The organism is Streptomyces sp. NPDC001492, assembly GCF_053597275.1.
In genome coordinates this window covers 55,433-111,456 of sequence record NZ_JBSFHW010000012.1, presented here as the reverse complement: position 1 = coordinate 111,456, position 56,024 = coordinate 55,433, and the positions used below count along the sequence as shown (strand labels likewise).

Genomic DNA, 56,024 nt, shown 5'->3' with positions numbered 1-56,024 from the left:
CTGAGGAGCACCCACACCGCCGTCTCGGGGTGGAGGCCGGCCGCGGCGGCAAGAGCCGTACAGGCGAGGGCGGTTGCCGTGGAGACGGCCACCGTGCGCGGGCCGTACGGACCGCACCGCCCTGCTCCCTCTGCCCCTTCGGTTCGTCGGCAGTCCGCTCTGCCCAGCCAGCCGTCGAAGGCGCCCGTGATCCGGTGGCCTGCGGGGCAGCGGTCGCTCCACGGCCGGCCCGGGTCGACCGAGAGGCGGTGGGCGGCGCGAGGCAGGAGCAGGCCCGTTCCCGCGCCCCACAGGGCCGCCACGAGGGTGAGGAGTGTGCGCACGGCGGGACCCTATGCCGGGCGCGGGCCGGGCGGCATGGGTCCCCGGGCCCATGGGGGGCCCACTCCCGTGCCGGAGCGCAGCGGATACGTTCGGTTCGGGCAGGACACGGTGACGGCGGCGGGAGGTGGCCTCGGGATGGGGCGGCAATGGGCGGACGGGCACGGGAAGTTGATCGTTCGTACGGGCGATGGCGGGGCGGGCGATGTCGCCGTTCCGCTGGAGATCGCCACCTCCTACCGGGCCCGTACGAAAGGGTTGCTGGGGCGGGACTCGGTCGACGGGGCGATGCTGCTCTCCCCCGCCAACAGCGTGCACACGTTCCGGATGCGGATGCCCATCGACGTCGCCTACCTCGACCGCGATCTGATGGTCATCGCCGTGGTCACCATGAAGCCCTGGCGGTTGGGACTGCTCCGGGCCGGTGCGCGGCATGTGCTGGAGTCGGAGGCCGGGGCGATGGCGAGGTGGGGGCTGAGGGTGGGGGTGCGGGTGGAGGTGGTTCCCGAGGCCCGGGCCGGGTCGTAGGAGAGCCGCCGCCAGGGCTCCGGGTCAGAACGCGAAGACCCCGAGGAACCTCCCGTCTCTGCTAGAGGCGTGTCGCGCTACGGACGAGGGCCGCGACGGCCCGGGAGCGGCTGTGCGGTGGCCAGGCGATGACCGTGGTGACCGTCGGCGCGTCCAGAACCGGCACGGCGGCGAGGTCGTCGCGCAGCTGGGCCCGGCTCGACTCCGGTGCGATCCAGCAAGCGCGGCCGAGCGCGATCAGCTGGAGCAGCTGCCCGTGGTCCCGGGCCTGCGGACCGGGGCCGTCGGGGTACTTGCCGTCCCGGCCGGGCCAGCGCGGCAGCGGCAGATCGGGCAACTGGGCGACGTCGGCCATCTGCACATGGGGCCGGGCGGTGAGGGGGTGTCCGGCCGGCAGGATCGCGACCTGCCGTTCCGTGCGGAGCTCCTCGGTGTCGAGCCCTGCCGTCGCGTCGAACGGAAGATGCAGCAGGGCCACGTCCGCGCGGCCGTCGCGCAGCAGTCGTTCCTGCTCGCCGATTCCGCACAGGACCACCTCGACGGGAGCCGCATCCGGCTCTGCGGCGTAGGCGTCGAGCAGTTTCGCCAGCAGTTCGCTGGAGGCGCCGGCCTTCGAGGCGAGGACCACGCCGGCCTGGCCGCCCGCGGCGAGGGCGGCGCGACGGGTGCGACGCTCGGCGGCCTCGACCGCGTCCAGTGCCGCGCGGGCCTCCCGCAGGAGCACCGACCCGGCCTCGGTCAGGGTGACCGTGCGGCTGGTGCGTTCCAGCAGGACCGCCCCGAGGCGCCGTTCGAGTTGGCTGATCGTCCGCGACAGCGGGGGCTGTGCGATCCCCAGCCGCTGTGCGGCCCTCCCGAAGTGCAGCTCCTCGGCGACGGCGACGAAGTACCGCAGTTCACGCGTCTCCACGCCGCCAGCGTACCGGCCGGGACCGGGACCGATACCCGTGCGGTATCGGTGCCCACCCGATTGGTGTTGGCCTGCTCCCGCCGGGCCGGGACAGGATCGACCGTATGAGCGAACAGACGATCGCGCTGGTGACCGGCGCGAACAAGGGAATCGGCTACGAGATCGCGGCCGGGCTGGGTGCCCTCGGCTGGAGGGTCGGGGTCGCCGCCCGGAACGAGGAGCGGTGCGAGGCCGCCGTGGCCAAGCTGCATGCGGCCGGTGTGGACGCCTTCGGCGTACCGCTCGACGTGACCGACGACGCGAGCGTCACCGCGGCCGCCGGGCTGCTGGAGGACCGCGCCGGACGCCTCGACGTACTCGTCAACAACGCCGGGATCACCGGCGGCATGCCGCAGACACCCACCACGGTCGACCCCGACACGGTGCGGGCCGCCGTGGAGACCAACGTGATCGGCGTCATCCGCGTCACCAACGCGATGCTGCCGCTGCTGCGCCGGTCGGCCTCGCCGCGGATCGTGAACATGTCCAGCAGCGTCGGCTCCCTCACCCGGCAGACCACTCCCGGCACCGAAACGGGCCCGATCGCGGTTGCCTACGCACCCTCGAAGACATTCCTCAACGCCGTCACCGTCCAGTACGCCAGGGAGCTGCACGACACGAACATCCTGATCAACGCCGCCTGCCCCGGCTACTGCGCGACCGACCTCAACGGCTTCCGCGGCGTACGCACCCCGGAACAGGGCGCGGCCATCGCCCTCCACCTGGCGACCCTGCCGGACGACGGCCCGACGGGCGGGTTCTTCGAGGACGCGGGGGAGGTGCCGTGGTGAGAGCGCCACTGCCCCAGCGCCGGAGGCTGCGGCTGAGTTGCTCACGCCCTCAGACCGAGGGACTCAGCTCAAGGCGCATACGCACATAGTTCGCGTCAGCCGGACCGGGCCGACGGTGCCCGTCGGGCTTCCATCCGTGCCGGGCGTAGAAGGCCTGGGCCCGGCTGTTGCGCTCCCACGCCTCCAGCACGCCGGTCGGGAGGGACGCATCACGAAGCTGCCGCACGAATGCCGCATGCAGCAGCGTGCCGATCCCCTGTCCCCAACTCCCGGGGCGGACATGGATCTGGTAGAGCTGGCCGGCAGCTGCGGCGTCCACGTCAGGATCCAGGGGCGGGCCCATCGCCAGGACGCCTACGGTCTCACCACCGCGCACGGCGCACAGCACCGTCCTGGTGTCGTCCTCGATGGCGTGCGTCCACATGTCCCGGCGACGGGAACGTGCCCCAGGGGAGGCAAGATCCGGCTCCGAGAACCCGCCCGCCCGGTAGTACGCGGTGCGTGCCTGAGTGTGCAGGTCGGTGATCCGGTCCAGGTCGTCGAGGGTCGCGGTGCGCAGCAGGGTCCGGGAAGTCGTCATGATCAGACGACGTGGCGGGCACGGTCTGCGGTTGCGCTGTCGGATCTCGCGATCCGTGGCAGAGGGCAACGCTCTGACCGGCGGGGCTGTCTCAGCCCTCGTCCGCTTCGATCTGACGAGTCACCCAGCCATCGGCGTCGACCTCTAGATGGAACCAGATGTCCTCCTCGTCCCAGTAGCAGCGCATCCATGTCGTCACCCGTCCATGGCGCCGGGGGTCACCGGAGCGCGGCGAGCTCATTGACGGCGCGCGTGGGGGTGCCCAGGAACAGCTCGGCGGATGCCGCGCCGTATGCGATGTTGAGGGTGTCGAGCCGGTAGGTCCATTCGCCGCCGTGGGTGCCCGCGAAGCGGTAGTTGACCTGCCAGCGGAGCCATTCACCGTGTGCGAGCCGGACAGCTGGTGGTCGCCGCCACCGGCGTGGCATGCCGAATGGCGTCACGCCCGGCTGAACCCGCAGCTTGCCGTCCCCCTCGCACAGAACCACACCAATGTCCGCGGCAGAGTCGGGCAGACCCTCCCGGGTGACGAACCGGGGTCGGAAACCGTCCGCTTCGTGCATGAGGACCTCGTGGACGTAGGGGGGCGCCTGCAGCGGCAGAGGAAAGGCCGTCGGCGCCGCGTTCCGACGGGATGCTTCAAGCCCACCGCGAGATCGTTTCGTCCAAGATGTGCGCACCCACTGGATGACGATATCCACGGCACTGATCCTGCAGCATCGTCGCGGAGCTGACCACCCTATTCCGAGGCCTCGTCACACAGGTCCAGCCAGGCCTTCGTGGCCTTGACGACACGCCTGCCGAGGGCGGTCAGTTTCATGGGGCGGCCCCGTTCGGCTCGTTCGTGGAGCGGGCCGCCGAGGTCGCGGGCCAGCCGGCTGACCTGGTTGATGAGGGTGTCCTCCTTCCTGAACAGCGTGAGATTGCGCAGACCGAGCGGGGCGACCGCCGTGCTCACACGTCCTCCAGCGCGTCCGCGTAGAAGTCCTCGTCGAAGTCCTCGTCCTCAGCCAGGTCTTCCAGGTCCGCCTCGTCGTCGTCCCCCATCTCCGCGGCATACTCCGCCTGCGGTTCTTCCGCGGCCTTCTCGGGGGCTTCCCGCTCTCGCCGAGAGCTTTGCGTAGGGACGGAAGCGAGATGACGTCGTCCTCGGTTTCCGGGACCTCGATGGCGGCCTGCTCGCGCGACAGCCGCAGAACCATGCGCCGTTCCGCGATCGTCTGGCCCAGCCCGAGGTTCCATCGCTCCAGCAGGTCGGCGATGGCCAGCCTGTCGTCGGGGAAGCGGTCACGGCCGTGGCATTTCTGCCATCCTTCTGCCAACGGCCGTGAGATTCTGCCAAGAATCTTGAGGCCCTACATGCGTTGTGAGCGACCGGCCCCAGGTCATGCGCCACCGCGCGGGAACGTGACCTCCACCCGCCGGTTCTTCCTCCGGCCCGCCTCCGTCGAGTTGTCCGCGATCGGGTACTGCTCCCCGTAGCCGCGTACCTCGAAGGTGATGTTCGGGTCGTGCAGTTCCTGGTCCAGGACGTCCTGTACGGCGTTGGCGCGCTGCCGGGAGAGGACGTCGCCGTGGGCCGCCGAGCCCAGGTCGTCCGTGAAGCCGAAGACGCGCACCTTCGTCGCGTTCTGCTTCTTGATCTCGTCGGCGATCGCCGCGATACGGGACTTCGACGCGTCGCTCAGTTTCGCGCTGTCCTTGCTGAACAGGACCTCGGCCTGGAGGGCGAACGTCACGTCGGTATTGGTGTCCTCGCGGCGTTCCTCGCCGCCCTGGTCCTCTACGACGGACTTGATGTCCAGGACTTTGGGGGCGGCGAGGGTGGCGCCCTCGGGGAGCTTGAGGTCGGGGTCGTTGGGGTCGACTTTGACCGGGGCGGAGGCTGATGGTTCGGTGCCGGGCGGGACGCTCGGGGTGTCGTCGGCGTGGGCCGTTACGGCGCCGAAGAGGTTGGTGGCGACCAGCAAGGAGGCGGCGGTGATGACCAAGGCGAGCCGGGGCGCCCCTGTTCGCGGTGAGGTGTCGGTCATCGCGTGCCTCATCCGGAGATCGTGATCGTGCCGCTGGAGAACGTCGGCAGTTGGAAGGTCACTTCGGTGGTACTGGTTGGCGGGGAGGGAAACTGCATGAACACTGCCAGGCTTTCGCCGGCCTTGATCAGCGAGAAGCCCGTCGTCGTCAGCGGGCGGCCGTCCGTGTCCCGCAGCACGTAATACCGCTTCTTGCCCTTCGAGTCGACGAGCGTGGCACCGCCGAGCGACCTGCCGTTCCTGGTGATCTCCGTTTCATTGCCGCTCAGCGCAGAGGGAATCACCACGCTCTTTGCACCGTCGTTCTTCAGAGTGGCGTTCACGGTGACGAAGCCGCCCGAATCGCGCTGAGCGGAAGTGATCTGCAGAAGCAGCCCGTCCGAGCCTTTCAGCTCGGCCAGAGGAGTGTCCGACTGCCCTTCCTGAGCACTCGGCTCGGATCCACTGCCCTTGGAGGCGGACGCCGACGTCTCCGGCTTCTTGCCGTCGTCCCCGCCACCACCGCAGCCGGCCACACCGACGGCCAGACCGACCGCAACGGTCAACGCGACCATCCCCCTGCGGGCCTTCGTTGTGAACCGAATGCTCATGCCTCTGTTTCCTTCTCCACTCGTCGTTCGCTTGTCAGTCGGCCAGATGGACGTCGAAGAGGTCCTTGGGCTGCGGTAGACCAGCGGGGTCGTTCGGGTCCAGTTCCCAATCCCTGTCCTTGCAGGTGAGGCCTGGCAAGGCGTCGCCCCTGGCAGTCTCACCAGAAAGCTCGAACGGGCAGAGCGGCTCGATCACGGCCTTGGCGGTCGCCGTAGCGTGCTGGGTCTCCGTACCAGGGACGATCGAGTCTCCGACGGTCTTGTTCGTCTCTACCTTGACCGTGTAGCTCAGGTCCCAGAGATGCCCTTCGCATGGCTCGATGACGCGCGCGCCGTTCTGTGCCGCGAGCTGGTGCGCACGAGGGCAACCGTCGAGCACAGCCGCATGACCGTCGAGGATGTCCTGCCATTTCGTGGGATCGAGCAGGACGTCCTTCCACTGTCGTGCCAGCTTGTCCCGGGTGTCCTGCGCCGCCGCGAGAGCCGCCGCGTCGGCTGCTGTCTGGGCGCTGTTCCGGGTCGCCGCGGCTTGGCCGACCGCAAGATACGCGAACGCGAGAAAGAGCAGACCCGCCACCACCGTGATGTAGATGGGGAAGGCCTGCCCTGCGTCGTTGAACGTGCGCGACCGCATCAACCGCCGGTGACTTCGGCAATCTTGGCGGTGATGGCATCGAAGATCGTCTGCCCGATGTCCGTCCCCGTAATGGCCAACACGATCGCCACAACCACCGCGATGATCCCCAGATACTCCACCGCCGTCTGCCCCTTGTCGTTGCGGGCGGCGCGTGACTGGAGGTACGTGACGGTGGTGTTGATCCAGTTGCTCATGGTGTTCCCCTCCGGGTCGGATCTCCGTGCCGCTGTCGGCACGAGAACCGTACGGTGCAACACCCCTCCCACCGAAGGGTCCCAGGGCCCAATCAAGGGCCCAGAGCGAGGCCCGCCCGCGAGTTCGGTACCGCCCGTTCCCCCCTGCCCTCATCTCGGCTCACCCCACCCCTCGGCCCGAACCGGGCGCCGTGCCGAGCCATTTGGCGGCTGCTTCCCCGCGGCTGGTGCTGTGGAGTTTCGCGAAGATGCGGTTGATGTGGTTCTTGACCGTCTTCTCGCTGATGAAGCAGGTGGCGGCGATCTGCTGGTTGTTCATTCCGGACGCGATGAGGTCCATGATCTCCGCCTCCCTCGTGCTCAGTTGGAACCTTGCCCTGTCGGGAGCAGCCACGGGACGGTTACCCGACCAACCAGACGATGACTGTCCCACACTCGGTTGCACCTGCGAAAGGTTTTTTGAAGAAATAGTGGAGGTCGGGGTCGGCGGTGCTTTGAAAGCAGCTGGTGAGGCGGGGTGTTGAGTGGACACGCGCGAATGTGCGCGGTGCTCATTTCCGTATGCAGTTGCACTACCCAGGCCCTCTGGGAGCGGAGGGCCTCCCTGGCTCTGACGCAGTTGCGCCAGCAGCGCCCCGGCCGCCGTCGGAGTGAAGTGGGCCCTGCCCTCCTTGATGTCCCATACCGCCGCGACCAGTTGGTCCGCGGTGAACTCGCCGTGGACCAGGTAGCCGCCTGCGCCTCTGCGCAGGGCCTCCTGGACGATCTCCGATTCCCTGCTGTACGTGAGCATCACGACCGGGGCGATCGGTACGAGGTACGGGAGCGCCGAGATGCCGTCCACGCCGGGCATACGGACGTCCAGGAGGATGACGTCCGGCTGGTGCTGGAGTGCCGCCTCGTACGCCTGGCGGCCGTCCGCCGCTTCCGCCACCACGGTGATGTCCGCACGGCCGGAGAGAAGGGCGGTGAGGCCCGCCCGGACGACCGGGTTGTCGTCCGCCACCACGATCTTCAGCGGGGCGGGCGAGGGGACGGCCTCGAACGGGTTCTGCGGTGGCGGCTGCTGGGGACCGGTGGGGGGAGTCGTGGGATCCGGCATCGGGCAGCCTCCTCTCGTGTCGTGGGGGACGTTCATGTCGTCACGGCCGCCAGGGGCAGTTCCAGGCAGACCTCGGTGCCCTTGGCGTGGGCGCCGCGGCCGATGCGGATGCGGGCGCCCACCGATTCCGCGCGTTCGATCATGCCGACCAGGCCGAAGTGGCCCGCTCTGCGCAGTTGTTCGAGGGTGGTGCCGGAGGGCAGGCCGGGGCCGTCGTCGTGGACGCTGATGCGGAGGAGGCCGCCGTGGACACCCGCGTGTACGTCCACCCGGGTCGGGGCCGCGTGGCGGTGGGCGTTCTCCATGGCCTCCGAGGCGATGGTGAGGAGTTGGCGGGCCACCGCCGGTGGCATGGGCGGGGCGGCCTCGTCGCCGGTGGAGCGGTAGGCCGCGGGGACGCCCGTGCGGGTGGTGAAGTCGCGGGTGCGGGCGGCCAGTTCGACCAGGACGTCGGTCGCGTGGTCCGGGTCGGATTCACGGCGCAGGTCCGCCAGCAGCTCGCGGGACTCGGCGGCGGCTCGGCGGGCCGAGCGGGCGACCAGTTCGGCCTGTTCCTTGACCAGCTTCGGGTCCAGGTGGGGGCTGCCCGCCGAGGCTGCCAGGCCGTCCGCGGCCAGGGCCACTCCATGGAGGGTCTTCGCCACGGAGTCGTGCATCTCCCTGGCCAGACGGGCCCGTTCGGCGCTGACCGCCTCCGTCACCGCCAGACGGGCCCGCACCGTGGTCAGGGCCTGCGTTGCGGCGCCGAAGCGGAACATGAGGTTACGCAGGGCCGAGCCGACCGCGCCCGCGATCACGCACAGGCCGGGCAGGAGCAGGGTCTCCGCGGGGCGGCCGGAGTGCAGGTCCCGCGCCGCCGCGTGCACGAAGAAGAGGATCAGGGACTGGAGCGACGCGAAGACCGCGGCTCCCCGCCAGCCGTAGACGATGCCGGCCAGGAGCGGGGTGCAGACGCTGACGTAGGCGAGGGGGGTGTCCGGACCCGCGGAGATCAGGAGCAGCGAGCCGAGGAGCATGTCCACGGCGAGGAGCGTGGGGTGCCTCAGGAGCAGGGGGCCGAAGCGCTCCCAGTCCCTGAAGAGGACGTAGGAGCCCATGAAGGTGACCACGACCGCCGCTCCCACCAGGCGGGTGGCCAGACCCGGCGCCGCGTGGAGGAGGGCGGCGGGGGCCGCCAGCGCGATCATGGCGAGGCGGAAGCCGAACACCTGGCGGCACATGGCCTGGAGGGCGTTGACCTGGAGGGGGATGGCGATGTCGCCGGGTGCGGGTTCCGGTGCGGGTGCTTGGGTGGGCACCAGGCCTTCGTCCAGGCTGGGGCCACCCGCACCACCCGTACTGCTTTCGTCGTCGAGAGCGACGGGCCCCTTGGGGGGTCGACCGCCATCGGCGGCTTCGGGTCTCCGGGTGTGCGGTTGCGCGGGCAGGGCAGGCAGGTTGGCGTGGGGCGCAAGGACCGTGGCCGCCGGTGGGGTCGTGATCTCCGGGGGCTTCGGGCGTCGTCGTAGCAGCCGTGTGCGTTCCTGGCGGCCCGCTCGTTCCTCTGTCGTCGCCATCGTCCGTGTCGCCCCGTCCCTACTTGCCCGTGAGTGAGCCGAAGTCGGTGCCGGAGCCGAGGATCAGGCCGGCGCCGAGGAGGAGCATCGTGGCCGGGACCATGAAGGTGGTGATCATCATGGTGGCCTTGGGGACCGCGCGGGCCGCCTTGCGGCGGGCGTTCTGCGCGTCCGTGCGACGCATGTCCTTCGCCAGGGCGACGAGGGTGTCGACGATGGGGGCGCCTAGTTCCTCGCCCTGCTGCAGCGCCGTCACGAACATCGCGACCTGTTCGGAGTCGTTGCGCCGGCGCAGCTCCGCGAAGGCCTGGCGGCGGCTCATGCCGAGGTCCATCTGGCGGAGCGTGATGCGCAGTTCGTCCGCCCAGGGACCCTCGTACTTCGAGGCCACCCGGTCCAGGGCCTGGCGGAAGCCGAGGCCGGCGCTCACCACGACCGCGAGCACGTCGAGGAAGTCCGGCAGGGTGCGCTCGATGACGTCCTTGCGGATGCGGATCGCCGACCAGATGCCGACCTCCGTCCAGAAAGCGCCGAAGGCGAGCAGGAGCACGGCGATGACGAACTGGCCCCTGAGCAGGAACACCAGGAAGCCGACGCCGCCCAGGAAGCCGTAGACCGCCCGGCGGGCCGCGTAGCGGTCGATGGTCAGGCCGCCGGGGTTGCCCGCGAGGTCGATCTTCCGGCGGTACTTGGCGACCAGCTTCGGGCCCATCAGGCGCAGGACCGCGGGCGCGTACCGCATGCCCAGGCGGTCGATGAGCGAGTCGACCGCGCCCGTGCGGGTCGAGCCCACCTCCAGGGCGAGCACCAGGTCGCCGGGCAGCTTGGCGTCCGCGCGGTACATGCGGATGCCGGCGAAGATGCCCCAGACGCTGAGGCCCATCACCAGTGCCAGCAGAAGTCCCATGGCCCCCATGGCCGTCCTCCCTCCAGAGTTCTCGGAACGCTCGGGCGTCTCAGACGTCGATGCGGGACAGTCGGCGGATGAGGATGAAGCCGACCGCGTAGAGCGCGAAGGCGATGATCACCGCGCCCTGGCCGAGCGAGGAGCCGGTCATACGGTCCAGGGCGCCGTCCTTGACGCCGTTCATCAGGAACAGCGAACCCACGCCCAGTGCCGGCACGGCGTACGACGTCATGTTGACCTGGGAGAGCTGGGTGCGGACCTCGCGCCGCGTCTCCTTGCGCTCCTCCAGCGTGTCGGTGAGGTTGCGCAGTGCCGTGACCACCTGCCCGCCCGCCCGGTTCGACAGCACCAGCGTCGTCACCAGGACGACCAGTTCGCGTGACGGCAGCCGCTCGGCCAGTTCGCCCAGCGCGTCGTCCATGGACGCGCCCAGCGCCAACTGGTTGGCGACCTTGGCGAGTTCCTCCCCGGCCGGCGCCTCCAGTTCCTCCGCCGCCATGCCGATCGCGGTGCGCAGGGCCAGGCCGGCCTGGGTGGCGTTGGCCATGATCCGTGCCAGCTCCGGCAGTTGGTTGATGAACTTCTCGATCCGCTTCTGCCGCTGCCAGTTCAGGAACTGCAGCGCCACCCAGATGCCCAGCAGACCGGCCAGCGGGCCGAAGAAGGGCGCCAGGGACGCCTGGCCGACGAGCCACAGGCCCGCCACCGTCGCCAGCATGTAGACGAAGAACTCGCCCGGAGTGATGTCCAGGCCCGTTGCCGCCAGCCGCAGTTCCAGCTTCTTGCCCAGCTGGGTACGGCGCAGGCGGCGGTCCAGGTTGCGGAAGCGCCGGCGGCGGCCGCCCGCCGGTATCTGGCCGGTGGCCGAGAGGCGGTCGACGAGTGCCTGGCGCTGGGCCTTGCCGGTGGCGTAGGAGTGCAGGCCGATGACCGCAAGGACGCAGGTCAGCAGGGTGATGCCGGTGGTGAGCAGGACTAGGGTGTGCAGATCCATCGGGCGGTTCCTACCTGGGTTCCATCGGGACGGTTCCTACCTGGCTTCTCGGACGGCGAGCTGTTCTGGCGACTCGGCGACGCCGAACGCCTGGGGGACGGGCTGGCTCGCCATGTAGAGGCGGTCCGCGGTGCGGCGTGGGAGCGGGAAGTACTCGAAGGCGCCGTAGACGCGGCCGTCGGCGGCCATCGGCTGGGCGTTGAAACGGGCCACCGTCGCCAGGCGGTACGGCTCGCTGCCGTGGCTGTCGAGGATCGCGATCTCGGTGATGCGGCGGGCGCCGTCGGCGAAGCGGGTGAGCTGGATGATCACGTCGATGGCGCTGTTGATCTGGTCGTGCAGCGCCTCGAAGGGCACCTCGACCTCGGACATCGATGCCAGGGTCTTCAGTCGCATCAGCGCGTCCTCCGCGCTGTTCGCGTGCACCGTGGCCAGCGATCCGTCGTGGCCCGTCGACATCGCCTGGAGCATGTCGAGGGACTCGCCGCCGCGGACCTCACCGACGACGATGCGGTCGGGGCGCATACGCAGGGAGTTGCGCACCAGGTCGCGGATGGTGACCCGGCCCTTGCCCTCGACGTTCGGGGGACGGGACTCCAGCCGGATCACATGTCCTTGCTGCAGCTGGAGTTCGGCCGAGTCCTCGATGGTGATGATGCGCTCGGTCTCGGGGATCAGGCCCGACAGCGCGTTCAGCAGCGTCGTCTTGCCCGTGCCCGTCGCGCCCGACACGATCACGTTCGACTTCGCCTGCACCAGCCCCGCCAGCAGATACAGGATGGGCTCGTCCAGCGAGCCGAAGCCGATCATCTCCTGGAGCGTGAAGGAGCGCGGGAAGCGGCGGATGGTGAGGGTGGCGCCCGTGAGGGAGAGCGGCGGGATGATCACGTTCACTCGCTCGCCGGACGGGAGGCGGGCGTCGACCATGGGGTTCGACTCGTCGACCCGCCGGTTGACCGTCGAGACGATCCGCTCGATCGTCTGCATCAGCTGGTCGTGGGAGGGGAAGCGCAGGGGCAACTGCTCCACGCGGCCCCCTCGTTCGACGAAGATCGCGTCCGGGCCGTTCACCATGATCTCCGTGATCGACGCGTCTTCGAGCAGCGGTTCCAGGATGCCGAGGCCCAGCGCCTCGTCCACCACCCTGCGGATCAGCTGCGAGCGCTCGACCGTGGACAGCACCGGCCCCTCGCGGCTGATGATGTGCCCGAGCACCCGCTCCAGACGGGCGCGGCGCTCGGCCGCGGCCAGTGCGCTCATCTCCGCGAGGTCGATCTCCTCCAGCAGCTTGGCCCGGTAGGAGGCGACCAGGTGGCCGTCCTCGCCCCGGTGGCCGTTCTCCTCGGGGGTGTTGATGCGTGCGCGCAGGCTCATGGTCGGTGCTCCTTGTTCCTGCGTCAGCCGGTGGTCGGGTCGGTCGAGTCGAGCGGCATGGTCGCGGTTTTCCTGGCGGGGTCGAAGTCCCAGCCGGGGACGATCGACGGGATCTTGACGGTGGCGGTGACGGTGACGGTGTCGGCGTTCTGCGCGGGGACACAGGTGACGGACAGCCAGTCGCTGACCGCGTTCACGCAGCCCTCCTGAGCCGTCCCCGGCTGCAGTGACTCCGCCCGCGCCCCGGCCCGGGCCGCCGTACCGGCCTGCTGCGCGGTGTACGCGATCAGCCCGAGCTGCACGACCGCCATGCCGACGATCAGCAGGATGGGCAGGAACCCCAGGTACTCGATGGCGACCTGTCCGCGGTCGCGGTCCTTGCGGTCGTACGACATCTCAGTGCGTCGCCTCCTTGACCGCGCCCGCGTGTCCCTTCACTTGGAACGGGAAACTGAACGCGCCCGGGAAGAGGATGGGGACCGTGAGCGTGACGTCGGCCGTGACATAGCCGGGCGCTCCGGGGTTGCAGGTGACAGTGGCGCCGCCCTGCCATGCGTCCGGCAGCTTCTCCTTCCCCTTCTGCGCGCACACCCCCTGCCAGTCACCCTCCGCCGCGGTCCCCGCCCGCACAGCCTCGTCCGCAGCATTCCCCGCAAGCGTCCACGTGTATCCCACCAGCACGAGCTGCCACAGCACCACCAGCGTGATGATGATCGTCGGCATCATGCCCAGGAACTCGATGGTGACCTGGCCCCTGTCCCCGCCTGCGCGCAGCGCCAGCCGCATCCCTAGCCCCCACCCTCACGACGCCGCCGGAAACTCACCGATCCGCGGTCCCCCCGGAACCGCCCACCCCGCTGCGCCCCCTCGACGGCCTTGACCAGCCCCAGCTCCCCCGCCAGCGTCCACAGCGCCTGCTTCACCGTGCCCCTGCTGTCCAGCTCGTGGACCCGCCCCGCGTCCACCGCCCCCTGCAACTCCTTGAAGTTGGCGGGGATCGCGGTCCCGGCGACCGCCGTACCGGTGATCTTCTGGATCAGCGGCGGCTGGATCTCGGTACTGCGCGCATACCGGTTGACGACCACCGTCGTCTCCTCCGCCTTGCGGATCTGCAACCGGTCCCACATCCGCACGGTCCGCTTGGCGCCGCGCACCGCGACCACGTCCGGTGTCGTGACCAGCAGGGCCGTGTCGGCCATCTCCACCGCGGCCGCACCGGCCCCGCCGAGCTGGGCGCCGCAGTCGATGACGACGACCTCGTAGCGGGAGCGCAGGGCGCTGACGATCTGCCGGGCCGCCCGGTCCGTCACCTCCTCGCCGCGTTCGCCCTCCCCCGGGGCGAGCAGCAGCGCGAGGCCCGTGTCATGGCGGAACACCGCGTCCGCGAGCACCCGCGGTGAGATGTCGGTGATCGCCGCCAGGTCCACCACCGACCGGCGGAACTGGACGTCCAGATACGAGGCCACGTCCCCCGTCTGCAGGTCCATGTCCACCAGCGCGGTGCTGCGCCCCGAGGCCTGAGCCGCGAGCGCCAGTTGGATGGCGGTCAGGGTCGCGCCCACGCCGCCCTTCGCGCCGCTCACCGTGACGACGGTGCCGCCGACGCCGGTGAAGACGTCTCCGCCGGAGCCGAGATGGCGCCGTACACCCACCGACCACTGCGCGACGGCCTGGACGCGGCTGGCCAGCTCCTCGTAGCTGAGCGGGAGCGCCACCAGGCCCCGGGCGCCGTAGTCCATCGCCGCCTGGAAGAGGCCGGGGCTCGCGTCCGAGGTGACGAGGATGACCCCGACCGCGGGAAAGCGCAGGGCCACCTCGCGGATGAGCTCCAGCGCCGGGACCGGGCCGATGCGTTCGTGCACCACCACGACCTCGGGCAGCTCGTCGACGGACTCGGCGGCGAGGCGCGCGAGGGTGTCGACGAGCTGGGTCGAGTCGACGACCGGGGTCACCGGCTCGGCGTCCGGGAGCTGGCTGAGCAGTGTCGTGATGGACCGGACCGCGTCCACGTCACCGACTGCCGGGAGGATCCTCGTGGGCATGGGGGCCTCTCACTTGTCCTTGGCGAGTTGGTACGTGCGGTCCTGCCCGGGGATGGTGCCGGTCTCGCCCGGCGCGACCAGCGCGAGCCGGACCCGCTTGGCGAAGGACTCCGCGTACGTCAGGCGCTGGGCGTCGAGGGCGGAGAGCGCGAAGGTGATGGGGACGGCCTTGGTGAGTTGAGCGGTGCGGTTGTCGGCGTCGGGCTGGAGCGAGGTCAGGTCGCCGACGTCGAGGACCCTCGCGTTGGTTACGATGATCTTGGACAGGTCGGGGTCACCCTCCTTCTGTCCCTCGAAGGTGGCGTAGACGTTGACCTTGGAATCCGGCGTTATCTTGCCGGCGACGCCGGTCGCCGCATCGATCATGATGGCGACCTCCTGCTGCCCGGGCTGCAGGGCGGGCTGATCGGCGATCATGTCGCTCTGCAGCAGGGAGCCCTTCCTCAGGGTCGTCACGGCGACCTTGCCGCGGATGCCGGCGAGATCGGTGACCGCGTTCGCCGACAGCCACCGCTTGGGCATCTCGGTCTTCTCGAACTGGTCCGCGCGGAGGCTGCTGTACGGCTTGATGTCGCTCTTGACCTCGTACGCCGTGACCTTGGGCCCGACCTGGGACTTCACGTCACTGATGACGGACAGGACGCCGGCGAACGCGCCGAGGGCGCAGACGACCGACAGGAGCAGGAGTAGCACGCCACGGCGCTGACGGGAGTTCATGAACCGTACAACCTCATTGGGGGATAAGGGTCGAGCGGACGGGATGGTGCGGGCGGTGCGTCTGCGGTGGGTCCGGTCGGCGGTTCAGGAGCCTCTCCCCGCGGGGAGCTGGTTCTGGTTCTCCAGGACGGGCGGCGGGCCGGCGGAGCAGAAGACACAGCGGTCACCGATGACGTCGATGCCGCACCAGTGGCAGGAGCCCTGCCGTACCGAGGTCACCAGCTGGTACAGCACGGACAGGTCGGGCAGGAAGGCGGCGAACTCGATCAGCTTGCCCGTCCCCCACCAGAGGGCGGACTCGGCGGGCAGCACCGCCTCCCGCAGCCCCTGGGCGTTCCACTGCGGTACGAGGCTCGCGGTGACCCAGTCCGACTGGAGCTGCCCCTTGGCGACCAGCATCGAGGTGCCGAACTCCGGGCCCGGCAGGGCGGCGCCCGGGGCGAGCTTCACCAACTGCGGCTCGGGGTGGGCGAGTACGGCGAAGTGCTGGCCGGGAACCCAGGACTTGGCGTGCTGCTTGAGTCCGACGTGGACGCGGTCGAGGCGGGCGACCGAGCCGAGCAGTGCTCCCGCGTGGATGTAGTGGGTGAGGAGCCGGCCGGCGGAGGCGAGCACTCCGGGGCTGAGGTCGCAGGAGGCCAGTTGCCTCAACTGGCGGGCCAGGACGGCCAGTCCCAGCGGGGGCAGAGCGGGGCGGAACAGGGCGATACGGTCGGTTTCCAGCAGGGAGCGGATCGTGTGCAGCCGCCGGCCCGTCTCCGCGGAGACCGCCTGTGAACAGACCACGATCAGATGCCCGTGCTGGTCGATCAGGCTCTGCACACCCGCCAGCGCCTGCTCCAGCGGCTGCTTGTCCAGGCCCTGCAGGACGATGGCGGGCAGGGTCCGCTCGTCCTGCGGTGGCAGCGCCATGTCGGCACTGGTCACGGCGATGGCAGTTGGCACGCGCAGCTCCCCGTGGTACGCCCGTCGGCGAACCGGCGCGTAACTCCGGGACACCGAGGTGACTTCACTCCGTGACTACCTCAGCACTGTATCCACGCCTCTGTGGCCGGAGAACAGCGTTTGTGTAGCTGATGGGCAACTGGCGTTTCACAAGTTGCGTCAAAACGGGGCAGGTTCGAGCATCTCGCCGATCCCCGAGCGAGCCCGCGGCCCATTTGGTCTGGACCTCTTGACAGGCGAATTGGTCTGGACCAACTTATTGTCATGTCCCCACAGAGACGATCCACGGCACGGCTTGCGACAGCACGGCTCTGGTCAGGAGCCGTCACCGCCGCCCTCGCCCTCACCTTCGCGGGCACGGGCCAGGCGTCCGCAGCGGACGTCAACAACGCCAGGAACGCCGGCTTCGAGTCCGGCCTGAGCAACTGGACCTGTTCCGCGAGCAGCGGCACGACGGTCTCCTCCCCCGTGCACGCCGGCGCGGCCGCGCTCAAGGCCACCCCGGCCGGGCAGGACGACGCCCAGTGCAGCCAGACGGTGGCGGTGAAGCCGAACTCGACGTACTCGCTGAGCGCCTGGGTGCAGGGCGGCTACGCCTTCCTGGGCGTGACCGGCACGGGCACCACGGACGTGTCGACCTGGACCCCGGACTCGTCCTCCTGGAAGCAGCTGACGACGAGCTTCACCACGGGCTCGGCCACGACCTCCGTGACGGTGTACACGCACGGCTGGTACGGCCAGGCGGCGTACTACGCGGACGACGTGTCGGTCTACGGCCCGGACGGCGGCGGAGGCGGCGATCCCGCGCCGACGGTCCCGTCCGCGCCGGGCGGCCTCTCGGTGTCCGGCACGACCTCCTCCTCGGTGTCCCTGTCCTGGACCGCGGTGTCAGGGGCGACCGGTTACAACGTCTACCGGAACGGCACGAAGGTGACGGCGGTGACGGGCGCGTCGGCGACGGTGACCGGCCTCACGGCCTCCACGTCGTACTCCTTCCAGGTCACGGCGACCAACTCGGCGGGCGAGTCGGCGAAGTCGACGGCGGTGACGGGCACGACCACCGCGTCCTCCGGGGGCGGCGGTGGCACCGCCCTTCCCAAGCACGCGGTCACCGGGTACTGGCAGAACTTCAACAACGGCGCCACGGTCCAGAAGATCTCCGACGTCTCGTCCCAGTACGACATCATCGCCGTGGCCTTCGCGGACGCCACGACGACGCCCGGCGCCGTGACCTTCAACCTGGACTCGGCGGGGCTCGGCGGCTACACGGTGGACCAGTTCAAGGCGGACATCGCAGCGAAGCACGCGGCCGGCAAGAAGGTGATCATCTCGGTCGGCGGCCAGAACGGCACGGTGTCGGTGAGCGACTCGACGTCGGCGACGAACTTCGCGAACTCCGTGTACTCCCTGATGCAGACGTACGGCTTCGACGGCGTCGACATCGACCTGGAGAACGGCCTGAACGCGACGTACATGTCCCAGGCCCTGCGCTCCCTGTCCTCGAAGGCGGGCTCGTCCCTGATCATCACGATGGCCCCGCAGACGATCGACATGCAGTCGACGTCGAACGCGTACTTCCAGACGGCGCTGAACGTGAAGGACATCCTCACGGTCGTCAACATGCAGTACTACAACAGCGGTTCGATGCTGGGCTGCGACGGCAAGGTCTACTCCCAGGGCTCGGTCGACTTCCTCACCGCCCTCGCCTGCATCCAGCTGCAGGGCGGCCTGTCCCCGTCCCAGGTGGGCCTGGGCCTGCCGGCCTCGACGAGCGCGGCGGGCAGCGGCTACGTGTCCCCCACGGTCGTGAACAACGCCCTCGACTGCCTGACGGCCGGCACGAACTGCGGCTCCTTCAAGCCGTCGAAGACGTATCCCGACCTGCGGGGCGCGATGACCTGGTCGACCAACTGGGACGCGGCTGCGGGGGGTTCGTGGTCGAGTGCGGTGGGGGCGCATGTGCATGCCCTGCCGTAGCGCCCTGACCTGAGGTACGCCGGTGTGGCGCCGCCGGACAGGCGGCGCCACACCCGCGTACGGGGGGCGGTCACCGCGAGCCCAAGGGACGACAGGTTCCGCTCGTCAAGCTCCGAATTCAGATGCCAGGCGATCACGCCAGTCAGCGCGCTCAAGCCCGGATCCCATCAGAATGTCCCGCCAGTCTTCACGGGCCACTTGGACTGCGGTGAGGAGCCTGTCCACTTGCCCCCGGCCGTGTATGAGTGTCGCAGCTGCGATCCTTTCCCCGCCCCCCTCTTCTTTCGAGCTCTCCACGAGCTCGAGGATGAGTTCTTCAACGGTCTGCCGATCGCCCTCTGCGTACTCTTCAGCGATGCGTCGTTCGATACGGCGAGTCAGTGCCACCGATGCTCCTTGTTCTCCTGATTGATGCCACGCACGGCGCCCCCACCGACACCCGCGAAGCCCTCCGCGCCATGATCCTCGACATCAAGGCGGGCAAGGCGGACCACCTGCTCTGAAACATTTCCCCGGCCCCACCGCGTCAATGAAGTGAGAACAGTCGAACGCCGGCGCCGGTACGGTGCCGTGGGCAGGGGGACGTGGATGAGACGGGCGCGTGCGGACGAGTACGCGGAGTTCGCTGCGGTGCGTGCCGGGCATCTGTACCGGTCCGCCTGTCTGCTGACCGCCGGTGACACGCATCTGGCCGAGGATCTCGTGCAGGAGACCCTCGGGCGGCTGTACGTCAGCTGGAGGCGTGTGTCCCGCGTGGAGAATCCCGCGGGATACGCGCAGACCGTCCTCATGCGTACGTTCCTGACCCATCAGCGCAGGCGCAGCAGCACCGAGCGCGCCACCGACGTGCTGCCCGACATGCCCGCCGACGGCCGCGACATGCCGCTCAGGCTGACCCTGCTGGAGGCCCTGGCCCGGCTGCCCGCCAAGGACCGGGCCGTGGTCGTCCTGCGGTACTGGGAGGACCGCTCCATCGAGGAGACCGCCCAGGCCATGAACGCCAGCTCGGCGGCCGTGCGCACCCGGTCCGTCCGGGCCCTGGGACGGCTGCGGGAGCTGCTCGGCGAGGACCTCGGCGAGTACGCCCGCCCCTGAGCGGCGCCTCGTCCACCTCACCTCTTCATCATCCATTTCGCGAAACGGTGGTCCGTCATGCCCTTCGAACAGCACGGCAATCCCCTCGGGCCCTTCGAGGAACGGCTCTCGGCGGATCTGCGGCAGGCCGGCGACACCTTCGAGGCCGACCGGTCCGCGCTCGTCACCGCCGGTGCGCTGCGGGGGCGGCGCCGTCTGCTGCTGCGGCGGCGGGCCGCCGTCGTGGGCGGGGTCGCCTCGCTCGCCCTCGTCGGCGTGGGCGGGGCGGTGCTGCTGCCCGGCAGCGGCGCGCCGGCGCACCAGGACGGGGCATCGGTCGGCACCGGCAGCCACACCGCCACCGCCGCACCCAGCCCCTCCCCCGTCTCCGCCGACCAGATGATCCGCACCCTTGAAGGGCTGCTCCCCAAAGGGAAGTTCAGCAAGGCGGAAGCGCGCGGGTCGCACGAGCAGCCGGGACCGTATGTGCAGCTCGTGTACGACGACGGAAAGGGCCCGGCGGCCATCAGCGTCGGCCTGGGGCGGGTCGCGCCGGGGAGCGACGAGGCGCGCGGGACCACCGAGTGCCCGGGGAAGGTGTTCGTCCATTACGACGCCTGCAGCACGACCCGGCTGCCGGACGCCTCGGTGGTGATGGTGCTGCAGGGCTACGAGTATCCGGACCGGCGGGTGGACACCAAGCGGTGGAGCGCCGAGCTCGTCACGCCGGAGGGCCAGCATGTGAGCGTGAGCGAGTGGAACGCGGCGGCCGAGAAGGACGCGCCGATCAGCCGGGGCGAACCGCCCCTGTCGGCCGCTCAGTTGAGGAAACTGGCGGCTGCCAGTGCCTGGCGGGACGCCGTCGACGCGATGCCCCCGGACACGAACCAGCCGGCTCCGCAGCCGAGCGCGACCGAGACGGCCGGCTCCGGCGCGATCGCCCCCACGCTCAAGTCCCTCTTGCCGAAGGGGGTGTTCAAGGTGTCGGACGACAGCGGTGACGACTCCGGATACGGCTACCTCGTCCTCGACGACGGCAAGGGCAAGAACTTCGTCCAGGTGAACGTCCAGCCCGATATGTCGGACGCCGAGGGCGACCTCTTCGGCTCCGACGCGGAGGTCCTCGCCGACGGGACGAAGGTCGCCGGCCACCAGGTGCCGAGCGAGAAGGGCGGCGCCGGAGCCGTGATGTGGACCGTCGACACCCTCCGGACCGACGGGCGGCGGGTGGTGATCAGCGAACTCAACTCCGGCGCGCCGAACGACGACGCGACCCGCAAGACCCCCGCGCTGACCATGAAGCAGCTCCGCGAGATCGCACTCAGCCCGAAGTGGTGGCTCTGAGGGCGACGAGGGGGCGGTGTGCGGGGCCTGCCGCTACGGGTCCCGTCGGCCGCAGCCGTCCGCCCCGCAGGTGCCCAGCTCGAACCACACCGTCTTGCCCTGTCCGTCCTGGTGGCAGCCCCAGCGTCTGGCCAGCGCGTTCACCAGGAACATCCCGCGGCCGCTCTCCGAGGCGCCCGCCTGAAGCACCTGCGGGGTGCGGCGGCCGCCGTCGCGCACCTCGCAGCGCAGGACGCCGTGCGCCGCGGACAGGGTGAGCCGGAAGCGGCTCGCGGAGTGCAGCAGGGCGTTGGTGGCCAGTTCGCTGACGAGGAGTTCGGCGACGTCCACCAGGTCTTCCCGGTCGGTCAGCCCCCAGACCTCCAGCTGTCTTCGGACCTCGGTGCGGGCCTCGCGGACGGCGGTCGGGCGGGGATCGTACTCCACGCTCGAATGGCCTGCCCGCAAGGGCGGTTGAGGGTACGCGGCGAACTGAGCGTCCGAGTCCGGGTGGGGGGTCCCGGAGAGATCCAGCATGGTTCCAGCGTGTCCTCCCCGGTGCCGCGGCAAACGGGGAGGACTACCTGTTTCCATACCTGCGTACGGGGCAAGCGGTTACCCGTACTGCAGCCGTACGGTCGTCCCCGTGGCGTCGTCACGGACGTCGACGTAGGCGCAGACCTGCCGGGTGAACCACAGGCCCTGGCCCGGTTCCAGTTCGGGTACGGGCGGGGGGACGAAGCCGGCCAGCGGGTCGTCGAGACGGCGGGACGCGCGCAGTTCGCAGACGCAGGCGGGTGCCTCGCCCCACATCAGGGCGCCGGTCACGGAGCCGAGGGAGATGGCCGCCGCGGTGACGGCCTCCGTGAACAACTCGGCGTCCGCGGGCGCCAGTCCACGGGCGGCGGCCGCCCTGCGTACGGCCTCCGGGTCCGGCTGCCTGAGCAGTTCCGCGGTGGCCGGGGGCAACGGCAGCGGCACGGAGTCCAGTTCGGCGGCGAGGCGGACCGGGTCCTCGTAGACGGCGGTGTCGGGGTGGGCGCGGCGGGCCGCCTCGATGATGGCCGCGCCGGCGGTGCGGGTGTCGTAGGCGCACAGGGCCGTCGCCGCCAGGGGTGCGAAGAGGAGGTTGGCGAGCGCCTCGTAGCGGATCCACTCGGTGGTCTCCCGGACGGAGCGTCCTGCGCGGCCGTTCCAGACGGGTTCCATGAGGAGGTGGATACGGCCGCCGGGTCCGGCGTGCGCGGCGAGGTAACCGGCGCCCTGGGCCACGGCGTTGGCGGCCGAGCCCGTGTACCACTCGGTGTGCGGGACGAAGGTGACGCCTTTCGTGTCACCGCCGAGGGCCTCGCGCAGCAGGTCCAGCCTGTCGGGGGCCGCGATGGCCACCGGCGGGGGTTCGCCGGGGGCCCCGAGGCCTTCGAGGAGGAACGGCAGCGCGGCGGCCACGAACTCGTCGTCCGCGCCGTACACGGCCATGCGGTGGTCGAACGGGGTGGGGGCGGGTGGTGTGCTGGTCATGGTTCTCCGCTCTGCGGGGGGTGTGGGGGCCGGGAGGGGAGCCTGGACGGGGCTCAGTTCTGGGCGGTGACCCAGGCGGCGATCTGGCTGCGGTTGCTGAAGCCCAGCTTGCTGAGGATGCGTTCCACATGGCCTTCGGCGGTACGGCGGGCGATGACGAGCCGGTCGGCGATCTGCTGGTTGGCGAGGCCCTGGGCGACGAGCTCGGCGACCTCGGTCTCACGGCGGGTGAGCGTGCTGCCCTGCGGGGGCCGGGATCTGCGTCGGCTTCTCGTCTCCCTTGCCGCTGTGGCGGGTCGGGGCGCTTCGTCCTTCGTCGCATACGCGACGAGCTCCGCGAGTCCGAGGGCGCCTCCTTTCTCGTACGACCGCTCGAAGGCCGCCCGTCCCAGGGCCTTTGACACCCGCTCGCCGCTGTCCCGGCGGATGGCGCCCAGGTAGGTCGATCCCCAGCGGTCCCGGTCGATGTCGGCCCAGGTGCGGTCGGCGCCGCCGAGCAGGGCGGCCGCGTGTTCGTGGGCGCCCGCCCGGGTCGCGATGTGGGCCAGCAGGTCGAGGGTGAGGGCGATGCCGGTGACGTCGTGCACGGCCAGCTTGAGGCGCAGGGCCTCGCGGGCGTGCCGTCCGGCCTCGTCCCAGTCCTCCCTCACGGTGTGGGCGAGGGCCAGCATCCGCAGCACGTACGAGCGCACCCACTCCTCGCCGTGCTCCTCGCACAGCCGGCGGGCCCGTTCGCAGACCTCGACGGCGCGGTCGGCCTGGCCCAGGAAGCCCAGGGCGCAGGCGAGTTCGACCTGGTCGAGGCCGTGCAGACTGAGATGCTGGCCGGGGACGGGGCCGCGGGCGACGGAGGCCTCGAAGTGGTCGAGGGCGGCGGGCAGTTCGTTGCTGAACAGGCGGATGACGCCGATGACGTATTCGGCGTGGGCGGCCTCGGCCTTGTCGCCGAGGTGCTCGGCCAGCGCGTGGGCGTCCCGTGCGCGGCGCAGGCCTTCACTCATGTCCTGGGTGGCGGCGGCGAGGAGGCCGGCCACCCACAGCCCGCGGGCCCGCAGGGCGGTCGGTTCGGGGTTGGCGTCGAGGGCCCGCTCCAGCCAGTAGCGGCCCTCGCGGGGTGCGCCACAGGCGTGCCAGTAGAACCACAGGGTGCCTGCCAGGCGCAGGGCGGAGAGGCGTTCGCCGGGGGCCGTGAGGCTGAAGTCGAGGGCGGCGCGCAGGCCGTCCTGGTCGGCCCGCAGCCGGGCGACGATCTGCCGCTGCCCGGGCCCGAACCAGGCGTGTTCGCAGTCGGCGGCCCGCCGCTGCATCCAGTCGCGCTGGCGGCGCCGGGTGGCGTCCTCCTCGCCCTCCAGCCGCCGCAGCCCGTCGAGGCCGTAGTGCCGCAGGGTGTCCAGCAGCCGGTAGCGCACCCCGTCCGGTCCCGTCTCCCGCCCCAGCACGGACTTGTCGACGAGCCCCGCGACCGCCTCCAGCACGTCCTGTGACCGCACCTTCCCCCGGCCTCCGGTCGGCGGGACCCCCCTGTCGCCTCGCTCGTCGTCCGCGCACACCGCCTCCGCCGTCTCCAGGTCGAAGCCGCCGGGCAGGACGGAGGCCCGCGCCCACACCAACTGCTCCTCGGCGGTGCACAGTTCGTGGCTCCAGTCGACGGCGGCGCGCAGGGTCTGGTGGCGGGGCAGGGCCGCGCTGCTGCCGGCCGTGAGGAGGCGGTAGCGGTCGTCGAGGCGCTCCAGGAGCTGTTCGACGCCGAGGACGCGCATGCGTACGGCGGCCAGCTCGATGGCGAGCGGAAGCCCGTCCAGGCGGCGGCACAGGCGGGCCACGGCGGCACGGTTGCCGGCGGTCAGCCGGAAGCCGGGGACCACGGCGGCGGCCCGGTCGGCGAAGAGGGCGAGGGCCGGGTAGCCGTCGGCAGCGGAGAGATCCCCCTCCGGGTCGGGGACGGATAACGGCCGCACCTCCAGGAGGTGTTCCTCGGTGAGCGCGAGGCGGTGCCGGCTGGTGGCGAGGACACGGACGCCGGTGGTGCCGTGCAGCAGGGCGGCGGCGAGTTCGGCGCAGGCGGGCAGCAGGTGTTCGCAGTTGTCCAGGACGAGCAGCAGGCGCCGGTCCCGTACCTGCTCGACCAGGGCGTCCAGCGGGGGCTGCGCGGAGTGGTCGTGCAGGCCGAGCGCGTCGGCGGCAGTGAGGGGGACGAGCGCCGGATCGTGCAGTCCGGCCAGGTGCACGAAGCGCACGCCGTCCGGGAAGGCCCGTTCCACGCGGGCCGCGATGCGCGCGGCGAGCCGGGTCTTGCCGACGCCGCCCGGTCCGGTCAGCGTCACCAGGCGCGCCCTGGCGAGCAGTTCGCGCCCCTCGGTCAGCTCGCCGCGCCGGTCGACGAAGCTGGTCGTCTCGACCGGCAGGTGACGGTCCCGTCGCGGCGCCGATCCGCCCATGATCAGCCTCCCTGACTGCATTTCCCGGGGGCCGACCCCCGGACCCCCAGCAGAAAAGCAGGCTGGCCAGCGTGACCGGCACGGGCATCGCAAGGCGAACCTGAGTGAAGCGGAACATCACTCTTCTCCGCAATCGGCATATATGCACGTTCCGGTCACACACGCGGGTGCACTTCGCCGGACGGCGCCTCTGCGGTGACGGCTGCGCGTACACTCCGGCCGGTTTTCGCTCCCTTGACCTGTCCATGCCATTCCGTGACGATGGGGCGGCACCCGCACAGGTACCTCACAGGCACGTCGCACTGAACCACCCCACCTCCCTAGGAGAATTCATGCGACTTCGGATACGAGGCTCGGGCGCCCGCGGCGGCAGACGCACCGCCGCCTTCGCCGCCCTGCTCGCCCTCACCCTCGCGGCACCCGTCTCGGCGACGGCCAGCAGCGCCCACAAGGCGGCAGCTTCGGCCGACGACATCCGTCAGTACGAGATCCACGTCGACCACAACACCCCCGTCACCCGCACCGCCATCGCCGCGGCCGGCGTGACCGTGGACGAGGCCGACGAGGAGACGGTGGTCGTCTCCGGACGGGCGGCACAGATCAGCACGCTCCGCCGGCAGGGCTACGACGTCTCACCGCTGGGCTCGGCGCCGGACCGCTCCTCGGGCTCGGGCGACGTACGGCTCTACGACTTCCCCTCGGCCGACGCGAAGTACCACAACTACGCCGAGATGAACACGGAGATCGACCAGCGGCTCGCGGCCTACCCGAACATCATGAGCAAGCGGGTGATCGGCAAGTCGTACCAGGGCCGGGACATCGTCGCCATCAAGGTCAGCGACAACGTGGCGACGGACGAGAACGAGCCGGAGGTGCTGTTCACCTTCCACCAGCACGCGCGTGAGCACCTGACGGTGGAGATGGCGCTGTATCTGCTGCGCGAGCTGGGGGCCGGTTACGGCAGCGACTCCCGTGTCACGAACCTGGTGAACAGCCGCGAGATCTGGATCGTGCCGGATCTCAACCCGGACGGCGGCGAGTACGACATCGCGACCGGCTCCTACCGGTCGTGGCGCAAGAACCGGCAGCCCAACTCCGGCTCCTCGTACGTCGGCACGGACCTGAACCGGAACTGGAACTACAAGTGGGGCTGCTGCGGCGGCTCCTCGGGTTCCACCTCGTCCGAGACCTACCGCGGTGCTTCGGCCGAGTCCGCGCCCGAGGTGAAGGTGGTCTCCGACTTCGTACGCAGCCGAGTGGTCGGCGGCAAGCAGCAGATCACCGCCGGGATCGACTTCCACACGTACAGCGAGCTGGTGCTGTGGCCGTTCGGGTACACCTACTCGGACACCGCGACCGGGATGACGGCGGACGACGCCGCCGCCTTCAAGGCCGTGGGGCAGAAGATGGCGGCGAGCAACGGGTACACCGCCGAGCAGTCCAGCGACCTGTACATCACGGACGGGTCGATCGACGACTATCTCTGGGGCAGTCAGAAGATCTTCGACTACACCTTCGAGATGTACCCGACGGACAGTTCCGGGGGCGGGTTCTACCCGCCCGACGAGGTCATCGAGCGGGAGACGTCACGGAACCGGGACGCGGTGCTGCAGTTGCTGGAGAACGCGGACTGCATGTACCGGTCCATCGGCAAGGCGGCCCAGTACTGCAGCTAGCGGCTAGTCGGCGTCCTCGGCGCCGTCGCCGTCCTTGGCTTCCTCGGCGCCTTCTTCGAAGTACGCGTCGAGGACCGCGTCCAGCTGCTCGTCCCACTCGCTGAAGCGCGCCCTGGCCGTCGCCTCGATCTCGATCGGGTACCAGCGGCGGTCAGGGGTGTGGACGGTGATGGTGAACCGCTTGCCGAAGCGGGGCGATTCGGTCTCCACGGCGCCGATCTCGTCCCAGCGGAACTCGCACTCCTGGTCGTCCAGGCTGAGCCGGACGCCCCTGTGATCGGCGACGATCTTCGCGCGCCGGTCGGAGGCCTCGAAGACGGGCCCTTCGGGGGCCGTCTCCTCGTCACCGTCCGCGGAGTCCCGGTCCTCGGCGGCCGGCTCCTGCTCCTCGGCCTCGGACTCCGCCCCCTCGGACGCGACCTCCTCGCTCCCGAGCTCCGGCTCGGCGGGCGCGGCGTCTTCCGCCTCGGCCTCCTCCGGCTTCTCGGAGACGGGTGAGGTGAGCCCGGGGATGAAGGCCGGGTCGAATCCGGCACCGGTCACGGGCTCGCCCTTCAGGGGCTGGCTGCTCGATCCTATGCGCTGCTCCACAGCGGGCAGTATGGTCGAAGATCCTGTGGCGGACACAGTCGGCCCCAACTTCGTTATGAGACGCCTACACGAACAGGCTCAGCACCGCCGCCACCGCGCTGCATCCATCAGCGCCCTCCGGGCGCGGGCACCACGATTGACGCTCGAGGCGAAGACCGAGCCCGCTGAAACGGCGGTCTGCACACGACCCGAAGGCAGCAGCGGCCGCCGCGGCCGGACCAGAACGCCCCAGCCACGGCAGTCACCGCCATCGGACGCCTACACGAACAGGCTCAGCACCGCCGCCACGGCGCTGCATCCATCAGCGCCCTCCGGGCGCGGGCACCACCGATTGACGCTCGAGGCGAAGACCGAGCCCGCTGAAACGGCGGTCTGCACACGACCCGAAGGCAGCAGCGGCCGCCGCGGCCGGACCAGAACGCCCCAGCCACGGCAGTCACCGCCATCGGACGCCTACACGAACAGGCTCAGCACCGCCGCCACGGCGAACCCGACCACCGACAGCACCGTCTCCAGCACGGTCCACGTCTTCAGGGTGTCCCGTTCCGTGATGCCGAAGTACTTGGCCACCATCCAGAAGCCGCCGTCGTTCACATGGGAGGCGAAGATCGAGCCTGCTGAGATGGCCATGATGACGAGGGCGACGAAGGCCTGGGAGTGGTGGCCCTCGGTGAGGAGGGGGGCGACGATGCCGGCCGTCGTGACGATCGCCACCGTCGCCGAGCCCTGGGCCACGCGCAGGACCACGGAGATCAGATAGGCCAGGACGAGCACCGGCAGGCCCACGTCGTGGAAGGTGTCCGAGAGGGCCTGCGCGACGCCGCTCGCCTTGAGGATCGCGCCGAAGACACCGCCCGCGCCGACCACCAGCAGAATGTTGCCGACCGGCTTGAGCGAGGCCGTGGACACCGTCTCCAGCGACCTGCGGGACCAGCCGCGGCGGATGCCCAGCAGGTAGTACGCCAGCAGCAGCGCGATCGTCAGGGCCACGAAGGGGTGGCCGAAGAACTCGATCACGGAGCGGCCGGTGGACGGGTCCAGCGCGATGGAGGAGAAGGTGGCCGCGAGGATGAGGACCAGCGGGGTGCCGATGATGCCCAGCACCGCGCCCAGCGGCACCGGGTGCTCGCGCGGCTCGACGCCCTGCTCGCGCTGCTCGTTGATGACTGCCAGCTTGGCCTCGGCCGCCGCCTCCACCATGTCCTGCGGTACGGCGACGAAGATGCGGCGGCCGATCCACGCGGAGAACGCCCAGGCGGCGAGTACCGCAGGGATGCCGCAGACGATGCCCATCAGGATGACCCAGCCGAGCTGTACGTGGAGCAGGCCGGCCGCGGCCACCGGGCCCGGGTGCGGGGGCAGGAAGGCATGGGTCATCGAAAGGCCCGCCAGGAGGGGCAGGCAGTACAGCAGGATCGACTTGCCGGAGCGCTTGGCGGCCGCGTAGACGAGGGGTGCGAGGACGAAGATGCCCACGTCGAAGAAGACCGGGATGCCGAAGATGAGGCCTGTCAGGCCCATCGCGAGCGGCGCCCGCTTCTCTCCGAAGAGTCCCAGCAGGCGTGACGCCAACACCTCCGCGCCACCGCTGACTTCGAGGATCGCGCCGAGCATCGTGCCCAGGCCGATGATGATCGCGACATGGCCGAGGATGCCGCCCATGCCGGTCTCGATGGTGGACACCGCGTCCGAACGCTGGACCGTGCCGAAGAGTTCGGTGACCGAGAGGCCGGCGAGCAGGCCGACGGCTATGGAGACGGCGAGCAGGGCGACGAACGGCTGGAGTCTGACCTTGATGATCAGGAAGAGGAGCAGGGCGATACCGATGGCGGCGACGGTGAGGAGGCCGGCCGTTCCGTCGACCAGCAGGAGCAGGCCTCCGGTGTGGGGTGGGGGCACGGGGGCCGGGGCTGTTGCGGCGAGCGGGAGGGACATTTGGGGGTCCTCTACGTAAATGCATGGGCCTTCGGGCAGGGGGGATCGCGGCACGGCGCCCAGGGGATGACGGGCGCCGCACCGTGAGTGCGTACGGCGTGCGGGAGTTGAGGGCGCGTCAGCCGAGTACGGCCAGCGCGTCGATCTCGATGAGGAGCCCCGCGGGCAGACCGACGTAGACCGTCGTGCGCGCGGCGGGCGGCTGGGTGAGGCCCTGTTCCTCGAAGTAGGTGTTGTAGAGGGCGTTCATCTCGGCGAAGTGGTCGACGTCCGTGAGGTAGACGCGGATCATCATCACGTCGTCCCAGCTCGCACCGCCCTCCTCCAGGATCGCCTTGACGTTGGCGAGGGTCTGGAGGGTCTGTTCGCGCAGGGTGGGGCCGGCGGGCGCGGGGGGCTTGCCCTCCTCGGCGGGCAGGAAGCCGACCTGGCCGGCGACCTGCAGGATGTTGCCCTTCTTGACGCCGTGGGAGAACTTCGCGGGCGGAGTGGTGTGGGTCTTCGGGGTGAGGGCGATCTTCTCGGTCACTGGCTGTCCTTCACTGGCGTTCTTCCGGAGTACTCCCCGCTGATCGCGTCGGCCGTGCGGCGCACCAGGGGGAGCAGGGTGAGGAGTTCGTCGGCGGTGACGACGACGTTCGGCGCGGAGACCGACATCGCGGCGACGACCCGGCCGTCGGCACCGCGGATCGGTGCGGCGACGCAGTTGATGGACTCCTCGTGGCCGCCGAGGTCGGTGGCCCACCCCTGTTCGCGCACCTTGTCCAACTCCCGCAGGAAAGCGGGGGCGTTGGGGGTGGAACGGGAGGTGTACATGGGGTAGTCCAGCTTGTCGGCGAGCGCCCGGCGCTCCCCTTCGGGCAGGTCGGAGAGGAGCAGCTTCGCCACCGCGGCGACGGTGATCGCGACCGGCTTGCCGATCCGTGAGTACATCCGGACCGGGTAGCGGCTGTCCACCTTGTCGATGTAGAGGACCTCGGACTCCTCGTACACGGCGAGATGGACGGTGTGCCCGCACTGCTCGTTGAGGCGTACGAGGTGGGGGTGGGCGATCTCGCGGATGTCGAGGTTCTCCATGGCCTCCTGGGCCAGGGCGATGAGGCGGGCGCCGAGGCGGTAGCGCTGGTCGGACTGGCGGTAGACGAGGCCGTGCTCGTGCAGCGTGCGCAGCAGGCGCAGGGCCGTGGACTTGTGCACGTCCAGGCGGTCGGCGACCTGGCCGAGGTCGGCGGGGCCCTCGGCGAGCAGCGGCAGGATGCTGAGCGCGCGGTCGACGGTCTGGCTCATGGCGTACGTACCTCCTCGTCGGCCCGATCGACGGCTCGTTCCATGGCGTGATCATCGGCTTGCGTCCAGCCGGGGCCGAGTCGAAGTTTCCCCCACGCGAGGTCGTCGAGGGCGGCGAGGCGGTCGGCGTGGTGGCGGGTGGGGGGTGGGGCGAGGTCGCCTTGGGCGGTGAGGGCGGCTGCGGCGGTCAGGTGGCCGTGGCGTAGGCGGTCCCTCAGGGGGAGGTTGCGGAGGGTGGCGGAGAGAAAACCTGCGGCGAAGGCGTCTCCGGCGCCGGTGGTGGCTACGACGTCCACGGCGAGGGCGGGAACGAAGGTGCCCGGGGTCGGGGCTGGGCGGGGGGAGGTGTCGCTCGCCCGCGCTGACGGGGTGCCGCCTGTCTGTGGGTCGGGAGCCGCCCCAGCGGCACGACTGCCCGCAGGCTGCGCCTGTTTCAGGGGCGCGGGGCTGTGTCGATCAGCGGCTCCGCCGCGGGGCGCGACCAGCCCACCACCACCCGCAGCCGACACGAAAGCGGTAGCCCCCACGCTCCCTTGCTTCACCACCAACACCCGCGGCTCCGGCAGTACGGTGCGAACCGCGTTCGGGCCGCCCGTCACCCCCCACGCCTCCTCCGCCTCGTCCACCCCCACGAACACGATGTCGGCGCCGCGCGCCAGTTCCAGCAGTACCCCCGCTCCGTCGGTGTCCGGCCACAGGCCCGGCCTGTAGTTGACGTCGAAGGAGATCAGCGGGCGGCCGGCCCGGGGTGCCGTCAGCTCGCGCAGCAGCTCCAGGCATCCCTCCGACAGCGCCGCCGTGATCCCCGACAGGTGCAGCACCCGGCCCGCGCGCACCGCCTCCAGGTCCGTGTCGGCGACCGTCATCGCGGAGGCCGCGGAGCCGGTCCGGTAGTACGCCACCTCGTGGGCGGCGGTCGACCGGTCGCCGGCCGTGCGGAAGTAGATGCCGGTCGGGCGTGCCGGGTCCCGTCGTACGGCGGTGACGTCGACGCCGTACGCCCCGATCGCCTCGACGAGGTGGTCGCCGAACCCGTCGGCGCCGACTCTGCTGACCCAGCGCACGGAGTGCCCGGCGGCCGCGAGGGTGCAGGCCACGTTGGACTCCGCGCCGCCGATGGCGCGGTCGAAGGAGGGGACGTCGGCGAGGCGGCCGGGACGGGAGGGCAGGAAGGTGACCATGGACTCGCCGAGCGCGACGACATCGACGACCTCGACGGCATCGGCCCCGCCGGGGGCGTTGCAAGGTCCGGTCGCGGTCACGATCGTCGTAACTCCTCGGTGGTTGGCGGGCGGGCGGACGGTCGTTGACCCCGCGTTGGCCGAGATGTTAGACACCGGTGAGCGATATATGCAATGAGCGTTGCAATTACTGCAACATACCTGATCAGGAGGCCTCTATGGGTACGGAAGATCTCGCCCGGCTCGCCGGGGAACGCGTCGACCACCGGTTCAAGGGCCTCCCGCCGGACGCCGACGGACTGACCGTCCGCGAGCTGGCGGCCCAGCGCCGCAACCTCTTCACCGGCGGCTTCGCGACCCCCGTGCTCGCCCTGTCGGCCGAGCGCCTGGAGCACAACCTCGCGCTGATGGACACGTATGCGACCCGCCACGGCCTCGCCTTCGCCCCGCACGGCAAGACCACCATGGCCCCCCAGCTCTTCCGGCAGCAGATCGAGCGCGGCGCCTGGGGCATCACCCTGGCCGTCCCGCACCAGGTGCGGGTGGCGCGGGCGTTCGGGATCCAGCGGGTCTTCCTCGCCAACGAGCTGGTCGACCCGGCCGCCCTGCGCTGGATCTCGGCCGAGCTCGACGCCGACCCCGAGTTCCGTCTCGTCTGCTACGTCGACTCCGTGCGCGGGGTGGAGCTGATGGACGCGGCGCTCCGGGGCGCCGACCGCCCCGTGGACGTCGTGGTCGAGCTGGGGGCCGGCGCGGGCGCCCGTACCGGGGTGCGTACGGAGGCGGAGTGCGCGGCGATCGCCGATGCCGTGTCCGGGACGGGGACGCTGCGGCTCGTCGGTGTCGCGGGCTACGAGGGCGAGGTCCCACGGGCCGACCCGGAGCGGGTGCACGCCTGGCTGCGCCGGCTGGTGGCGCTGGCCGTGGACTTCGACAAGGCGGGGCGGTTCGCGGGGCTTGACGAGATCGTCGTGAGCGCGGGCGGCAGCGCCTGGTTCGACGCGGTGGCGGACGTGTTCGCCGAGATCCCCGAACTCTCCGCCCCGGTGCTGAAGTTGCTGCGCTCGGGCGCCTATGTCTCGCACGACGACGGCCACTACCGCAAGCTCACCCCCTTCAACCGGGTTCCGGAGGAGGGTGCCCTGGAGCCCGCCTTCCGGCTCTGGGCCCAGGTCGTCTCCCGGCCCACCGCCGAGCAGGCCTTCGTCAACGCGGGCAAGCGCGACGCGGCGTACGACCTCGACCTCCCCTTCGCCCAGGTCGTCCGGCGGGACGGCGTCGAGCGTCCGGCGACCGGCGTCTCAGTGACCGCACTGTCGGACCAGCACGCCTGGCTGCGGACGACGGAGGAGGCGGATCTGGAGGTCGGGGACTGGCTGGGCATGGGTCTGTCCCACCCGTGCACCTCCTTCGACAAGTGGCAGCTGATCCCGGTGGCGCAGGCGGACGGCACGGTGGTCGACTACATCCGCACCTTCTTCTAGGAGGCGGGCCGTGGAAGAGCTGGTCATCCGGGACGCGGAGGTCGTGGACGGCAGCGGTGAGCCGTCGTACCGGGCGGACGTGGTGGTCGACGGCGGCAGGATCGTCTCGATCGTCAAGGAGGCGGCCGCCGCGGGCTGCCTGCGCCCGAAGGCGCGCCGGGAGCTGGACGCTCAGGGGCTGGTCCTCTCCCCCGGCTTCGTCGACATGCACGCCCACAGCGATCTGGCCCTGCTCCGGGACCCGGACCACAGCGCCAAGGCCGCACAGGGGGTCACGCTGGAGGTGCTGGGTCAGGACGGGCTGTCGTACGCCCCCGTCGACGACCGCACGCTGGCCGAGGTGCGCCGCGCGATCACCGGCTGGAACGGGTACGGCGACGACATCGACTTCGACTGGCGTTCGGTGGGCGAGTACCTGGACCGGCTGGATCAGGGGATCGCGGTGAACGCGGCCTATCTGATCCCGCAGGGGACGGTCCGCATGCTCGCCGTCGGCTGGGAGGACCGCGAGGCGACCCCGCAGGAGCTCGACCGGATGCGGCAGTTGGTCGCGGAGGGCATGGAGCAGGGCGCGGTCGGCATGTCCTCCGGGCTGACCTACACGCCCGGCATGTACGCCAAGGACGCCGAACTGACCGAGCTGTGCCGGGTGGTGGCCGAGTACGACGGCTACTACTGCCCCCATCACCGCTCGTACGGGGCGGGTGCCCTGGAGGCGTACCAGGAGATGGTGGCCCTGACCCGTCAGGCGGGCTGCTCGCTCCACCTGGCACACGCCACCATGAACTTCGGTGTGAACGAGGGCCGGGCACCGGAGCTGCTGTCCCTGCTGGACGAGGCGCTGGCGGCCGGGGCCGACATCAGCCTCGACACATACCCCTACACACCCGGCTGCACCACTCTCGTGGCGCTGCTGCCGAGTTGGGCGAGCGAGGGCGGCCCCGAGGCGATCCTGAAGCGGCTGGCGGACGACGAGACGGCCGAACGGATCCGGCACCACATGGAGGTCGTGGGCGCGGACGGCTGCCACGGCGTGCCCGTCGAGTGGGACACGATCGAGATCTCGGGCGTGGCGGACACGGGGCTGGCCGAATTCGTCGGCCGTACGATCCTGCGGTCGGCCGAGGCGCGGGGCGAGTCCCCCTGGGCCACCGCCCGTCATCTGCTGCTTGCGGACCGGCTGGGCTCGACGATCCTCCAGCACGTGGGCCACGAGGAGAACGTCCGGGCGATCATGCGGCACCGCGTCCACACCGGCGGCTCGGACGGCATCCTCCAGGGCACGAAACCGCACCCGCGCGCCTACGGCACCTTCCCGCGGTATCTCGGCCGGTACGTACGGGAGTTGGGGGTGCTGTCGCTGGAGGAGTGCGTCGCCCGTCTGACCTCACGGCCCGCCGCCCGGCTGCGACTGCCGGACCGGGGCCTGGTCCGCGAGGGCTACCGGGCCGACCTGGTGCTGTTCGACCCGCAGACGGTGGCCGCCGGGTCGACGTACGAGAATCCGCGCACGCTTCCGAAGGGCATTCCGTACGTCCTCGTCGACGGCCGGTTCGTCATGGAGGACGGCCGGCGGACGGACGTACTGGCAGGTCGGGCGGTCCGTCGCAGTCCCGTGCGACGGAACGCCACCCGGCGGTGAGCCACGGGACTACGGCTTGGGCAGGGTGCAGCCGCTGGCGCTCAGGTTCAGCTTGTTGCCGGTGGTGAAGCAGGCCGGGATCTGGTAGGTCTCCTCGGCGTAGTTGGTGCCCTCACGGACCGTGACGTTGCCGCTCGTGTCGACCTCACAGGGGTTGTTCTCGGTGCAGCGCTCGCCGTCCTCGTTGCCGGTGTTGTTGACGGCGACGACCTGGCCGGTGGCGTTGTCCACGACGGGCGAGCCCGAGGTGCCGCCGATGGTCTGGCAGGCGGAGGTGTAACGGACCGAGTCCTTCCAGGTCCATTCGCCCTCCTTGAGGCGGTAGACGAAGCCGTCGATGTTGCAGGCGTACGTCCTCTTCCAGTAGCCGGAGACGACCGTGATCGCGGTGCCCGCGGTCGGGTGCGTGTCCTGCACGGTGAGCGGGCTGATGCCGTACGTGCTCTTGATCTTCGCGTAGGTGGTGGTGAGCTGGTAGATCGTGACGTCCGTGTCCGTCATCGTCGAGTACGCCACCTTGCTCGCGCGCAGCGTTCCGACCTTGGTGGCCGAGGCGTTGAGCAGGCTGAAGCTACGGCTGGAGGCCTGGTCGACGATGACCTCGCCCGCCGCCGGGAACCCGGTCTCCAGGCAGTGGCCGTTGGTCATGACGAGCGCCGGGTCGGTGTCCGCGGAGCTGGGAAAGCGGATGACGGAACCGGAGCAGTTGCTGAGCGCCACGGTGCCGGCGAAGTTGACGGCCTTGATGGTGGGCGTGGCCGTCTTCGTCGTCGTGTTGGTGGCCGCGCCGCCCGTGAGCAGGGGCGCCGCGACCGCGGGTGCCATGCCCGCCCCGGTTATCACCAGGGCCGAGAGCACGGCGAGGAGAGGCTTCTTCATGTGGGGGTCCCCTCTTGCGACTTGGGCGACCGGAGATTTTCCGGCCGCCCATAGATTTGACATGTGCATTGTGAGGGGACAGGGGTGGTTGGGCAAGAACCCATCCGGCCCTACGGCTGCTTGGGACCCTTCGTGCCGCCCTGCCCATGTCCGGGCTTGCCGCCGGCGCGGCCCGGGCCCGATGCGCTCACGGTGGCAGTGGGCGTCGCCGTGGCACCCACGGTGGAAGCCCCGGCCGAGGGGTCCCGGGTCGCGCCCTCGGACGCGGTACGGCTCGGGGAGACACTCGGGCTCGGGGAGGCCGCCGGGGGCGATTCGGCCCCGCCGCCGACAGGGGGACCCGCGTCCTCGGAAGCCGTAGGCGACGCGGAGTCACCGACCGTCGGCGCGGCACTCTCCTCCTTGCCCTGGGCGCCACCGGAGGGCCCGGAGGAAGACCCGGCGAGGGAGAGCCCCACCATCACGGCGACAGCGACACCACCGGCGACCAACACCCCCTTCAGGGGCGCGGGGCTGTATCGATTGGCGGCTCCGCCGCGGGGCGCGACAAGCCCCCACAGACCGTCAGACGCCCGACGACCATTCGCCCGCCTCCCCGCGGAGCGCCTGGGCTTCCGCCGGGAGGGCCTGTTCGCCGACGGGGACACGGGCGCCTTCGCCGGCGGGGGCACGGGTGCCTCGTCCACCACCGGAGGCATCTCCCGGGTCTCGTCATACGCGTTGAGCCACCCGTGCGCAACGGCCGGATCGGCATACTCCTCGTAGGGGACCGACTCCGGCTGCGGGTGATACACGTTCGGCGGACCCTGGGGTGCCGCGTCTTCGTACTCGGGTGGCCTGGACATGACCGCGCATTGTAGAGACGGGCGGGGCCCGTGGGACAGCTACCGGCGATAACGACCCAAACCCCATGTCTCACGTGGCGGATAACACGGGCCAAGAAGCGTTACCGGGCCGTAAGCTCCCAGACATGCAGGTGATCCAGTCGACCAAGCTCGCCAACGTCTGTTACGAGATCCGGGGCCCGGTGCTCGAGGAGGCGATGCGGCTGGAAGCGGCCGGTCACCGCATTCTCAAGCTGAACACCGGCAACCCCGCGGCGTTCGGCTTCGAATGCCCTCCCGAGATCCTGGAGGACATCCTCCGCAACGTGTCGTCGGCGCACGGCTACGGCGACGCGAAGGGTCTGCTCGCCGCCCGCCGGGCGGTCGTCATGCACAACCAGACCCTCGGCATCGAGACCGACGTCGAGCACGTCTTCGTCGGCAACGGCGTCTCCGAGCTGATCGTGATGGCCATGCAGGGCCTGCTCGACGACGGCGACGAGGTCCTCGTACCGTCGCCCGACTACCCCCTGTGGACCGCCGCCGTCTCGCTCTCCGGCGGCACGGCCGTGCACTACCGCTGCGACGAGCAGTCCGACTGGATGCCCGACCTCGCCGACGTCGAACGCAAGGTCACCGACCGCACCAAGGCGATCGTCATCATCAACCCCAACAACCCGACGGGGGCCGTCTACGACGAGGCGATGGTCAAGGGCCTGACCGACATCGCCCGCCGCCACAACCTGCTGGTCTGCTCGGACGAGATCTACGACAAGATCCTCTACGACGGCGCCACGCACACCCCGACCGCCGCCGTCGCCCCCGACCTGCTGACCCTCACCTTCAACGGCATGTCGAAGGCGTACCGGGTGGCGGGCTACCGGGTGGGCTGGATGGCGATCTCCGGACCGCGCGCGCACGCGGACTCGTACATCGAGGGTCTGACGATCCTGGCGAACATGCGCCTGTGCGCGAACATGCCGGGGCAGCACGGCGTGGTCGCCGCGCTGAGCGGGCGGCAGACCATCAACGACCTGGTGCTGCCGGGCGGCCGGCTGAAGGAGCAGCGGGACGTCGCGTACGAGCTGCTCACCCAGATCCCGGGCGTGACCTGCGTGAAGCCGAAGGGCGCGCTGTATCTCTTCCCGCGCCTCGACCCCAAGGTGTTCAAGATCAAGGACGACCGGCGGATGGTCCTGGACCTGCTGCGCCGCGAGAAGATCATGGTCGTGCAGGGGACCGGTTTCAACTGGTCCGAGCCCGACCACTTCCGGGTCGTGACCCTGCCGTCGGTCGGGGATCTGCGGGACGCGGTCACCCGGATCGGGAACTTCCTCGACGGCTACAGCCAACTTTAGACGGAATCTAAGCTAGGATGGTTTCCTGACAGCACGGGAGGCCATCCATGTACGAACCGATCCGCACACCTCCTTCCCGCAAGGGATCTGTCCACAGCGCGATGGCCGGCACCACCTCCGACTTTCCGCACCGCTCCCGTGAGGAGGAGCTGGACATCCAGCTCGCGGGCCATCTCGGGGCGCTGCTCGCTGTCACGGACGAGTTGCGGGCGGCTGCCCCGTCCGAGGAGCTGGACACGGCGGCCGAGCGGCTCGCCGGGCAGGTGGCCCGGTTGCGGGGCGGTGTTGCGCCGGTCCGCATGGCCGCGGCACCGGCCGACGACCTCAAGGCGCTGCACCAGCGGGCCCACGCCCTCGCAGGACGCGCGCTGGTCGTGGCGGCGTCTCGTGCGGATACGGCGGCCGCGATTCTCGCCGCCGAGCAGATGGACGTACATGCGGCGGCGCTGGAGCCGCGCGAACTCGCGTCCCGCTGAGCCCTGGGGGCTCCCTTCGACGGCCCCGGTCCGCGTGCTACCCGCAGCGTCGCGCGGACCGGGTGCCACAGCACTGCGTTGGCTCGGGCGGCGGCGCCTGTTCGCCCTTGGGGTTCCTGACTGACTGCGGCTGCCGGTTCGTTGTGGCTTGTCGCGCAGTTCCCCGCGCCCCTGAAAAGCCACTGCGGTCCAGCGGGCCTTCAGGGGCGCGGGGAACTGCGCGATCAGCCACGACGACCCCGCACCCCGCAGATCACGGACACCCCAACGACGAAGGCCTGTCGTCGCCTTTCCGTCGGGGCGGACGGAAAGGCGACGACAGGCCACGAGCCGCATACGCCGTTGTAAGCGGCCTCGCCGAATCGCACCGCGGCCGGCCGTGACGATCACTGGTCAGGGCATCCGTGCCGACCGCGGAATTTGTGGGGGTGGGGCCTAGCCGAGGCGCTCCACCAGCGCCCGGTACTCGTCCCAGAGTTCCTTCGGGGTGTGGTCGCCGAAGGTGTTGAGGTGGTCGGGGACCAGGGCGGCCTCCTCGCGCCAGACCTCCTTGTCGACCGTGAGCAGGAAGTCCAGGTCGGACTCGGAGAGTTCGAGGCCGCCCGTGTCGAGGGCCTCCTTGGTCGGCAGGATGCCGATCGGGGTCTCGACGCCCTCCGCCTTGCCGTCGAGGCGGTCGACGATCCACTTCAGGACACGGCTGTTCTCACCGAAGCCGGGCCAGACGAACTTGCCCTCGTCGTTCTTGCGGAACCAGTTGACGTAGTAGATCTTGGGCAGCTTGGACGGGTCCTTGTCCTTGGCCACGTCGATCCAGTGACCCATGTAGTCGCCCATGTTGTAGCCGCAGAACGGCAGCATGGCGAACGGGTCGCGGCGCAGCTCGCCGACCTTGCCCTCGGCGGCGGCGGTCTTCTCCGAGGCCACGTTGGCGCCGAGGAAGACGCCGTGGTTCCAGTCGAAGGACTCCGTCACCAGCGGGACCGCCGTGGCGCGGCGGCCGCCGAAGAGGATCGCCGAGATCGGCACGCCCTTCGGGTCCTCCCACTCGGGCGCGATGATCGGGCACTGCGCGGCGGGGGTGGTGAAGCGGGCGTTGGGGTGCGCGGCCGGGGTCTCGGACGCGGGCGTCCAGTCGTTGCCCTTCCAGTCCGTCAGATGGGCCGGAGTCTCCTCCGTCATGCCCTCCCACCACACGTCGTTGTCGTCGGTGAGCGCCACATTGGTGAAGACCGAGTTGCCCCACAGCGTCTTCATCGCGTTGGCGTTGGTGTGCTCACCCGTGCCGGGCGCGACGCCGAAGAAGCCGGCCTCCGGGTTGATGGCGTACAGGCGGCCGTCCTCGCCGAAGCGCATCCAGGCGATGTCGTCGCCGATCGTCTCGACCGTCCAGCCGGAGACCGTGGGCTCCAGCATGGCGAGGTTGGTCTTGCCGCAGGCGCTCGGGAAGGCTGCGGCGACGTACTTGGACTCACCGGTCGGCGGGGTGAGCTTCAGGATCAGCATGTGCTCGGCCAGCCAGCCCTCGTCGCGCGCCATGACGGACGCGATCCGCAGGGCGTAGCACTTCTTGCCGAGCAGCGCGTTGCCGCCGTAGCCGGAGCCGTAGGACCAGATCTCGCGGCTCTCGGGGAAGTGCGAGATGTACTTGGTCGAGTTGCACGGCCAGGGGACGTCCTTCTCGCCGTCCTCCAGGGGCGCTCCGAGGGTGTGCACGGCCTTGACGAAGAAGCCGTCGGAGCCGAGCTCGTCGAGGACCGGCTGGCCCATGCGGGTCATCGTGCGCATGGAGACCGCGACATAGGCGGAGTCGGTGATCTCGACACCGATCGCGGAGAGGTACGAGCCGAGGGGGCCCATGCAGAACGGGACGACGTACATCGTCCGGCCCTTCATCGAGCCGCGGAAGACGCCCTTCTCGCCCTGGAAGATCTCCCGCATCTCGTCGGGGGCCTTCCAGTGGTTGGTCGGGCCCGCGTCCTCCTCCTTCTCGGAGCAGATGAAGGTGCGGTCCTCGACGCGCGCGACGTCGGTCGGGTCGGAGGCCGCGTAGTAGGAGTTCGGGCGCTTGATCGGGTCGAGTTTCCTGAACGTGCCCTTTTCGACGAGCTCCTCGCACAGGCGCTCGTACTCGGCCTCGGATCCGTCACACCAGACCACGTTGTCCGGCTGAGTCAGTTCGGCGATCTCGTTCACCCACGAGACCAGTTCCTGATGCTTGGTGGGGATGACGGTGGGAGCCGCGTTGTCGCGCGCCACGATTGCTCCTAAATGAGGGATTTTTGTTTTGGAGGCCCCGTGGGGGCTGCGGCCCGGATGCTCCGTGGCTGGATCTTCAGCGCTCATCCGGTGCCGACCGCACTCATTTGATCATCCGACGAGAGTGCCCATATGTCCAGAGGGTCTCACAGGTGAGCGGAGTGGGGATCGTCACGCGAGAGAGTGTTTCCAAGCGTGTTTTTGCGTGCACGTTGAGTTCATCTGAAGGTTCTTTTGCCCGACGGCCGCAGGCGCAACTGCCGTGAGATGATGGCCACTCTTGGCCCGTTCTCGGCCCGCACTCATCCGCAACTTACGGTCCCGTAGGTACGATGCAGGGCATGACTGCGCCCGTCCCCGACGCGCCAACGGACACGCCGGCCGCAGGCCGTGGTTCCGACGCGCCCTCCATCCCGCACCAGATCAAGCAGCACGCCCAGCAGCTCGCCGAGCCGATCAAGCCGAAGCTCCGCGGCTGGCTGCACCTGGGCATGTTCCCCGCCGCACTCGTCTCGGGCCTGGTGCTCACGGCCCTCGCGGACTCGACCAGAGGGCGCATCGCCTGCGGAATCTTCGCCCTGACGGCCTGCCTGCTGTTCGGCGTGAGCGCGCTGTACCACCGGGGGAACTGGAGCCCGCGCATGGACGGCGTCCTGCGCAGGCTCGATCACGCCAACATCTTCCTGATCATCGCGGGCACGTACACACCGCTGACGATGCTGCTGCTGCCGGGGGCGAAGGGGCAGTGGCTGCTGTGGGGCATCTGGGGTGCCGCGGCGGCGGGCATCGTCTTCCGGGTCTTCTGGGTCGGCGCCCCGCGCTGGCTGTACACCCCCTGCTACATCGCGATGGGCTGGGCGGCCGTCTTCTTCCTGCCGGACTTCATGCGCGCGGGCGGCATCGCGGTGCTGGTCCTGGTGATCGTGGGCGGTCTCCTCTACAGCGCGGGCGGCGTGATCTACGGCATCAAGCGGCCCAACCCGTCACCGCGCTGGTTCGGCTTCCACGAGGTCTTCCACTCGTTCACGCTCGCCGCGTTCGTCGTCCACTACGTCGGCATCTCGCTGGTGGCGTACCAGCACGGGTAGTACCTCGCAGCACCGCAGGGCCACGGCTTCCAGGCCGTGGCCCTTTCTGCAGGCCCGAAGCAGACAGCGACGCCCTCGGCACCGGCGTACGCCTGCTGCCGATGACGGGCGGCGTCCTGGTCGGCTCCGGCTACGGCCACACCGCGCTGTGGCTCTCGGTCACCGCCCTGCCCCGCGACCCGCTCGACGTCACCGGGCCGCCCGCCAAAGCCGCCGACACCGCCGGGGACTCCGTGGTCGCGGCGCACAGCGTCGCCCCGGCGGCCGATGCCCGACAATGAGCCGCATGACGGCCGCACGTTCCCCCCTCTCCCCCGCCGACCGCCCCCGGCTCGGCCTGCGCGAACGCAAGAAGATCAAGACACGTGAGGCGATCCGCACGGCGACCTACGCGCTGATCGGGGAGCAGGGCTACGACGCCACCACCATCGAGCAGATCGCCGAGCGGGCCGAGGTGTCGCCGTCGACCGTCTTCCGGTACTTCCCGGCCAAGGAGGACATCGTCCTCGCGGACGCGTACGACCCGCTGATGCTGGAGGAGTTGCGGGCGCGGCCCGCCGACGAGTCGTGGATCGAGTCGGTGCGGCACATCGTGCACAAGGCGCTGGACCTCATGGCGCGGGAGGGCCCCGAGGTGATCCGGCTCCGGGCACATCTCGGGGTCCAGGTCCCGGCCGTCCGTTCCCGGATGTACGAGAGCATGGCGGAGAGCGGGCGCCAGATGCGGGGGGCCATCGCCGAGCGCTTCGGCCTGGACCCGGACGGCCTCGAGGTCCGCGTCTACGCGATGTCCCTCATCGGCGGCCTCATGGAGGTCAGCATGTACTGGGCGGAGAACGACTTCGCGGGCGATCTCGGGACACTCATGAACCGCGCCCTGGACGTCCTCGAACACGGTCTCCCCACCGAAAAGCCCTGAGCCCGGCGTCCCCTCCCGTGACATCCTGACCGGGTGAACGGTCCCGAGATCCATGTCGAGTTCGCCCCTGACCTGGCCGTGTTCGTCCAGCACAACCTGGAGCGGAGGCTCGCCACCGACGGCGTCTCCTCCCTCGGCCACGTCGTCGAGTCGGCCGGCGTCCCGCTGACCGAGGTCGGGACGCTGTGGGTGAACGGCCGCGAGGTGCCGCACTCGTACGTCCCCGCCGCGGGCGACACCGTGCAGGTCCGGCCCGTCGACCGCCCCCAGCAGGTCCCCGGCGCTCCCCTGCGCTTCCTCCTCGACGTCCACCTCGGCACACTCGCGCGCCGGCTGCGCCTGCTCGGTGTGGACACGGCGTACGAGTCGAAGGACATCGGCGACCCGGCTCTCGCCGCCCGCTCGGCCGCCGAGCAGCGGGTCATGCTCAGCCGCGACCGGGGCCTGCTGCGCCGCCGCGAGCTGTGGGCCGGGGGGTATGTCTACAGCACCCGGCCCGAGGACCAACTCCGAGACGTCCTCGACCGGTTCCGGCCCGAACTCAGGCCCTGGACACGCTGCACCGCCTGCAACGGGCTGCTGAAGGAGGCCACCAAGGAAGAGGTGGCCGACCAGCTGCACGGCGGCACGCACCGGTCGTACGACGTCTTCGCGCAGTGCCGGGACTGCGGCCGCGCCTACTGGAAGGGCGCGCACCACGAACAGCTGGTGGCCATCGTGGAGCGCGCCCTGGAGGAGTTCGCGGGCTAGCTCTTCCTCAGATCCGCCTTTCCGCAGGCCAGACCGTCCTTGTTCGGGTCGAGGCCGAGCGGGTCGTCCCTGCCGTTGACCTTCAGGCGGCCGTAGTGGTTCTGCTTGAGCCAGGTGCAGCGGGACGTGGCCGTCGCCTTCACGCCCGGCGGGAACACGGTCGGCACACACACGTTGACCGAGCCGTAGTGCCGGTCGCAGCCGGAGACGGTGACGGGGACCTTGACCGAGGTGCGCTTCTTGCCGGGCCCCGCGACCTTGCCCGACAGGGAGTCGGCGAAGGAGTGGACGTGGGCGTCGGCGGTGGTGGCGCTCAGGGCCTGCGGGCCCTGGAGGTGCACCCACTTGGCCACCGACGGGACCCCGTTGGCGTCGACCGCGAAGAGCATGTACCAGCCGGGCGGGGCCACATTGGGGTTGCTCGTCACGTTCAGGTCGACATTGTTGCCGTCGACGGACAGCGGCAGGTCGACGAACCGCTGGTTCGGGTCGGAGGAGTGGGTGACGGCGGCCGGGCGGATCAACTCGGCCTTGACGACGGGGTGGTCGACGGTGATCCGCTGGGTGTCGCCGTAGTGCCACTCCGTGTTGATCATCGAAGTGATCGTCGGGCGCTCGCCCTTGAGGAGATAGGGCGGGGTGTAGATCGACACGTTGTGGTTCCAGGTGCCGTTGCCCGGGTTGTCACCGGTCGCCATCACCCGGCCGTCGGGCAGCAGGAACGCGGAGGAGTGGTAGCCGCGGGCCTCGGGGTCGGCGGCCACCGGGTCGAACGTGTTCGAGTCCGGGTCGTAGAGCGAGGCCTCGTAGACCGGGTTGGCCCGGTTGTGCAGACCGCCGCCGGTCTCCAGGACCTTGCCGTCCGGCAGCAGCACCGCGGAGACGTACATCTTGCCCTGGTTGCCGGTCTCGGGGATCTTGCCGTTGCCGAGGTCGACCGTGCCCTGCGGGACCGGCGGCCCGGCGACGTACGACGGGTTGGCCTGCTTGAGGTCGATGACGTCCGTCAGACGGTTGGCGTCCGGGTTGGATTCGATGTTGCCGCCGCCGATGGTGAGGACCTTCTGGTTCTGCGCCGGGGGCAGCAGCACGCTCGCGGACTGGTCGCGCTGGTCCTTGTTCTGCAGGCCCGGGACCTGCGTGACCGTGTTGGCGTTGTAGTCGTAGATCGCCGAGCCGGTGCCGGGGATGTTGTTGCCGAAGACATGGCTGCCCGAGTAGAACAGGCGGCCGTCCTGCATCAGGATCATCGACGGGTACAGACCCCAGTACGACCAGGTCTGGTTGACCTGCCACAGCGCCAGCCACTTCTGCTGGGCGTTCGACCAGTACTCGGCGGTCACCGAGCCGGTCGAGTCCTCGCGCAGACCACCGAAGGAGACGACGTCACCGTTGCCGAGTTCGGTCGCCGACGGGTACCAGTGGCCGTCGTTGAGGTCGTTGGTCTTGCTGTAGGTCTCGGTCTTCGGATCGAAGATGTACGAGTCCTTGTAGCCCTCGTAGCCGTGCGATCCGTCCGCCGTCGGGAACGCCTTGTTGCCGCTCAGTACGAGGACCCGGCCGTCCTGGAGCTGGATGTGGCCGGAGCAGAACATGTCCTTCGGGGTCGGGATGACCTTGTAGGAGCCGTCGGCCGGGTTGTAGACGGCGGAGGTGAAGGTGCCCGCGTTGAAGTTCTCCTCGCTGTTGCCGGAGCCCGCGATCAGCAGCACCTTGCCGTTGTTGAGGACGACCGAGTGCATGGAGCGCACCGGGTTCTGCGTGGGCAGCACGTCCCAGCGGCCGTTCGCGCACTCGTCCGCCGTGCCGGTGCAGGTGGCGGGCGGGGTGACGTCGGGGACCTGGTCCATCGTGTAGTCGTCGGTGGTCGCCGAGCCGGTGCCGTAGACGGAGACACCCCAGGTGATGCGGTCGGTGCCGGCCGGGACCTCGGGCGTGCGGACCGTCGCCCGGGTCCAGCTCCCCTGCATCTCCAGGGTTTTGAGGTCGGTCCAGTACTGCCAGCCGGCCGTGGTGTCGTGCCGGAACAGGGTGATGTTCGCGTCCGGTGTGGTCGTCTTGTACCAGAGCGACAGGTCGTACTGCTTGCCCGCCGTCACCACCGGCGCGCACTCCGTCGACTCGGTGATCAGCGCCTTGCGGTCGCCGTCGACGCGGCGGGTGAGCGAGACCTTCATCGCCCTGGACCCGCTGTGGGCGTCGCTCGTCGTCTCGAAGGTGAAGTCGTTGTCGCCCCAGCCGGACTTCTCCCAGCAGTACGGCATCCCGCCCGTGCCGTCCGTCTCGAAGCCCGGGTTCTTGACGAGGTTGGCGGCCTCGGCGGGCTGGGGTGAGGTGAGGAGCAGACCGGCGGTCAGGGCCCCCACCCCGACCAGTGCGGTTCTCCTGCGGAATTGGTTCACACGGCTCTCCTTGCTGCTGTGCTCTTCCCGCGGCCCCTGCGCGGGAGGTAGACCAGCGCTTCGGTCCCGACGAAGCGCAGAACGAAGGTCGTGACCAGCGCGAGCGCGGTGGCGGTCAGCGCACCCATCCCGAACCGGTTCACGAACAGCGCGATCAGCGGGATGCGCAGCACCAGGTCGGCGTTGGCGAGCAGCGCGAACCGGCCGAGGCGGTCCCACCAGCGCCGGTGTGCGCGGCGGTCGCGGAAGAGCAGGTGCTCGATGAGGACGAAGTTCCAGGCGACGCCGAACTGGTTGGCGAGGATCTCGGCCGGTACGTAGTGCAGACCGGCGACCGTCAGCGCCCACAGCCCGAACAGGTTCGGCAGGAAGCCGCTCGCGCCGATCAGCCCGAAGGCCACCATGCGCGCCACGGGCGAGGCGGTGCGCAGGCCGACGAGATGGCGCAGAAAGCGGAAGCCCTCCTGCGCGGACGACTTGGACTCCCCCGCGAAGCGGTCCTGGAAGACGAAGGGCACCTCGGTGACCTGGCGGGGGCGGCTGCGGACCGCCAGCTCCAGGAGGATCTTGTAGCCGAGGGGCCTCAGGGCCTCGGCCGCGATGTCGCTGCGGCGGATCGCGAAGAAGCCGCTCATCGGGTCGCTGATGCCACGCAGTCTGCGCGGGAACAGGCATTTGGTCAGCCAGGTGGCCCCGCGGCTGACGGCCACCCGGTAGCTGCCGGCCAGCCCCGCGCGGCTGCCGCCCTTGATGTACCGGGAGGCGACGACCAGCCCGGCGTTCGCGCGCTCGCCGGTGGCCACCAACTCCGGCACCAGGGACGGCGGGTGCTGGCAGTCGCCGTCCATGACGACGATCCAGTCCGAGCCCGCCGCCTTCATCCCCTCGACGACCGCGCCCCCGAGCCCGCCGACCGGCTCCTCCCGGTGCAGCACGGTGACCGGGAAGGGGCAGTCCTTGGCCGCCTCGTGGATCACCTCGGGGGTGTCGTCGGTGGAGTCGTCGACGAAGACGACCTCGCAGGGCAGCCGGGACGGCACCGACTCGGTGATCTGGTGCAGGAGTTCGCGGATGTTCGCGGACTCGTTGTACGTCGGCACGACGAGGGTGACGGCGCCGGGCTCGGCGACTTCGGCGCCGCGTACGGCGGGGTCGTCGAGTTCCCCGGGGGCGGTGTACTCGTGGGTCATCGGACGCCTCCGGAGGCGGTCTGGATCTGCCGGATCTCGATGCGGTCGGGACCGGTACCGAAGGTGGCGACCGGAGTGGAGTGCTCGATGGCCGCCCTGACGTGGGGCAGGTCCACCGCGTCGCGCCGCACCGTCGGGGAGGCGACCACGTAGTCGAGGTCCTTCCAGCCGTGCGGCATCGTCTTCGTCACGGCCGGGTCGAGGTCGGCCTTGTAGAACCAGATGACGCCGAGTCCCGGCCGGTAGCCCTCGTGCACCAGGTCCAGCCAGAGCGCGTCGTCGACCAGGACGCGGGTGTCCTTCGGGTGCGCGACCTCGGTGGCCAGCCACTTGGAGGCGGACCGGTAGGGGGCGTTGGCGTCGGCGGTGACCGCGGTGCGGTCGCCGTCGTACCACTTCGGGACGACGTAGGCGCCGGCGGCGAGCGCCAGGACGGCGGCGAGGGTGTAGCGGCCGTACGTCGTCCAGCGCGGTGCGTCGGGGCGCCGCCACCTGCGCAGCACGGCGTGCGCGACGGAGGCGGTGCCCCCGGCGAGGACCAGGGCGAGGAAGGGCAGCGCCTGGATGACGTACATCGCGGGGAGATAGCCATTGGGCCGCAGGGCCAGCGCGGTGAGGATCGCGACCGTGAGGGCCGGTCCGGCCAGGGCGCGGGCGGTGACCGACCAGCGCCAGGTGGCCACCAGCAGCAGCGCGCCGGCGAGGCCGCCCAGCGGCAGGACGCGGTCGTAGTAGAGCCACGAGTGCAGGACGCCCCAGGAGCCGGAGCCACGGTCGAGGACGAAGCCCGAACCCGGCCTGGTCATCTGGTACTTGACGCCGTCGAAGAGCGAGACGTGTCCGCCGCCCGGGAACAACTCGCCCTTCAGCAGGGCGAAGAGGGGGTAGCTCAGACCGATCAGGGCGCAGGCCGTGACGGCTCCCGTCACCGCGAACTTGCGGGTGTCGCGGTGGCTGTGCCGCCACATGGTGACGAACAGCGCGGGGAGGACGACGAGCATCGTCTCCTTGGTGAGCACCGCCGTGGCGGCCGCGAGGCCCGCGCCGAAGTGGTGCCAGAGGTGGCGGCTCGGGGAGGCGGCGAGGGTGAAGGCGAGGAGCGTCCACATCACCGCGAGGTTGTCGAGGAAGATCTCGCGCTGGAGGACGACGGAGAGCGGCGAGAGGCCGAACAGGACCATCGCGAGCCCTGCGGCCCAGCGAGGCAGCGACAGGCGGCGGGCGAGGACGTAGACGAGGACCGCGCTGACCGCGGAGACGATCAGCATCACCGCCCGCATGGAGCCGACGGTCATCGAGCCGGGGCTGAGCCAGGACGGGATCCAGGTGAGCAGGGCTATCTGGATCCAGCCGAGGGGCGGATGGTCGTACCAGTAGGTGTAGTGGGCCAGGCCGCTGCCCTTCTGGACCGCCCAGGCCTGGGCGAGGTAGGTGCCCTCGTCGTCGCTGAGCGTCGGGTAGTCGGCGATGTTCCAGCCCTGCACGACGAGGATCGCCACGAGGAGCGCGCCGCACAGCAGGAGGTCGGGGCGGGAGGAACGGAGGCGTCGGGGTGGCGCCGTCGGGCCGGTCGAACCGGTTTCGGGCGCAGGCTGGCGCTGCGCGGGGACCTTCTGAGAGGTCACCGCGGGAAGGGTGGAGGTCACGCAGGGACGTCCTCTCGGAGTACCGCTGTGTTGTTCAGATGTGCGCCGACGTGGCTGGTCAGCTCCCAGTCGTTGCGGCCGCGCTGCTCACGCCATACGGCGCGGATCGCGGCCCCGGCGAGGAGGACCTGGTAGAAGGGGCCGCCCACGACCAGCTTGAGGTAGTGGACGAGGCGGACGCGGAGCCCGTACTGCTTGCCGAAGTCGTGCAGTCCGACGACCTCGAAGACGAAGGTGACCGCCGCGGTGACCAGCGGCAGGAAGGTGAGGAAGGCGATTCCGACGGGCACGTCCAGGAAGAGCGCGACCGCCGCGTTGAGCGGGATGACCACCCCGGAGAAGGCCTGCAGGAACGGGGTCATCAACGTGTACCGGGCGAGCAGCCGCTGCCCGAAGCCCGGCAGCTGCTTCCAGTCCTTCTTCCGGTAGACCTGGAGGAAGCCCTGGTTCCAGCGGGTGCGCTGCTTCAGCAGCGACATGAGGCTTCCGGGTGTCTCCTCGCGGGTGACCATGTCGGAGTCGTAGGCGACGACGACCTTCTTGCCGACGCTGGACAGCCGTACGCCCAGGTCGCAGTCCTCGGCCAGGCAGTTGGGGTCCCAGCCGTCGGCCTCCCTGAGCACGTCCGTCCGTACGAAGACGGTGTTGCCGCCGAGCGGGATGAACCCCTTCTGCGCGTGCAGATGCAGCCGGGAGCGGAACCAGAAGAAGTACTCCAGGCAGTTGCGCAGGGAGTACCAGCTGGAGTGGAAGTTGATGAGCTGGACGCCGCCCTGCACCACGTCCGCGTGCGTGGTGCGGAAGGCGTGGTCGACATGCGCGAGGAGCTCGGGGTGGACCTGGTCCTCGGCGTCGAAGACCCCGACGACATCACCGCGGCAGTGCGGCAGCGCCGTGTTCATGGCCTTCGGCTTGTTCTTCTTCTCGTGGGTGTCGACGACGACACGGACGCGCGCATCGCGTTCGGCGGCCGCCTCGGCCACCGCCGTGGTCTCGGGGTCGTCGTGACCCACGATCACGATGATCTCGAAGTCGGTGTGCGTGGACTCCAGCAGGCGCTGGATGGTGTGGTCCAGCACGGCCTGTTCGTGCCGCGCCGGCAGCAGCAGCGAGAACGACACGTGTTCGTCCCCGTCCGGTCTGCTGAACCGGGTGGAGGCGAGCACTTCGGGCGTGCGCCACGCGTGCATCTGCCACCACAGGGTGAAGGCCGCCATCCAGAACAAGGCCAGTGAGACGGCAGCGATGAAGACAGACGTCAGCAACAGAATCCCCCCAGATCCCCAATGCCCCCTGCCGCAACAGACGTCACATCTGTCGCGGAACTGTGTAGACATTAAGGCTGATCTGTGAAGTCCGCAGTCCGTTTCCATGAAGAGCGCGTTTCCTGACAACGAGCCCGCGAGTGAGCAATTCGAACAGCGATTGCGTGACCACCCCCTCGCCTGACGGCGTTTCAGCTGGTCAGCGCGGTGCGCAACCGGTCCGGGTCGGTGGTCGGGGCATCACAGGTGAAGTTGCGGCAGACGTAAGCCGCAGGTTGACCCTGCTGGAGCGGCCGGTCGACGAGGAGCGGAAACTCGTCACTCTCCGGAGGCCCTACGGCCACGACCGCGCCCGGGGCGCCGCCCAGAAGTGCCGTGCGGTGCAGGGTCCTTGTGGCGGGGTCGTCGAGCGACGGGCCGACGATCGCGACCTCCCGCGGCCCGTCGAGGAGGGCCTCGGCGACGGCGAGCCCCCAGCCGATGAAACGCGGCACCCGCGGCCCGAGCGCCTTGACCACGCCCAACGCCCGTTCCGCGGCGGCCCGATGGGGCTCGGCGCCGGTGTGGGCGGCATAGCTCAGCAGGGCGCCCGCGGCGGCGGTCCAGCCGGACGGCGTGGCGTTGTCGGTGGGGTCCTGCGGCCGGCGGATCAGCTGCTCGGCGTCGGCGGCGGTGTCGTAGAGACTGCCGGACTCGGCGTCGACGAAACGGGCCAGGACGTGGTCGAGCAGGAACCCGGCGAACTCGAGCCAGACGCCCTCGCCGGTGACCGACGCGAGTGCGAGGAAGCCCTCGGCGACATCGGCGTAGTCCTCCAGCACCCCCGCGTTGGCACCGGCCCGGCCGTCCTTGCTGGTACGGGCGAGGCGGGCCTGCTCGTCCAGATGCAGCCGTACGAGCAGATCGGCGGCGCCGACCGCGGCCTCGACCAGATCGGGGCGGTCGAAGTAGGCGCCGGTCTCGGCGAGGGCGGCGACGGCGAGCCCGTTCCAGGCGGCGACCACCTTGTCGTCGCGGCCGGGGGCGGGGCGCCGGCTCCGGCTGTCGAGCAGCCGCTCACGGATGGAGGCGATCTTCTCGGCGTCGAACAGGCCGTCCTGCTGCGGGAGTTGGAGAACGGACTGACCGTGCTCGAAGGTGCCCTCCTCGGTGACGCCGAAGTAGTGGGCGGCGAGCTCGGCGTCCTCCTCGCCGAGGACTTCGGTCAGCTGCTGGGGCGTCCACACGTAGTACGCGCCCTCGACGTGCCGGCCCGTCCCGTCGTCGCTGTCGGCATCGAGGGCGGAGGCGAACCCGCCCTCGCCGGTGCGCAGTTCGCGGACCATGAAGTCGGCGGTCTCCAGCGCGACACGGCGGGCGAGCTCGGAGCCGGTGGTCCGCCACAGGTGCGCGTACACGCGGCACAGCAGGGCGTTGTCGTAGAGCATCTTCTCGAAGTGCGGGACGACCCACTCACGGTCGACCGAGTAGCGGGCGAAGCCGCCGCCGAGCTGGTCGTAGATCCCGCCGCGGGCCATCCGCTCGCAGGTGTCCGCGGCCATCTGCAGGGCGCCCTCGGCGCCGGTGCGGGCATGGTGGCGCAGCAGGAACTCGATCACCATGGACGGCGGGAACTTCGGCGCGCCGCCGAACCCGCCGCGCTGCGGGTCGTACTCGCGGGTGAGCCCGAGCAGGGCCCGCGCGAGCTCCTCCTCGCCGGGGACCTGTGCGTCGCCGTACGAGATCTCCCGTCCGGCGAGGTCCCGCACGATCTTCCCGGCGACCTCGGCGACCTCGTCCCGCCGGTCCGACCACGCCGAGCGGACGCCCTCCAGGATCTGCCGGAAGGAGGGGCTGCCGTGGCGGGGGGCGGGCGGGAAGTACGTGCCGAAGTAGAAGGGCTCGGCCTCGGGCGTGAGGAACACGGTCATGGGCCAGCCGCCCTGGCCGGTGGCGGCCTGGACGGCCTCCATGTAGACGGCGTCGACGTCGGGGCGCTCCTCGCGGTCGACCTTGACGCTGACGAAGTGCTCGTTGAGGAAGTCGGCGGTGGCCTGGTCCTCGAAGGACTCGTGGGCCATGACATGGCACCAGTGGCAACTCGAGTACCCGACGCTCAGCAGGACCGGTTTGCCGCTCTTGCGCGCCTCCTCGAAGGCCTCGGCCGACCACGGCCACCAGTCGACGGGGTTGTCCGCGTGCTGGAGCAGGTAGGGGGACGTCTCGTGAGCCAGTCGGTTCGGCATGAGGTCCATCCTGCCGCAGTACCCCCGGCGGCACGCGCCAGGCATGTCCCGAAGGCCGGTGATCGCCGCCCCCTGTCGCTGACGGCTTCCCCGAAGGACACTCGTAGGCAAAGGAGTTGGCGCCGGAGGGGGACGTGATATGCGGGACAGCCATCGGGCGGATGCCGAACGGCTGTTGGCCCGGGCCGTGGAGGAAGAGGTACGACGTACGGGCGGACGCACCGACGGGACGGTGCTGCTCTCGCGGTCGCGCGGCGCGCTGGACGCGATGGCCCAGACGGCCGCCGAGGAGTACGAGGCCTACACACGCGCCCTGGACGAGGCGGAGGGCGACCGGCTCACCTTCGGGCAGAGATACGCGAAGGAGGGCGCCGGGACACCCCTGCTGGTGGCGGTCGTCGCGGCGGTCGCGGCGGCGGTGGCCGACCTGGCCTTCGGCACGGACACCGGTACGGCGGTGGGAGTCGGCGTGACGGTCGGCGTGATCGGCGCCGCGGCGACCGTGATCAAGGTGGCAGGGTCCCATCTGCCCGCCGCGCACCACCGGGCCGGCGCCGCGAACCAGCCCGGCGGCCCTGAACAGCTGCGGCTGCAGTGGCTGACGGCACTGGAGGTGCGTGGCATCCGGCCGTTCCTCGACCAGCAGCGGGTGCGCGCCGCATCCACCGGCCCGAAGAAGCCGGGCCCGCAGCTGCGCGGCACCGACAAGAGCGCGGCGGCCCGTGGGCGGAATGTGCTGGCGCAGTCGTTCGCCCAGCTCCCGGAGCCCGCCGGGGCCTTCGCCGGGCGGCGGCAGGAGATGGCGCGCATTCGGCAGTGGGTGCAGGCGTCCCGCGCGAGCACGGACACCCGCCCGACGGTGGTGATCCTGCACGGGGCGCCCGGCAGCGGCCGTACGACCCTCGCGATGCGCGCCACGCACGACCTGAAGGACTACTTCCGCGGCGCCTGCGTGGTCGACCTGCGCGGCGGCAGCCCGGAGGAGCCGCCGCTGTCCACCCGGGACGCCCTGCTGCACCTGCTGAACCGGCTCGGCGCGCCCCGCGAGCAGCTGCTGTTCCGCGAGCGTTCCTCCCCCGACCAGCAGGTCAAGCGGCTGAGCGAGCTGTACCACCAGCATCTGACGGGCCTGCCGGTCACGGTCGTCCTCGACGACGCCTCGGACCCGGAACAGATCCGTACGCTCGTCCCCGAGCGCTCCGACAGCCTGGTCCTGGTCACCGCCCGCGAGCCCATCGAACTCCCCTCCGACCTCCAGGCCCATGTCCACGCGCTGCCGGTCGAGGCGCTGGACGCGGCGGGCGCGGAGGAGCTGCTGGACGCGGCGGCGCAGGACAGCTCGGGGCCGTACGACGCCGATGCGGCGGACCGGATCCGGGAGCTGTGCGGCGGGCTGCCGCTGGCGCTGAGCATCGCGGGTTCGTCGCTGGGCCCGCGCTCGCCGCGGCAGCTGGCCACGGACCTGGCGGCGTACGGCCCCGTCGAACCGATCGAGCGCGTGCTGTGGCTGCGCTACACCGACCAGTCGGAGGCGGCCCGCCGGCTGCTGCGCCGGCTGGCCCTGGCCGGACGTGCCTCCCTCGGTGCCGCCGCGGCCGCCTCCCTCCTCGCGACGGACGAGACGGAGGCGACCCGGCATCTGGTGGCGCTCTCCCGGGCGGGCCTCATCGACCATGTGCGCGGCAGCCGCTACCGCCTCCACGACCTGGTGCGGGCCTTCGCCCAGGCCCGGCTGCTGGACGAGGAGGAGGCGAGCGAGCGCACGGCCGCGCAGGAGCGCCTGATCGTGAACTATGCCAACCTGGCCGACTCGGTGCTGCGGCTGGTCGACGGCAACATGTCGACCCGCTCGGACCGCTTCAGCCCGCACGGCTTCACCTCCCTGGACGAGGCGCTGCGCTGGCTGGACGACGAGTCGAGCTTCATCACCTCCACGCTGCGGCACGCGGAGGGCGTGAACCAGGCTGCGGTGCTGAGCCTGCTCGGCGCGCTGTGCGACTACTGCCTGCTGCGCGGCGACCTCTACCGCCTGGGCGAGATCAGCGAACTGGCGCAGGCCGTCGACCAGGGTCTGCTGGTCCGCTCCGTGCAGTGGCGCACGGGCATCGCGGCCCGTCAGCTGGGCGAGCTGGACAAGGCGCGGACGACCCTCACGTCGGTCGTCGACCTGTACATGGAGGCCCATCACGACGCGGGCGCGGCCCGGGCCCTGTGCTCCCTGGGCATCACCCTGCACCACCAGGGCAACCTCACGGAGGCGGCGGCGAAGCTGCGCGAGGCGCTGGAGCTGCAGGCGGCTCCCGAACTGGCGACGGACCGCGGCTGGACGATGCACGCCCTGGCCGCGGTGGAACGCGACCGCGGCCATGTCCAGGAGGCGCTGCGCCTGCTCGCCGAGTCCCTGGACCTGCACCGCGCCGGCGAGTCCGTGCACGGCGAGGCGTGGGCCCACTTCCAGCTCGGCCAGCTGTCGCTGCGCATGGGCGACGTGCCGCGCGCGGAGTCCGAGCTGAACGCGGCCCTCGACCGCTACGGCCGCACCCGCGACGCCCGCGGCGAGGCCTGGGCCCTCACCCAGCTGGCCCGCGCCCGCCTCGTCGCCGGCGACCCGTCCCCGGCGGTGGACGGCCTGCGGCAGGCGGCCTCCCGGCACCGGGACAACGAGGACGCCCGTGGCGAGGCCTGGACGGTCTACTACCTGGGCCAGGCCCTGGAGGAGACCGGCAACCTCGACCACGCGGTGCGCGAACTGGAACGCTCGCGCACGATGTTCTCCCGTATGCGCGACGTCTACGGCCTGGCCTGCGCCCGCCACCACTCGGCGAGAGTCACCCGCGACCAGCGCGCCGCCCAGACGGGCTCACTCAGGAACTCGGGTTTCGCCCGCCAGCTCCTGGTCGACGCCCGGGCCGACTTCCAGCGCATCGGCGTCGCCCACGGCGAGGCCTGGACCTGCCTGGAACTCGCGGTCGTGGACGCGGGCAATGCCCGCAACCAGCAGGCACTGGCGCTGTGCGACGACGCGGTGGACCTGTTCACCTCGTACGGCGACCAGCGCGGCGCGGACTGGGCCCGCTTCCTGCGCTGCACCCTGCTCCCCTACGCGGCCCCCGGCGGCGTGGAGATCGGCACGGCGGTCGCCCAGGAGGAACTGGCCCAGCTCTCCCGCACCGGCCACCCCCTGCGGGACCGCAAGCTGGACGACTACGTGGAGGCGTATCAGCTGCTGCTGGAGCGGGGCGTGAACCTGGAGGAGGGCTGGCAGGCCTGGCGGCTCGGCATGGTGCCGAGCCGGCATGCGAGGGAGGTGATGGGGGTGCCGGTACCGGCCAGTCACTGACCGCCGGCCACCCCCGCCACGTCAGCTCCGGCGCGCCTCGGAGTCGGCGGAAGACTCCGCGGACCCGGCGTCCGCGTCCGCCGGCTCCTGGAACTTCACCTTGCCCATGTGCCGGTTCATGGACTTCATCAGGGCCCACACCGCCAGGGCCATCGCCGCGAAGACGATGAAGCCGAGGACGCCGGGGGTGACCTTGTTCTCGTCCACCTCCTTGGCGAGGGGGACGAGGTGCGTCATTGCCAGGCTCACGCTTGCGCTCATGTCAGGCATTGTCGCGGACGCCCGCGAAGAGGTCGTCCTCGGGGAGGGAGGTATCGACGAGGGACTTCGCGAGCTCGTACTCCTCCGTCGGCCAGACCTCCTTCTGGATCTCCATCGGAACCTTGAACCAGCCGCCGTCGGGGTCGATCTGCGTGGCGTGCGCGATCAGCGCCTTGTCGCGGATCTCGAAGAACTCGGCGCACGGAATGTGCGTGGTCAGCGTGCGCTCGACGCGCTCGAACTCGCTCCAGCGCTTGAGCCAGTCCCCGTACGGCGACTCCAGGCCGCGGTCCAGCAGCGCGTTGTGCAGCGCCTCGGTGCGGGGGCGGTTGAAGCCCTGGTTGTAGTAGAGCTTGAGCGGCTGGTAGATCGGGCCGAATTCGGACTCCGGGTACTTCTCGGTGTCCGCCGCGCCCTCGAACGCCACCATCGAGATCTTGTGGGTCATGATGTGGTCGGGGTGCGGATAGCCGCCGTTCTCGTCGTAGGTGGTGATCACCTGGGGACGGAAGGAACGGATCTGCTTCACCAGCTCGCCGGCCGCCTTGTCGACGTCCTCCAGGGCGAAGCAGCCCTCGGGCAGCGGCGGCAGCGGGTCGCCCTCGGGCAGACCGGAGTCGACGAAGCCGAGCCACTCCTGCTTGACGCCGAGGATCTCGCGGGCCTCGTCCATCTCCTTCTTGCGTACCTCGTGGATGTGCTCCTCGATGTACTTGTCGCCCTGCAGCTTGGGATTGAGGATGGAGCCGCGCT

At 70.4% G+C, this 56,024-nt stretch carries 51 protein-coding genes and 1 pseudogene (2 of these 52 running past the window's edge); 15 read left to right on the top strand and 37 right to left on the bottom strand.

Annotation, left to right across the window (positions count from 1 at the left end):
- A protein-coding gene (locus tag ACWC1K_RS17715) for a prepilin peptidase (RefSeq protein ID WP_450832315.1) crosses the window boundary here: on the bottom strand, positions 1–323 show its 5' end (the start). 439 nt of this gene lie to the left of the window's left edge; the window shows 323 of its 762 coding nt (coding positions 1–323); its start codon is at positions 321–323; its stop codon lies beyond the left edge, outside the window.
- 136 nt (positions 324–459) lie between these two features.
- On the opposite strand from ACWC1K_RS17715, the gene ACWC1K_RS17710 reads away from it, so the two are divergent.
- Positions 460–849, top strand: a complete 390-nt coding sequence (locus ACWC1K_RS17710; protein ID WP_450832314.1) for a DUF192 domain-containing protein — start codon at positions 460–462, stop codon at positions 847–849.
- Between the two features lie 61 nt (positions 850–910).
- Here the strand turns inward: ACWC1K_RS17710 and ACWC1K_RS17705 are convergent, their stop codons facing one another.
- Positions 911–1,759 (bottom strand): LysR family transcriptional regulator, encoded by an 849-nt coding sequence (locus ACWC1K_RS17705; RefSeq protein WP_450832313.1) that lies wholly within the window; start codon positions 1,757–1,759, stop codon positions 911–913.
- Positions 1,760–1,863: 104 nt separating this feature from the next.
- On the opposite strand from ACWC1K_RS17705, the gene ACWC1K_RS17700 reads away from it, so the two are divergent.
- Positions 1,864–2,589 carry an SDR family oxidoreductase gene (locus ACWC1K_RS17700; protein WP_450832312.1) on the top strand — a complete coding sequence of 242 codons (726 nt, stop codon included), beginning with the start codon at positions 1,864–1,866 and terminating at the stop codon, positions 2,587–2,589.
- Between the two features lie 49 nt (positions 2,590–2,638).
- Here ACWC1K_RS17700 and ACWC1K_RS17695 read toward each other — a convergent pair whose 3' ends face one another.
- The 17 genes from ACWC1K_RS17695 to ACWC1K_RS17615 all read right to left on the bottom strand — a co-directional run bounded on the left by ACWC1K_RS17695 (position 2,639) and on the right by ACWC1K_RS17615 (position 16,227).
- Positions 2,639–3,169: an N-acetyltransferase family protein gene (locus tag ACWC1K_RS17695; protein WP_450832311.1), complete on the bottom strand. Its 531-nt coding sequence runs from the start codon at positions 3,167–3,169 to the stop codon at positions 2,639–2,641.
- 218 nt (positions 3,170–3,387) lie between these two features.
- Positions 3,388–3,870 carry a hypothetical protein gene (locus ACWC1K_RS17690; RefSeq protein WP_450832309.1) on the bottom strand — a complete coding sequence of 161 codons (483 nt, stop codon included), beginning with the start codon at positions 3,868–3,870 and terminating at the stop codon, positions 3,388–3,390.
- A 38-nt stretch (positions 3,871–3,908) separates the two neighbouring features.
- Entirely contained in the window at positions 3,909–4,127 is a 219-nt protein-coding gene (locus ACWC1K_RS17685; protein WP_450832308.1) for a hypothetical protein, read from the bottom strand.
- A 427-nt stretch (positions 4,128–4,554) separates the two neighbouring features.
- Positions 4,555–5,202 carry an OmpA family protein gene (locus tag ACWC1K_RS17680; RefSeq protein ID WP_450832306.1) on the bottom strand — a complete coding sequence of 216 codons (648 nt, stop codon included), beginning with the start codon at positions 5,200–5,202 and terminating at the stop codon, positions 4,555–4,557.
- An 8-nt stretch (positions 5,203–5,210) separates the two neighbouring features.
- Complete coding sequence (locus tag ACWC1K_RS17675) at positions 5,211–5,792, bottom strand: hypothetical protein (RefSeq protein ID WP_450832305.1); 582 nt, start codon at positions 5,790–5,792, stop codon at positions 5,211–5,213.
- Between the two features lie 34 nt (positions 5,793–5,826).
- Positions 5,827–6,426: a pilus assembly protein TadG-related protein gene (locus ACWC1K_RS17670; RefSeq protein WP_450832303.1), complete on the bottom strand. Its 600-nt coding sequence runs from the start codon at positions 6,424–6,426 to the stop codon at positions 5,827–5,829.
- Positions 6,426–6,623: a hypothetical protein gene (locus tag ACWC1K_RS17665; RefSeq protein ID WP_450832301.1), complete on the bottom strand. Its 198-nt coding sequence runs from the start codon at positions 6,621–6,623 to the stop codon at positions 6,426–6,428. The genes ACWC1K_RS17670 and ACWC1K_RS17665 overlap by 1 nt, the downstream gene beginning before the upstream one ends.
- A gap of 160 nt (positions 6,624–6,783) precedes the next feature.
- Complete coding sequence (locus tag ACWC1K_RS17660; RefSeq protein ID WP_450832300.1) at positions 6,784–7,725, bottom strand: response regulator; 942 nt, start codon at positions 7,723–7,725, stop codon at positions 6,784–6,786.
- Between the two features lie 32 nt (positions 7,726–7,757).
- Positions 7,758–9,281 (bottom strand): sensor histidine kinase, encoded by a 1,524-nt coding sequence (locus ACWC1K_RS17655; RefSeq protein WP_450832299.1) that lies wholly within the window; start codon positions 9,279–9,281, stop codon positions 7,758–7,760.
- Positions 9,282–9,300: 19 nt separating this feature from the next.
- Positions 9,301–10,188, bottom strand: a complete 888-nt coding sequence (locus ACWC1K_RS17650) for a DUF5936 domain-containing protein (RefSeq protein ID WP_450832452.1) — start codon at positions 10,186–10,188, stop codon at positions 9,301–9,303.
- A 49-nt stretch (positions 10,189–10,237) separates the two neighbouring features.
- Positions 10,238–11,182: a type II secretion system F family protein gene (locus tag ACWC1K_RS17645; protein WP_450832298.1), complete on the bottom strand. Its 945-nt coding sequence runs from the start codon at positions 11,180–11,182 to the stop codon at positions 10,238–10,240.
- Between the two features lie 36 nt (positions 11,183–11,218).
- Entirely contained in the window at positions 11,219–12,556 is a 1,338-nt protein-coding gene (locus ACWC1K_RS17640) for a CpaF family protein (protein WP_450832296.1), read from the bottom strand.
- Between the two features lie 23 nt (positions 12,557–12,579).
- Positions 12,580–12,951 carry a TadE/TadG family type IV pilus assembly protein gene (locus ACWC1K_RS17635; protein WP_450832294.1) on the bottom strand — a complete coding sequence of 124 codons (372 nt, stop codon included), beginning with the start codon at positions 12,949–12,951 and terminating at the stop codon, positions 12,580–12,582.
- Position 12,952: 1 nt separating this feature from the next.
- Complete coding sequence (locus tag ACWC1K_RS17630; RefSeq protein ID WP_450832293.1) at positions 12,953–13,342, bottom strand: TadE/TadG family type IV pilus assembly protein; 390 nt, start codon at positions 13,340–13,342, stop codon at positions 12,953–12,955.
- Between the two features lie 2 nt (positions 13,343–13,344).
- Positions 13,345–14,598 (bottom strand): AAA family ATPase, encoded by a 1,254-nt coding sequence (locus ACWC1K_RS17625; protein WP_450832291.1) that lies wholly within the window; start codon positions 14,596–14,598, stop codon positions 13,345–13,347.
- Positions 14,599–14,607: 9 nt separating this feature from the next.
- Positions 14,608–15,315 carry a Flp pilus assembly protein CpaB gene (gene cpaB, locus ACWC1K_RS17620; protein ID WP_450832289.1) on the bottom strand — a complete coding sequence of 236 codons (708 nt, stop codon included), beginning with the start codon at positions 15,313–15,315 and terminating at the stop codon, positions 14,608–14,610.
- Between the two features lie 84 nt (positions 15,316–15,399).
- A complete protein-coding gene (locus ACWC1K_RS17615) occupies positions 15,400–16,227 on the bottom strand; it encodes a hypothetical protein (protein WP_450832450.1) in 828 nt (275 codons plus the stop codon).
- Positions 16,228–16,524: 297 nt separating this feature from the next.
- Between ACWC1K_RS17615 and ACWC1K_RS17610 the strand changes: the two genes are divergently transcribed.
- A complete protein-coding gene (locus ACWC1K_RS17610) occupies positions 16,525–18,237 on the top strand; it encodes a chitinase (RefSeq protein ID WP_450832288.1) in 1,713 nt (570 codons plus the stop codon).
- 105 nt (positions 18,238–18,342) lie between these two features.
- Here ACWC1K_RS17610 and ACWC1K_RS17605 read toward each other — a convergent pair whose 3' ends face one another.
- Complete coding sequence (locus tag ACWC1K_RS17605; RefSeq protein ID WP_450832286.1) at positions 18,343–18,624, bottom strand: hypothetical protein; 282 nt, start codon at positions 18,622–18,624, stop codon at positions 18,343–18,345.
- Positions 18,625–18,825: 201 nt separating this feature from the next.
- Here ACWC1K_RS17605 and ACWC1K_RS17600 point away from each other — a divergent pair, with 201 nt between their 5' ends.
- Together ACWC1K_RS17600 and ACWC1K_RS17595 are read left to right on the top strand one after the other, a co-directional pair.
- Positions 18,826–19,332 (top strand): SigE family RNA polymerase sigma factor, encoded by a 507-nt coding sequence (locus ACWC1K_RS17600; protein WP_450832285.1) that lies wholly within the window; start codon positions 18,826–18,828, stop codon positions 19,330–19,332.
- 57 nt (positions 19,333–19,389) lie between these two features.
- Complete coding sequence (locus ACWC1K_RS17595) at positions 19,390–20,655, top strand: hypothetical protein (protein ID WP_450832283.1); 1,266 nt, start codon at positions 19,390–19,392, stop codon at positions 20,653–20,655.
- A gap of 33 nt (positions 20,656–20,688) precedes the next feature.
- Here ACWC1K_RS17595 and ACWC1K_RS17590 read toward each other — a convergent pair whose 3' ends face one another.
- The 3 genes from ACWC1K_RS17590 to ACWC1K_RS17580 all read right to left on the bottom strand — a co-directional run bounded on the left by ACWC1K_RS17590 (position 20,689) and on the right by ACWC1K_RS17580 (position 24,593).
- On the bottom strand, positions 20,689–21,171 hold the full coding sequence (locus ACWC1K_RS17590) for an ATP-binding protein (protein ID WP_450750966.1): 483 nt from the start codon (positions 21,169–21,171) through the stop codon (positions 20,689–20,691).
- A 78-nt stretch (positions 21,172–21,249) separates the two neighbouring features.
- Complete coding sequence (locus tag ACWC1K_RS17585; protein ID WP_450832281.1) at positions 21,250–22,155, bottom strand: anti-sigma factor RsbA family regulatory protein; 906 nt, start codon at positions 22,153–22,155, stop codon at positions 21,250–21,252.
- A 53-nt stretch (positions 22,156–22,208) separates the two neighbouring features.
- The gene (locus ACWC1K_RS17580; RefSeq protein ID WP_450832279.1) at positions 22,209–24,593 is read right to left on the bottom strand and encodes an ATP-binding protein; all 2,385 of its coding nucleotides are present in this window, start codon (positions 24,591–24,593) and stop codon (positions 22,209–22,211) included.
- A 332-nt stretch (positions 24,594–24,925) separates the two neighbouring features.
- Between ACWC1K_RS17580 and ACWC1K_RS17575 the strand changes: the two genes are divergently transcribed.
- Positions 24,926–26,269, top strand: a complete 1,344-nt coding sequence (locus ACWC1K_RS17575; RefSeq protein WP_450832278.1) for a M14 family metallopeptidase — start codon at positions 24,926–24,928, stop codon at positions 26,267–26,269.
- Between the two features lie 3 nt (positions 26,270–26,272).
- On the opposite strand, the gene ACWC1K_RS17570 is transcribed toward ACWC1K_RS17575, so the two are convergent.
- The 5 genes from ACWC1K_RS17570 to ACWC1K_RS17550 all read right to left on the bottom strand — a co-directional run bounded on the left by ACWC1K_RS17570 (position 26,273) and on the right by ACWC1K_RS17550 (position 31,344).
- Entirely contained in the window at positions 26,273–26,860 is a 588-nt protein-coding gene (locus ACWC1K_RS17570) for a hypothetical protein (RefSeq protein ID WP_450832276.1), read from the bottom strand.
- A 453-nt stretch (positions 26,861–27,313) separates the two neighbouring features.
- Complete coding sequence (locus ACWC1K_RS17565) at positions 27,314–28,795, bottom strand: GntP family permease (protein WP_450832274.1); 1,482 nt, start codon at positions 28,793–28,795, stop codon at positions 27,314–27,316.
- 118 nt (positions 28,796–28,913) lie between these two features.
- Positions 28,914–29,324, bottom strand: a complete 411-nt coding sequence (locus ACWC1K_RS17560; protein ID WP_450832272.1) for a RidA family protein — start codon at positions 29,322–29,324, stop codon at positions 28,914–28,916.
- Positions 29,321–30,082, bottom strand: coding sequence for an IclR family transcriptional regulator (locus ACWC1K_RS17555; RefSeq protein WP_450832271.1), 762 nt, complete (start codon positions 30,080–30,082; stop codon positions 29,321–29,323). Before ACWC1K_RS17555 ends, ACWC1K_RS17560 begins: the two co-directional genes overlap by 4 nt.
- Positions 30,079–31,344: a sugar kinase gene (locus tag ACWC1K_RS17550; RefSeq protein WP_450832269.1), complete on the bottom strand. Its 1,266-nt coding sequence runs from the start codon at positions 31,342–31,344 to the stop codon at positions 30,079–30,081. Before ACWC1K_RS17550 ends, ACWC1K_RS17555 begins: the two co-directional genes overlap by 4 nt.
- Before the next feature lie 137 nt (positions 31,345–31,481).
- Between ACWC1K_RS17550 and ACWC1K_RS17545 the strand changes: the two genes are divergently transcribed.
- Together ACWC1K_RS17545 and ACWC1K_RS17540 are read left to right on the top strand one after the other, a co-directional pair.
- A complete protein-coding gene (locus ACWC1K_RS17545) occupies positions 31,482–32,747 on the top strand; it encodes an amino acid deaminase (protein WP_450832268.1) in 1,266 nt (421 codons plus the stop codon).
- A 10-nt stretch (positions 32,748–32,757) separates the two neighbouring features.
- The gene (locus ACWC1K_RS17540; RefSeq protein WP_450832267.1) at positions 32,758–34,389 is read left to right on the top strand and encodes an N-acyl-D-amino-acid deacylase family protein; all 1,632 of its coding nucleotides are present in this window, start codon (positions 32,758–32,760) and stop codon (positions 34,387–34,389) included.
- A gap of 9 nt (positions 34,390–34,398) precedes the next feature.
- Here ACWC1K_RS17540 and ACWC1K_RS17535 read toward each other — a convergent pair whose 3' ends face one another.
- Entirely contained in the window at positions 34,399–35,268 is an 870-nt protein-coding gene (locus ACWC1K_RS17535) for a S1 family peptidase (RefSeq protein WP_450832266.1), read from the bottom strand.
- 970 nt (positions 35,269–36,238) lie between these two features.
- On the opposite strand from ACWC1K_RS17535, the gene ACWC1K_RS17530 reads away from it, so the two are divergent.
- The gene (locus ACWC1K_RS17530; RefSeq protein ID WP_450832264.1) at positions 36,239–37,450 is read left to right on the top strand and encodes a pyridoxal phosphate-dependent aminotransferase; all 1,212 of its coding nucleotides are present in this window, start codon (positions 36,239–36,241) and stop codon (positions 37,448–37,450) included.
- 47 nt (positions 37,451–37,497) lie between these two features.
- On the top strand, positions 37,498–37,926 hold the full coding sequence (locus ACWC1K_RS17525) for an SCO4983 family protein (protein ID WP_450832262.1): 429 nt from the start codon (positions 37,498–37,500) through the stop codon (positions 37,924–37,926).
- Between the two features lie 435 nt (positions 37,927–38,361).
- Here ACWC1K_RS17525 and ACWC1K_RS17520 read toward each other — a convergent pair whose 3' ends face one another.
- Complete coding sequence (locus ACWC1K_RS17520) at positions 38,362–40,185, bottom strand: phosphoenolpyruvate carboxykinase (GTP) (RefSeq protein ID WP_450832260.1); 1,824 nt, start codon at positions 40,183–40,185, stop codon at positions 38,362–38,364.
- Between the two features lie 341 nt (positions 40,186–40,526).
- On the opposite strand from ACWC1K_RS17520, the gene trhA reads away from it, so the two are divergent.
- The 4 genes and pseudogenes from trhA to ACWC1K_RS17500 all read left to right on the top strand — a co-directional run bounded on the left by trhA (position 40,527) and on the right by ACWC1K_RS17500 (position 42,942).
- A complete protein-coding gene (gene trhA, locus ACWC1K_RS17515; protein WP_450832258.1) occupies positions 40,527–41,273 on the top strand; it encodes a PAQR family membrane homeostasis protein TrhA in 747 nt (248 codons plus the stop codon).
- Positions 41,274–41,314: 41 nt separating this feature from the next.
- A pseudogene (locus ACWC1K_RS17510) lies at positions 41,315–41,539 on the top strand (hypothetical protein); the annotation flags it as partial.
- 20 nt (positions 41,540–41,559) lie between these two features.
- Complete coding sequence (locus ACWC1K_RS17505; RefSeq protein ID WP_450832256.1) at positions 41,560–42,192, top strand: TetR/AcrR family transcriptional regulator; 633 nt, start codon at positions 41,560–41,562, stop codon at positions 42,190–42,192.
- A gap of 33 nt (positions 42,193–42,225) precedes the next feature.
- Positions 42,226–42,942, top strand: a complete 717-nt coding sequence (locus tag ACWC1K_RS17500; RefSeq protein WP_450832254.1) for a Mut7-C RNAse domain-containing protein — start codon at positions 42,226–42,228, stop codon at positions 42,940–42,942.
- On the opposite strand, the gene ACWC1K_RS17495 is transcribed toward ACWC1K_RS17500, so the two are convergent.
- From ACWC1K_RS17495 to ACWC1K_RS17475, 5 genes are all read right to left on the bottom strand, one after another.
- Positions 42,939–45,344 carry a galactose oxidase-like domain-containing protein gene (locus ACWC1K_RS17495; RefSeq protein ID WP_450832252.1) on the bottom strand — a complete coding sequence of 802 codons (2,406 nt, stop codon included), beginning with the start codon at positions 45,342–45,344 and terminating at the stop codon, positions 42,939–42,941. The two genes, ACWC1K_RS17500 and ACWC1K_RS17495, sit on opposite strands and share 4 nt — an antisense overlap.
- Positions 45,341–46,534, bottom strand: a complete 1,194-nt coding sequence (locus tag ACWC1K_RS17490; protein ID WP_450832250.1) for a glycosyltransferase — start codon at positions 46,532–46,534, stop codon at positions 45,341–45,343. The genes ACWC1K_RS17495 and ACWC1K_RS17490 overlap by 4 nt, the downstream gene beginning before the upstream one ends.
- Complete coding sequence (locus ACWC1K_RS17485) at positions 46,531–48,180, bottom strand: ArnT family glycosyltransferase (RefSeq protein WP_450832248.1); 1,650 nt, start codon at positions 48,178–48,180, stop codon at positions 46,531–46,533. The genes ACWC1K_RS17490 and ACWC1K_RS17485 overlap by 4 nt, the downstream gene beginning before the upstream one ends.
- Positions 48,177–49,445, bottom strand: coding sequence for a glycosyltransferase (locus ACWC1K_RS17480; protein ID WP_450832246.1), 1,269 nt, complete (start codon positions 49,443–49,445; stop codon positions 48,177–48,179). Before ACWC1K_RS17480 ends, ACWC1K_RS17485 begins: the two co-directional genes overlap by 4 nt.
- A 191-nt stretch (positions 49,446–49,636) precedes the next feature.
- Positions 49,637–51,670: a thioredoxin domain-containing protein gene (locus tag ACWC1K_RS17475; RefSeq protein ID WP_450832244.1), complete on the bottom strand. Its 2,034-nt coding sequence runs from the start codon at positions 51,668–51,670 to the stop codon at positions 49,637–49,639.
- A 139-nt stretch (positions 51,671–51,809) separates the two neighbouring features.
- Between ACWC1K_RS17475 and ACWC1K_RS17470 the strand changes: the two genes are divergently transcribed.
- A complete protein-coding gene (locus tag ACWC1K_RS17470; RefSeq protein WP_450832242.1) occupies positions 51,810–55,010 on the top strand; it encodes a tetratricopeptide repeat protein in 3,201 nt (1,066 codons plus the stop codon).
- A 21-nt stretch (positions 55,011–55,031) separates the two neighbouring features.
- Here the strand turns inward: ACWC1K_RS17470 and ACWC1K_RS17465 are convergent, their stop codons facing one another.
- The gene (locus tag ACWC1K_RS17465) at positions 55,032–55,280 is read right to left on the bottom strand and encodes a hypothetical protein (RefSeq protein WP_450832240.1); all 249 of its coding nucleotides are present in this window, start codon (positions 55,278–55,280) and stop codon (positions 55,032–55,034) included.
- Positions 55,273–56,024, bottom strand: partial view of a mycothiol conjugate amidase Mca gene (mca, locus tag ACWC1K_RS17460; protein ID WP_450832238.1) — the 3' portion only. Its footprint extends 130 nt past the window's final position; only the last 752 of its 882 coding nucleotides appear in the window; the start codon falls outside the window, past its right edge — the gene reads right to left on this strand; it ends in the stop codon at positions 55,273–55,275. The genes ACWC1K_RS17465 and mca overlap by 8 nt, the downstream gene beginning before the upstream one ends.

What these genes read in the sequence shown, in the direction of transcription:
- ACWC1K_RS17655 (WP_450832299.1), bottom strand. Translation starts at nt 9,281, where the DNA reads ATGGCGACGACAGAGGAACGAGCGGGCCGCCAGGAACGCACACGGCTG.
- ACWC1K_RS17695 (WP_450832311.1), bottom strand. Translation starts at nt 3,169, where the DNA reads ATGACGACTTCCCGGACCCTGCTGCGCACCGCGACCCTCGACGACCTG.
- ACWC1K_RS17580 (WP_450832279.1), bottom strand. Translation starts at nt 24,593, where the DNA reads ATGGGCGGATCGGCGCCGCGACGGGACCGTCACCTGCCGGTCGAGACG.
- ACWC1K_RS17530 (WP_450832264.1), top strand. Translation starts at nt 36,239, where the DNA reads ATGCAGGTGATCCAGTCGACCAAGCTCGCCAACGTCTGTTACGAGATC.
- ACWC1K_RS17675 (WP_450832305.1), bottom strand. Translation starts at nt 5,792, where the DNA reads ATGAGCATTCGGTTCACAACGAAGGCCCGCAGGGGGATGGTCGCGTTG.
- ACWC1K_RS17465 (WP_450832240.1), bottom strand. Translation starts at nt 55,280, where the DNA reads ATGCCTGACATGAGCGCAAGCGTGAGCCTGGCAATGACGCACCTCGTC.
- trhA (WP_450832258.1), top strand. Translation starts at nt 40,527, where the DNA reads ATGACTGCGCCCGTCCCCGACGCGCCAACGGACACGCCGGCCGCAGGC.
- ACWC1K_RS17610 (WP_450832288.1), top strand. Translation starts at nt 16,525, where the DNA reads ATGTCCCCACAGAGACGATCCACGGCACGGCTTGCGACAGCACGGCTC.
- ACWC1K_RS17545 (WP_450832268.1), top strand. Translation starts at nt 31,482, where the DNA reads ATGGGTACGGAAGATCTCGCCCGGCTCGCCGGGGAACGCGTCGACCAC.
- ACWC1K_RS17595 (WP_450832283.1), top strand. Translation starts at nt 19,390, where the DNA reads ATGCCCTTCGAACAGCACGGCAATCCCCTCGGGCCCTTCGAGGAACGG.
- ACWC1K_RS17565 (WP_450832274.1), bottom strand. Translation starts at nt 28,795, where the DNA reads ATGTCCCTCCCGCTCGCCGCAACAGCCCCGGCCCCCGTGCCCCCACCC.
- cpaB (WP_450832289.1), bottom strand. Translation starts at nt 15,315, where the DNA reads ATGAACTCCCGTCAGCGCCGTGGCGTGCTACTCCTGCTCCTGTCGGTC.
- ACWC1K_RS17475 (WP_450832244.1), bottom strand. Translation starts at nt 51,670, where the DNA reads ATGCCGAACCGACTGGCTCACGAGACGTCCCCCTACCTGCTCCAGCAC.
- ACWC1K_RS17640 (WP_450832296.1), bottom strand. Translation starts at nt 12,556, where the DNA reads ATGAGCCTGCGCGCACGCATCAACACCCCCGAGGAGAACGGCCACCGG.
- ACWC1K_RS17505 (WP_450832256.1), top strand. Translation starts at nt 41,560, where the DNA reads ATGACGGCCGCACGTTCCCCCCTCTCCCCCGCCGACCGCCCCCGGCTC.
- ACWC1K_RS17585 (WP_450832281.1), bottom strand. Translation starts at nt 22,155, where the DNA reads ATGACCAGCACACCACCCGCCCCCACCCCGTTCGACCACCGCATGGCC.
- ACWC1K_RS17590 (WP_450750966.1), bottom strand. Translation starts at nt 21,171, where the DNA reads ATGCTGGATCTCTCCGGGACCCCCCACCCGGACTCGGACGCTCAGTTC.
- ACWC1K_RS17665 (WP_450832301.1), bottom strand. Translation starts at nt 6,623, where the DNA reads ATGAGCAACTGGATCAACACCACCGTCACGTACCTCCAGTCACGCGCC.
- ACWC1K_RS17645 (WP_450832298.1), bottom strand. Translation starts at nt 11,182, where the DNA reads ATGGATCTGCACACCCTAGTCCTGCTCACCACCGGCATCACCCTGCTG.
- ACWC1K_RS17680 (WP_450832306.1), bottom strand. Translation starts at nt 5,202, where the DNA reads ATGACCGACACCTCACCGCGAACAGGGGCGCCCCGGCTCGCCTTGGTC.
- ACWC1K_RS17650 (WP_450832452.1), bottom strand. Translation starts at nt 10,188, where the DNA reads ATGGGACTTCTGCTGGCACTGGTGATGGGCCTCAGCGTCTGGGGCATC.
- ACWC1K_RS17490 (WP_450832250.1), bottom strand. Translation starts at nt 46,534, where the DNA reads ATGACCCACGAGTACACCGCCCCCGGGGAACTCGACGACCCCGCCGTA.
- ACWC1K_RS17635 (WP_450832294.1), bottom strand. Translation starts at nt 12,951, where the DNA reads ATGTCGTACGACCGCAAGGACCGCGACCGCGGACAGGTCGCCATCGAG.
- ACWC1K_RS17625 (WP_450832291.1), bottom strand. Translation starts at nt 14,598, where the DNA reads ATGCCCACGAGGATCCTCCCGGCAGTCGGTGACGTGGACGCGGTCCGG.
- ACWC1K_RS17700 (WP_450832312.1), top strand. Translation starts at nt 1,864, where the DNA reads ATGAGCGAACAGACGATCGCGCTGGTGACCGGCGCGAACAAGGGAATC.
- ACWC1K_RS17660 (WP_450832300.1), bottom strand. Translation starts at nt 7,725, where the DNA reads ATGCCGGATCCCACGACTCCCCCCACCGGTCCCCAGCAGCCGCCACCG.
- ACWC1K_RS17710 (WP_450832314.1), top strand. Translation starts at nt 460, where the DNA reads ATGGGGCGGCAATGGGCGGACGGGCACGGGAAGTTGATCGTTCGTACG.
- ACWC1K_RS17535 (WP_450832266.1), bottom strand. Translation starts at nt 35,268, where the DNA reads ATGAAGAAGCCTCTCCTCGCCGTGCTCTCGGCCCTGGTGATAACCGGG.
- ACWC1K_RS17670 (WP_450832303.1), bottom strand. Translation starts at nt 6,426, where the DNA reads ATGCGGTCGCGCACGTTCAACGACGCAGGGCAGGCCTTCCCCATCTAC.
- ACWC1K_RS17575 (WP_450832278.1), top strand. Translation starts at nt 24,926, where the DNA reads ATGCGACTTCGGATACGAGGCTCGGGCGCCCGCGGCGGCAGACGCACC.
- ACWC1K_RS17470 (WP_450832242.1), top strand. Translation starts at nt 51,810, where the DNA reads ATGCGGGACAGCCATCGGGCGGATGCCGAACGGCTGTTGGCCCGGGCC.
- ACWC1K_RS17525 (WP_450832262.1), top strand. Translation starts at nt 37,498, where the DNA reads ATGTACGAACCGATCCGCACACCTCCTTCCCGCAAGGGATCTGTCCAC.
- ACWC1K_RS17615 (WP_450832450.1), bottom strand. Translation starts at nt 16,227, where the DNA reads ATGGCGCTGCCACCGCAGGACGAGCGGACCCTGCCCGCCATCGTCCTG.
- ACWC1K_RS17630 (WP_450832293.1), bottom strand. Translation starts at nt 13,342, where the DNA reads ATGCGGCTGGCGCTGCGCGCAGGCGGGGACAGGGGCCAGGTCACCATC.
- ACWC1K_RS17600 (WP_450832285.1), top strand. Translation starts at nt 18,826, where the DNA reads ATGAGACGGGCGCGTGCGGACGAGTACGCGGAGTTCGCTGCGGTGCGT.
- ACWC1K_RS17555 (WP_450832271.1), bottom strand. Translation starts at nt 30,082, where the DNA reads ATGAGCCAGACCGTCGACCGCGCGCTCAGCATCCTGCCGCTGCTCGCC.